This window comes from Rhodococcus sp. KB6, assembly GCF_001445685.1.
GTDB lineage: Bacteria > Actinomycetota > Actinomycetes > Mycobacteriales > Mycobacteriaceae > Rhodococcus_F > Rhodococcus_F qingshengii.
Genome location: NZ_LNAK01000006.1, coordinates 57,273 through 114,688, shown reverse-complemented (window position 1 = coordinate 114,688; position 57,416 = coordinate 57,273). Strand labels below are relative to the sequence as shown.

The following is a 57,416-nucleotide window of genomic DNA, read 5'->3' as shown; positions in this document are numbered from 1 at the left end:
GGAGACCAAAGCCCTTGTCGTAGAAGCTGGATTCGAAGACTCCCGACGGCGTAGTCGCGGTTCCCACGACGGTGACCGTCGTTCCGATGGCCTGCGCACGGGCTGCCGCGATGGAGTCCGCGGACACCTCACCGACGACTGCCGCCGGCTCCGCCGTCGCTGCAGTACCGACAAACATGGTGGCTGCGGCCGCAACTGCCAGTGCCGTCACACCCCGGCGCAGGACCGGACCGGCAAGAACGCTGTCTCGAAACATGTTTGAGGACTCCCCTGTGATTTCGTGGCCGCGCAGGTGCTCCTGATGGAGTGCCGCCTTCGCCCACCCTGAGGCACAGGTTATTACAGGTCGGACGCCGCAGCGGTGGTGACATTCCGTCACCACCGCTGCGTCTAGGCTTCCGATTTTTCAGGAACCGGAGCTTCCGGACGAACCGCTCGAGCCACTGGAACCGCTGGATCCTGTTCCGCCGCCGAGATCGTCGAGAGGATCGCTACCGGTGAGGCCGCCCGGGTACAGGTAGGCGTCGGAGATCGTGCTGAGCGAGGTTCCCGACGTGGCCGGTACCTTTGCTCGCCAGTTGACGATCGGGTTCAGCACTCCGAACGGTCCGCAACCACTGGCGGCGGGCAGCGCGAAGCCGGTGGCCTGGTTCCCGACCGGGCTCACCTTCAGTGCATTGTCCGGGAGCACCGTGTAGGTCGGTACCACCGACGGGTCAGGCGCCAGACGAAGATTCACCGGCGCAGCCGCGGAGCCCAGGTAGCAGTTGTCACCGAGGAACGCGTTGTTGATCTTCATCCGCACCGGGATGCTCAGATCCATGTCGGTGATGATGCCGTTGAGGGTCGGGGCAGCTGTCGCCTCCACCTCGGCGGTGACTGCGGCGAGGCCGAACAGATTGCCGAACGGCAGGTCGATTCCGAGGACTCCACCCGGAACGGTCAACGGCTTGGAGTAGACACCGTGGTGTCCGTCGTCGCGCGGGAGAAGAACGGTGGACTCACCTTCACCGGAGCCGGCCTCGGCGGCGATGATCATGTCGCCTTCTCCGATCGGGAGGTTGAAGCCGTTGTTGTCGAAGGTTCCGCTCTGAACCACAACCGACACACAGGATTCGGCAGTAGCCGGACACGCTACGGCACCGGGTATCGAATTGTCGACCGGATCCTGAGCCGAGGCCATCGGCGCCGCGAACGCGAGGACCGCACCTGCGGTACCTGCAATGACGGCCACGCGCGTGCCGAGACGTCTGTTGCCGTTCTTGTGAGATTTCTGCACTGATTTCTCCCTGCCGTTTATGTGATGGGGGACGAAACTCGCAGTCATTGCTTGTGTTTCGACCGCCGCCGACAAGGTCTTTGCGGTGTGCTCCTACTCACAAGTAACAACTGAACAGATGTATATCACAGGACTTCGACTTAAAAACAGGGCAAAAGGGAGTTTCCTTAAAACGGACAAAATAAGCGGTACGGTATGTAACACTCACGGGTGATGAACACGAACAGACTGGTCCTCTGCGTCGCGGCAGCGGGCCTACTCCTCAGCGGCTGCAGCAGCCAATCCGACAGCGACGCATCGGAATCCACTTCTGCGGCCACCAGCACGTCGGTTGCGGCGACGTCGAGTTCGACTGCCCCCAGTACGCCTTCCGAGCTGCCGACCAGCCCGCTCGCCGCAACAACTCCGAAAGCCGCGCCGAGCGTCGTCGAATCGACGCCACCGGCGGTATCACTACCGGTAGCGCCACCGGCGAACGCACCAATCGATGCACGCTCACCGGAAGAGATCGTCGCGAACGCCGGCGAGAAGGGGCAGCGGTACATCGCCGCTCTGCGTCTGGCCGGGATCCCGCCCGCCGGAATGGATTCCGCAGAGATCCTCTACGCCGACGGCACCTGCAAGGCGCTCGCTGACGGTATGCCTCGGTCCGAAGTGCTGGCAGAGTTCAACTCCGTCGGCGAGGTGTACTCACAGATCACGCCGATGTCCTCGCAGCGCGTTGCCGAGATCTACGTCGACACGGCGGAGCAGACGTACTGCTGATCAGGCCTTGCCGGCCAACCAGCCGTGCAGCCAGGATGTAGCCGAATTGCCTGCGCCGTCAACGACGTAACGCGTGTAGTCGGTGTGGACCTGCGAGCCGTAGAAGTCGACCAGTTGATCGATGCGCCGCGAGTTCGCGCCCGGATCGAGCTGGGCCATCAAAGCGGGGAGACCGCCTGCGGTGATCAGATCATTGACGATCACGGCGGCCTCGTCGCGCAGCGCGAGCGCACTGGCCGGAGTGGGATCGGACGCCTGAGCCATGAATCCGGCCAGACGCATCACGAAATCGTCCTTCGGCGTCGAGCAGTACAGGTCACCGACCGCGCAGAGCGTCACCGTTTTGCCTGACAGCCAACCGAATCCACCGATGCGAGGGCCGCTGGCACCGTTACCGCCGACAGCGGGGCCGATCAGGACGTCGGACTCGGAACGACGGGGATCTGACAGCAAGCCGACGCCCTCGACGCGAGTCGGGGGGACCACGCCGATGCCGGTTCCGATCTCGGCGGCGAGATCGCCTGCCGCGTCGGCACCCTGGCTGTATCCGACGATGGCGAAGCGAGTGTCACCGCACGAGGCGGCCATGGCGCCGATCATGCCGCGGGCATTGTCGACAGCCTGCTGCTTCGACTTGGCGTAGACGTTGGACTCCCACGGGAAGGCCGTCGCCGAGTAGGTGACGTAATCGGTGCGAACGGAGCCCGGAAGCCCGTTGGTCACCGGGGCGAGCATGCCGACGCCGGGCCTGGTGCCCGAGGGCTCCCAGGTTCCCGGGATGGCCACGACGTACAGGCTGGGGCAGGGATCAGCCGACGCCACGGGAGCACTGACAACCGGTACCACTACTGCCGCAGCAAGTGCCGACAACACCGCAACGAGACGCCTCGCACGCATGAAACTCCCCTGTTTTACCTTCAGCAACCCATACACCACTATCGGTGCTCCGGAATCATACTGTCTGGGCGTTGTGTCTGTCCGATGCACGATTGATGAAGGTTTGTTACAGATCGTGCGAATTGCTTGCAGAAACAAAGCCGCACCCCACCGAATGCGGTGGGGTGCGGCTTTGTGAGAGCCTCTAGCGCTGCGGAGCCGCTGTCGGGTGGATCGGTGACGGAAGGGCCGTGACACCCTCGAGGTAGGTGTCCACAGCGGCTGCTGCGGAACGTCCCTCGGCGATGGCCCAGACGATCAGGGACTGACCGCGGCCCATGTCGCCGGCCACGAACACGCCGTCGACGTTGGTGTTCCACTTCGACGTGCGGGCGACGTTGCCACGCTCGTTCAAGTCGACACCGAGATCGGTGAGCAGACCCGGCTTCTCGGGACCGACGAAGCCCATGGCCAGGAGCACGAGATCGGCTTCGAGCTCGAAGTCCGAGCCCTCGACCTTCTCGAAGCGACCCGACTTCATCTCGACCTCGTGAGCCTTGAGACCGGTGACCTTGCCGTTTTCACCGACGAAGTTCTCGGTGTTGACGGAGAACAGACGCTCGCCGCCCTCCTCGTGAGCCGAAGCCACGCGGAACATGAGCGGGTACGTCGGCCACGGAGTCTGCTCGGCGCGAGTCTCCGGCGGACGCGGCATGATCTCGAACTGGTGGACGCTGGCCGCACCCTGACGGTGCGAGGTGCCGAGGCAGTCCGCTCCGGTGTCGCCGCCGCCGATGATGACAACCTTCTTGCCCTCAGCGGTGATGGTGGGAGCGTCGAGGTCACCCAACTGCACGCGGTTGGCGATCGGCAGGAACTCCATCGCCTGGTGGATGCCGTCCAGTTCGCGGCCCGGGATCGGAAGATCGCGAGCTGCGGTGGCGCCGCCGGCCAGAACCACTGCGTCGAACTGCTCACGCAGCTCGTCCGCGGTGATGTCCACGCCGACATTGACGTTGGTCTTGAAGACGGTGCCTTCGGCTTCCATCTGCTCGAGACGGCGGTCGATGTGCCGCTTCTCCATCTTGAACTCGGGGATGCCGTAGCGCAGCAGGCCGCCGATGCGGTCTGCCCGCTCGAAGACCGTCACTGCGTGACCGGCGCGGGTCAGCTGCTGCGCTGCAGCCAGACCGGCCGGACCACTGCCGACAACCGCAACCTTCTTGTTGGTGGCGTGCGCGGCGCGAACCGGCTTGACCCACCCTTCGTCGAAGGCCTTGTCGATGATCTCGACCTCGACCTGCTTGATGGTGACCGGATCCTGGTTGATGCCCAGGACACAGGACGCCTCACAGGGTGCGGGGCACAGACGACCGGTGAACTCCGGGAAGTTGTTGGTCGCGTGCAGACGCTCGATGGCGTCGTGCCAGTGGTCCTTGTAGACCAGGTCGTTCCACTCGGGAATCAAGTTTCCGAGAGGGCAACCGTTGTGGCAGAAAGGAATTCCGCAGTCCATGCAACGGCTGGCCTGGGTCTTGAGGGTTTCCTTCGGGAACTCCTCGTAGACCTCTTTCCAGTCGAGCAGGCGCAACGGCACCGGCCGGCGAACCGGAAGTTCGCGCGACGTGTGCTTCAGGAAGCCGCTTGGATCACCCACGAGCTGCCTCCATAACTGCCTCGTCCACGTTCTTGCCATCCTTCTCTGCGGCCGCGATGGCCAAAAGAACCTTCTTGTAGTCGCGGGGCATCACCTTTGCGAAGTGACCCACCTGCTGCGACCAGTCAGCGAGGATGCGCGTTGCAACCTCGGAGCCGGTTTCGTCGCGATGACGTTCGATGGCGCCCTTCAACCAGGTGAAGTCGTCGCCCGAAAGATCCTCGAGGTCCACCAGTTCGGTGTTGAGGTTCTTCTCGAATGCCTTGTCGGGGTTGTAGATGTACGCGACGCCACCGGACATGCCGGCGCCGAAGTTACGTCCGGTGGCTCCGAGGATGACCACCTTTCCACCCGTCATGTACTCGCAACCATGATCGCCCACACCCTCGACGACGGCAGTGGCGCCGGAGTTACGGACTGCGAAGCGTTCGCCGACGACACCGCGAAGCAGAGCCTCGCCGCTGGTGGCGCCGAACAGGATGACGTTGCCACCGATGATGTTGTCCTCGGCGACAAAGCCTTCCGCTGCATCCAGCGGCGGGCGTACGACGATGCGTCCACCCGAGAGGCCCTTGCCGACGAAGTCGTTGGCGTCGCCGTGCAGGCGCAGGGTCATACCGCTGGGCACGAAAGCACCGAAGCTGTTACCGGCGGAACCGGTGAACGTGATGTCGATGGTGCCCTCGGGCAAGCCCTCTCCACCGAACGCCTTGGTGACCTCGTGGCCGAGCATGGTGCCGACCGTGCGGTTGACGTTGGTGATCGCGGACTCGAAGGAGACCGCCTCACCCTTGTCGAGTGCGTTGCGGGCCGAGACGATCAACTGCTGATCGAGTGCCTTGTCGAGACCGTGATCCTGCGTACCGGTGCAGTGGACGTCCTGGTCCATGAACGCGGACTCGACCTGGGTGAGGATCGGCGACAGATCGAGATTGCCTGCCTTGCTTCCCTTCCAGTGATCGAGAGCGCGCGTGGTGTCCAGCATGTCGACCTGGCCGACGGCTTCGAGCAGCGTGCGGAATCCGAGTTCCGCGAGAAGCTCGCGAACCTCTTCGGCGATGAACATGAAGAAGTTCTCGACGAATTCCGGCTTGCCGCTGAAACGCTGACGCAGCAACGGGTTCTGCGTCGCGACACCGACGGGGCAGGTGTCGAGGTGGCAGACGCGCATCATGATGCAGCCCGAGACCACCAGCGGTGCGGTGGCGAAACCGAACTCCTCGCCGCCGAGCAGGGCAGCGACGACGACGTCGCGACCCGTCTTGAGCTGGCCGTCGACCTGCACGACGATGCGGTCACGGAGACCGTTGAGCAGCAACGTCTGCTGGGTCTCGGCGAGGCCGAGTTCCCAGGGTGCGCCCGCGTGCTTGACGGAGGTCAGCGGGGTGGCACCGGTGCCACCGTCGTGACCGGAGATCAGAACGACGTCGGCATGTGCCTTGGAGACACCGGCCGCGACGGTTCCGACGCCGACCTCGGAGACCAGCTTCACGTGGATGCGGGCCTGCGGGTTGGCGTTCTTCAGGTCGTGGATCAGCTGAGCGAGATCCTCGATCGAGTAGATGTCGTGGTGCGGCGGCGGCGAAATCAGGCCGACGCCAGGCGTGGAGTGCCGAACCTCGGCCACCCACGGGTACACCTTGTGAGCCGGAAGCTGGCCGCCCTCACCGGGCTTGGCTCCCTGCGCCATCTTGATCTGGATGTCGGTGCAGTTGCTCAGGTAGTGCGAGGTGACGCCGAAGCGTCCCGACGCGACCTGCTTGATGGCACTGCGACGCAGATCGCCGTTCTCGTCCGGCGTGAAGCGCGACGGATGTTCGCCGCCCTCACCGGAATTGGAGCGGGCGCCCAGACGGTTCATCGCGATGGCGAGAGTCTCGTGAGCCTCGGCGGAGATGGAGCCGTAGCTCATCGCACCCGTCGAGAAACGCTTGACGATCTCGCTGGCCGGCTCGACCTCGTCGATCGAGATCGACGGCCGCTTGCCGATGTTGAAGTCGAACAGACCACGCAGAGCGGCAAGGCGCTCCGACTGGTCGTTGACCATGGTCGTGTACTCCTTGAACACCTCGTACTGACCTGTGCGAGTTGCGTGCTGGAGCTTGAAGACCGTGTCCGGGTTGAACAGGTGGTACTCGCCTTCACGACGCCACTGGTACTCGCCGCCGACCTCGAGCTCGCGGTGAGCGCGCTCTTCGGGGCGATCGAGGTATGCGACGGCGTGACGTGCCTGGACGTCGGCTGCGATCTGGTCGAGGCCGATGCCACCGAGCTGCGACTGCAGACCGGTGAAGTACTCGTCCGTCAGCTCCTGCGAGAGGCCGATGACCTGGAACAGCTGAGCACCGGTGTACGACGCGAGCGTCGAGATGCCCATCTTGGACATCACCTTCAGGACACCCTTGCCGGCGGCCTTGATGTAGTTCGCGATGCCCTTCTCGAGGGTCAGACCCTCGAGCTCGCCATTCTGCAGGAACTCGTCGATGGTCTCGAAAGCCATGTACGGGTTGACCGCTGCGGCACCGAAGCCGATGAGGAGCGCCATGTGGTGCACCTCGCGGGCGTCGCCGGCCTCGACGATGAGACCGACCTTGGTGCGCGACTTCTCACGAACCAGATGGTGGTGCACGGCCGAGGTGAGGAGCAGCGACGGGATCGGCGCGTAGTCCTCGGTGGACTCACGGTCCGAGAGCACGACGATGCGTGCGCCACCCTCGATTGCCTGCGAGACCTGGTACTTGATGCCCTCGAGCGCACGACGGATACCGTCGCCGCCTTCCTTGACGGGGTACAGGCCGCGGATCACGACGCTGCGGAAGCCCGGGAATTCGCCGTCGTCGTTGACGTGAACGAGCTTCGACAGGTCGTCGTTGTGCAGGATCGGCTGCGGGAGCGCAATCTGCTTGCAGGAGTCCGCATTCGGGTGCAGCAGGTCACCCTCGGGGCCGATGGTCGCGCCGAGGCTGGTGACAACCTCTTCACGGATCGCGTCGAGAGGCGGGTTGGTGACCTGAGCGAAGAGCTGCGAGAAGTAGTCGAACAGCATCCGCGGACGTGACGAGAGCACGGCGATCGGAGTGTCGGTACCCATCGAGCCCAGTGCCTCGGCACCGGAGAGAGCCATCGGCTTGACCAGCAGGTTGACCTCTTCGTTGGTGAAACCGAAGAGCTGCTGGCGCAGGACGACGCGCTCGTGCGACATGTACGTGTACGGACGGTCCGGCAGGTCGTCCATGTGGATCAGACCTTCGTCGATCCACTGCTGGTACGGGTGCTCGGCAGCGAGTTCGTTCTTCAGTTCCTCGTCGCTGATGACCCGGCCCTGCGCGGTGTCCACGAGGAACATGCGGCCGGGCTGGAGGCGGACCTTGCGGACAACCGTGGACGGATCGATCGGCAGGACGCCGACCTCCGACGCCATGACGACGAGGCCGTCTTCGGTGATCCACAGACGCGACGGACGCAGACCGTTGCGGTCCAGCACGGCGCCGATGACGGTGCCGTCGGTGAAGCACACCGACGCCGGTCCGTCCCAGGGCTCCATGAGAGCCGAGTGGTACTCGTAGAACGCCCGACGAGCGGGGTCCATGCTCTCGTGCTTCTCCCAGGCTTCGGGGATCATCATGAGAACTGCGTGCGGCAGGCTGCGACCGGCGAGGTGCAGCATCTCGAGCACCTCGTCGAAACGAGCGGTGTCGCTGGCGCCCTGGGTGCAGATCGGGAAGATCTTGTCCAGGTTCTCGCGGCCACCGAAGACGTCGCTGTCGATGAGGGACTCGCGAGCGCGCATCCAGTTCTCGTTGCCGGTGACGGTGTTGATCTCACCGTTGTGAGCGACCCGTCGGAACGGGTGCGCCAGCGGCCACGACGGGAACGTGTTGGTGGAGAAGCGCGAGTGGACCAAGCCCAGTGCGCTCTCGACACGATCGTCCTGCAGGTCGAGGTAGAAACCCTTGAGCTGCGGGGTGGTGAGCATGCCCTTGTAGACGAACGTCTGGCCGGACAGGCTGGGGAAGTACACGGTCTCGCTACCCGGGCCACCCTTGCCGGCGCCTTCGGAGCCGAGCTCGTGCTCGGTGCGCTTACGCACCACGTATGCACGACGCTCGAGATCCATGCCGGTGTACTTGTCACCCTCGGAACCGATGAAGATCTGACGGAACGTCGGCATCGCGTCGCGCGCCAGTGCGCCCAGCGAGGAGTCGTCTGTTCCGACCTCGCGCCAGCCGAGAACCTTCAGGCCCTCTTCGACGACGATCTTCTCGACTGCAGCAGCAGCCTCGTGTGCATCGGCGTCGCCCTGCGGGAGGAATGCGATACCGGTTGCGTACGCGCCTTCGGCGGGCAGCGCGAAGTCCACGACAGCTCGGAAGAACTTGTCGGGAACCTGCAGCAGAATGCCCGCACCGTCACCCGTGTTGGGTTCGGATCCGGCAGCGCCGCGATGCTCGAGGTTGACCAGAGCGGTGATCGCCTTTTCGACGATGTCCCTGCTGCGGCGACCATGCATGTCGACAACAAATGCGACTCCACAGGAGTCGTGCTCATTGGACGGGTGATAGAGGCCCTGGGGGCCTGGAAGTTGCTTCATACCCAGCCTTCGTATGCCATAAAGATGCACCGACGACCAGCAGCGCTGATGGCCATCAACTTGCAATGCAAGTCCTTCAAAGCACCGACACGACGATGTGTTCGGTACCACCGAAGTAGCCGCCCTGCGCAGACGCGATGGTGTGCGTTCTGGCACCCGGCGACGTGAGTCTTCGGTCGGTTGAAACTTTTGTGAGTCAACCGTGTAACGAAAACGATAATTCAGAACCCCGGCACGGGCGCAACTAAGGTAGCCCTATAATTGCTCTGAACTGCGGCGATGCAGGGAGCCAGAAGGCCCCTCGACAGATTTCGGAGCTGCGTCTGTGCAGAGAAGTTCCGATTCACAGGATACCGAATCCGCAGGAAACAGGCGCGATGGGCGATGAATGCAACAACTGGCCGCAGCGATAAGAATCAGCTGCGGCCAGTGCGCCTCGAACTGTAACAAAAGTTGATCGATCAACCAAGGTCTAGGCCTGAATTGTTTGCTCGCAGAATGCCATCGCTGTAATTTCCGTAGGCTCACACCTGAGAAGACGGGTGGCGAAGAGCAAATGACAACAGCAGTAGTGGTGGGCAGTGGCCCCAACGGTCTCGCGGCGGCGATCGAACTCGCCCGCGCCGGAATCGACGTCCATGTCATCGAGGGTGCGGACAAGATCGGCGGCGGCACCCGCAGCAGCGAATACATAGTCGACGGACTCGTCCACGACGATTGCTCCGCCTTCCATCCCACCGCTTTGGCCTCTCCCTACTTCAAGGAACTCGACCGCGAATTCGGCCTCGCCAAACATGGCCTGACGTGGCTGTGGCCCGAGATCGATCTGGTCCATCCACTCGACGACGGCACCGCCGGGGTTCTGTGGCGCGATATCAACCGGACCGCTGAAGGACTGGGTGTCGACGGTAAGCGGTGGCTCGACGTCTTCGGATACCTATCCGAGAACTTCGACGAGTTGGTGCAGGACGTCTTCCAGCCGATCGTGCACGTCCCGAAGCACCCGCTGATGCTCGCCCGTTTCGGGACGGGCGCTCTGCTTCCCGCGACGGGTTTCGCGCGGATGTTCAAGACTCCACAGGCGCGGGCGCTGTTCGGTGGTGTCGCGGCGCACATGTTCGGGACGCTCACCCTTCCCCTGGCCAGCGCTGTCGGCTCGATGCTCACTGCTGGAGCCCATGCTCACGGTTGGCCTGTGGCACAAGGTGGTTCGGGGTCAATTGCAGCCGCGCTCGCCTCGATTCTGCGCAGCCTCGGTGGCACCATCGAAACCGGGAACTGGGTCACCAACTACTCCCAGATCGCCGACTACGACATCGTCATGCTCGACATCGCACCCGATGCGGCCGGGCGCCTGCTCGACGGCCGGCAGCCTGATCGCATTGCCCGGGCCTACCGCAAATTCCGCTACGGCACTGCCGCCTACAAGGTCGACTACGCCGTGCGCGGTGACTCCGACGGAAGCGTCGTGCCGTGGACAAATCCGCACGCCCGCAAGGCCGGCACCCTGCATCTGTCCGGCACGATTTCGGAAACTGCTGCCGTGGAACGCCAGACCGTTCGGGGTCAGATGCCGGACAAGCCTTTCATTCTGTTGGGCCAGCAGTTCTTGGCCGACCCCTCCCGATCTGTGGGAGACATCCATCCCGTGTGGGCGTATGCGCATGTGCCGCACGGCTATCCGGGGGACGCCACCGATGCGATCTCGAGTCAGATCGAACGCTTTGCGCCGGGGTTCCGGGACCGGATCGTGGGCGTCCACGTGCGCAATGTGCCGCAAATGCAGGCGTACAACCCCAACTATGTGGGCGGCGACATCTCCGCGGGGGCGAACACTGCGCGGCAGATCATCGCGCGCCCCCGGTTCGGACTGGACCCCTATGCCACCGGCGCCCCGGGCGTCTACCTCTGCTCGTCCGCAACTCCGCCGGGCGGCGGGGTTCACGGGATGGGTGGGTTCAATGCCGCGCGGGCGGCGCTGAAGTCTCGGGGTTGAGGCGTCCCCGATGGGGACGACATTTCGGACAAACGACTTCTGAATGGTCACCTAACCCAGTCAGCCAACACGGACGAAACGAAGATGCCCGGCCCATGGCCGAAGCGAACCCACGAAAGGGCAACTAATGGCATGAGACGCAGGACATGCATTGCTAATCAGGCACCTCGCCGTTGGTGTCGAACCACCCCGCTCCGACCTCAAGAGACTCCGAGAAAAGGGTGCGGACGCTGCGGATTCCCCTGCTGTCGAGCTCGCGCTGAGCTGCCTCGATCTGATCGAGTCCGGCGGCTGCCACCGGACCGGCGCCGACGACAACCCAGATAACCGACGTGGCTGCGGCTTGCTCGAGTGCGGTGCTGTAGTCGGCTGCCGCATCGGCACCGATGACATCGGTGCGCGCAACGAACGCGAGCATGGCCGGTGACCCGGTGAGAGCGATCATCACGACGGAACTGACGGGGACGAATCCGAGCAACGCCGGGATTGCGGCCAAGACGTCGGTGGCGGTCCTCAAACGGATGTTCTGCATGTCGTTCCCCTTGCTGTGAAAGTGACCGGGCCTCGTGCCCCGCCAATTTTTTTCGCCTTCTGGCAAAGGAGAATCGCGTCGGCATGAGGGGGCCGGAGTGCCACCCCTGGGCCGAGAAAATTTTGGCGGGAGCGTGCGAGTGACAAAAATTTCTCGGAGCCATCGGCCGGCGCTTGCGCCGCCAGGGGTTGCGCGCAGGTCACCGCCGACGAGAATCGGAAGGCCAGAAGTGAAAACAAATCAGTGCTTTTCACAGAACGGAGCGCAGCGGAGTTCATGTCGGGGGACACCGAAGGTGGCCGACCGTCGGCTGGATAGCAGTTGGTTTCGTTGCGATTGTGGCGGATCTTCACTTCCTGCGGCGCAACGATTGTGGTGGCACACGCAAGGGCAACCGTCGGCTCCGTCTATAACCCACTTCTGGAGTGCCTCCCAGCTTTTCGCGCGCAGGTGCGCAGGTGCGGCAAGTCTGGTCGGCCTTCGCATGGAACCGCCCCCAGTACCGGTCGTCGAATCCGGCGATTGGCTATGTCACGCCGCCATCGGCTCGGTATCTGAATCCGGCACCCTGATTCGCACGCGATCCATGCGCCATTGCCGGGTGCCGAGCAATCGAAGATCGCCGAACGGTTGTCGCCGGTGACGACGAACAGGCGCCGGACCAGTTCGTCGATGCCCAGCGGTTCGGGCTCGGCAATCTCGACGGTGCCATCTTGTGGCTTTGGCGCGCCCTCAACTGCGTCGGCGATCCCGCCGCCACGACCGAGCGCCTTCACGTCGTGCCCGGCGTCAGCGAGCTCGGCGGCGACCTGGCTTCCGATAAGTCCGCTTCCGAAAATGACGATCTTCATGATTTTTCTCCTTTACTCGGATAGGTCGTGCCCAAGCATTCTCGGACACTACTTATCCAAGTCAAGGGTTGCCCGGTCAGTCGAAGAGTTCGGCGGCCAGTGCTTCGTAGGTCGCGATCGGATCACCTTCGGCGGGAAGTGCTTGGATCGCAACGTGATCGGCACCCGCCGCGACATGCTCCCGAAGCCGATCCGCGATGGACTTCGCGGTACCCCGCGCAACCAGGGCGTCGATGACGCGATCGTTCCCCTCGTTGGCCAACTCTTCGGGCGCAAAACCGAGGCGCTCGAGATTGCTCGTGTAGTTGCGCAGATACAGATACGGGTTGGCGACGGCGGGGCGACCGATTGCTCTGGCCTTCTCCGGATCGGTTTCCAGGACAACCTTGTGCTCGGGGGCCAGGATCTTCGAAGGGCCGAGGATTTCGCGAGCTTCGGCCGTGTGCTCGGGGGTGGTCAGGTATAGATGCGCGCCGGCGGCGCGAGCGGCAGACAGCTTCATCACCTTCGGCCCCAGTGCGGCGAGGACGCGCCGCGCCTCCGGGACCTGGGCCGCGTCGAGTTCGTCGAGGTACGACACGAGCGAGGCGTACGGCTTGGTGTAGTCGCCGGTAGCCTCCGGATGTCCGACGCCTACGCCGAGCAGGAATCGCCCCGGGTGCGCGGCTTCGAGTCGGTGATAGGACTCCGCCACCTCAGCCGCAGGTGAGGACCAGATGTTGACGATTCCGGTTGCCACGGTGATGTGCTCGGTCGCGTCGAGAAGTTTCTCGGCGATCCGTAGATCGGCGGGTGGGGAGCCGCCGATCCAGATGGTGCCGAAACCGAGTTTCTCGATCGCAGTTCCCAGCTCGGGCGGCAAACCAGCCGCTCCTCGCCAGATTCCGTAGGTGCCCAGGTCAGGTGTTTTCGTAGTCTCCGTCGCAGCGGGTGCGACTCGGCTGCTGCCGGGATCTATTCCTTCGGTCGTCATTTGCCCGGCGCGCGGTAGTCGGTCGGTCGCTTGACTGCCTCGTCGATCTGCTCCGGTGTGAGCAGCGTGATCGACTCCGAGCGTGCTGCAGCCGTGCGAATGCTCAATGTGGTCATATTTCATGGTGGTGGTCCTTTCTCTAGTCGGCGAGCGTCGGCGCGGCGACTCGGGGTGGGAGCAGATGGGTCTTTCTGTGGTCACGGAGAAGCCCGCACCGGCACGCGGATCTGACATGGAGTTCTCGGTGACCAGTCCAACGACGTTTCGACGTTCCACACGGCGCTGACGGGTCGCCAGCTGGTCGTGGGGCTAGAGATTGCGCAGTCGCACAATTTCCTTGTCGAACTCGTCGATGTTCTCGATCGACGACATGTGACCGACGCCCGGCAACACGATCAACCGTTCGAGGTTGCCGGCGTCGTCGAGGACCTGCGCAAGCTTGCGCGCATGAACCGGCGGAGCGAGCCGATCGAGCGCACCGACGAGCACGGTGGTCGGCACCTCGAGATTGTCGAGTCCCTCGTGAACATCGAGGGTGCTCAGCGCTGCTCCCCAACCTCCACGAACACGCGGCTTGCACTCACGAACGATGTTCTCGCAGAACTGAATCTCGGCCTTGGTCGCGTTCGGTGACATCGAGACGTAGCGGAACGCCCTCGTCATGGCGCCCGAGGAGACGAACGGAACGGGCGAACTGAGGATGGCGCGGCCCACGGGGACCGGCACGCGAGGAAAACGATTGGGCAGCGGGATGACCGTGGTCTCCGCGATCAACCTCCCGCTCGCGGTGCTCGCGAGCATGACCGCCGACGCGTACTTCTCGACCTCGTCGGGGTGACGACCCGCCCAGGCCATGATGCTCATCCCGCCCATGCTGTGACCGACGATGACCGCCTTCTTGTCCTCGCGAACCGTGGCCGCCAGCACTGCAGAGAGATCGTCGGCAAGGACGTCCGGGCCGAGCGGAAGATTGCCGACAGTGCTGCGGCCGTGACCGCGCTGATCGTAGGTGATGACCCGATATTCGCCTGCCAGCGCATTGACCTGCGGGTACCAGAATTCGGTGGAGCACGTCCAGCCGTGACTGAGAACGATCGGATCGCCGTCGACGGGACCGTAAGCCCGGACATTGATGATCGCACCGTCGTCGGTGGTCAGTTCGCTGATGTCAGCTTTGAGCGTCGGAGTCTTCAGGAGTGCATTGGGCTCGACGTCGCTCGAAAGAGTCAACCCACGCGTGGATCGCCGATGACGGATCCCAGCGACGGCCGCGACGAGTGCTCCCACTCCGACGGCGCCTGCCAGTACTCGAAGCTCTGTGGTGCGCGAACGACTGGACATGCATTTTGCAGCACCTGCGACCATCAGTCGGCCGACAGTCGAAGCGGTCATGTGAATCCTCCGTTGTAGATGATGCTCGATGGTGCGAGTCCGATCTCGGTGCAGGTCTCGACTCCGGGAAACTGAGCGCGCACCCCGTGTACCGGGCCCGAATGGGTCTGGAAATCCGTCGCATCGTGGTGCGCACAACCACACCGATCGGGCGCGCGAAATCCCGGTCCGTGCGTGCGAGCGCTCGGTTGAGCGAACTCGCTTCCCCCGCATACCTCGACAACCAGTTCGAACCGTCTCGTCACCGCAGACCGCGCACTCAGTTGCAGCAGAAACTCCGACAAGTGATGGGCGAGCGCAGTTCCCCGCGCTGGGCGGTGGGAGGGGCGAGTGCGGGGCATTCGAAATTCAAGATGCAACTGTGGCTATCGCAGAGCCTCAATCACGCTGCCAGGTAACGACATTCGGGACGGTCTCGCGGGCGGTACGGAAAGAGTTGATCGGATGATCCAGATCGGCGTAGCCGAACGAGATACCGAGAAGGACGCGCCGACTCTCGGGGATCCCGAAATAGTTGTGCACGAATGGCCCGTACGACGCAAGTGCCGCCTGTGGGGCGGCGGCGATGCCAAGGCTCTGTGCAGCCATCAGGAAAGTGCTTGTGTACAAGCCGCAGTCGACGGCCCCGTAAACACCAAGGTCCGCTTCGGTCGTTATCAGCGCAACGTGCGGGGCGTCGAAGAACTCGAAATTGCGGAGCGCCTGGGTCAGGGTTCGCGGGTCCCCTTTACCGATGCCCACACTGTCGTAAAGCTGAAGACCGCATGCGCGGCGACGGTCACGGTAGATCCCTGTGTATTCCGCAGGGAAGGGGAAATCCGGCTGAGCTTCTCCTCCTGCCTGGATGTGGGAGAGGAGTTCCGTGCGGAAGCGATCGGTGGCCGCGCCTTCGGTGACAATCACCTGCCAAGGCTGAGTGTTGCACCAGGACGGGGTCTGCTGGGCGAGCTCGAGTAAGCGTTCGATGTCGGTGTGTGGGACCTGATCCGGATGAAATTGGCGGCACGTCCAGCGTCGATCGAGCAACTCGGCCAATGTCGAAACCTGCGCGGGCTCGCTAGTTGTCATGTTCACTTTCCACTCCTTAGTCTCATTTCGAGACTGAATCTAACAGGTGTGGTCTCATTTTGGAACTACTTGGTAGGATGGCTCATGCGTTACAAAGAGTTGTCCGAAGTGCCCTGCTCGATTTCTCGACCGCTGGTGATCCTCGGCGACCGTTGGACGCTGGTCATCCTGAAGTGGGCGTTCGCGGGAGTTCGTCGGTTCAACCACTTTCAGAGTGCGATGGAAATCTCGCGTAGTCGACTCCAAGACCGACTCGATCGACTGGTCGAGCACGAAATTCTGGCGAAAGTGCAAACAGACTCCGCCCATGCGGAATATCGGCTCACTCGAAAAGGCCACGACATCTACCCGATTTTGATGGCAATCAAAGACTGGGGTGATACCTACATGGCACCCGAGGGACCTCCCGTCCGCTACCAACATCGTGACTGCGACGGCGAGGCCCACGTCAGACTCGAATGTGATTCGTGCGCCCAAGAACTCACCGCTCATGATGTGCTACCAACATCCGCGCACGACCCGATCACCTCCTCCACACCAGGGAATGGTCCACAGGGCGCTGACGCTTCGTCGACAAACTGAACCGACAGCACCCTGCCGGCAACGCGCGTCCACACTGTTTGCTGACCATCGAGCCGTCGCTGGACGGTCATGACTGCTTATCTTTCGAGTCGGCGATTTCAGGTGAAGTTTTCGACCGGTTCTTACGGGTGGAGAGGAACTCGCGGATCAGGTCAGTGACGCGGTCGGGGGCTTCGATCATCGGTGTGTGCCCCACGTCTTCGAGGACCTTGGTCGTGATTGTTCGTACTGGGCGGTAGCGGGCAAGTGAGGCCTCCACGTCGTAGAAGCGGTCCTTCCGGCCGAAGATGACGAGCGCCGGCAATGCCAGATCGTCCAGCCGTGCGTCCAGACCACCTCGTCTGGTCCACGCCTGCCGCTGCCGCATCGTCTGGGTGAAGGCGGGGTGGTTCAGGCTGCGGGCGTCGTCGAGGCCTTGACTGGGGTGGGCAAATGCTGTGGCCATGTCGAAGTCCCGCGCAAATGCTCGCCGCACCACGCGATTGGTGACGAACGCGGGACCATGCTGCTGCAGAATCGGACCGATCCACGGGGTGTGAAGTACCCACTCGCCTGGCGGCAGCGTTCCGGTGCTCGTGTCGGGCCCTTCGCCCATCAACACGAGCCGGGTCACGAGGGCGCTGTGCTCGGCGGTCGCCAGGCCGAAGAGGCTGCCCATCGAGTGGCCGACGACCGTAACGTCGTCCAGGTCCAACTCGGAGAGCAGACTCGCATAGAGCCGGCCCTGGCTGTCGGGGTCGTAGCCGGATGTAGGTCGCGCAGAACCACCGTGCCCGAGAAGATCGACCCGGATGATCCGGCATTCCGGCAGGCGAGCGACGAGCTGGTCGAACCACGCCATGGAGGCACCGAAACCGTGCAGCATCAGGAGGGCAGGACCGTCGGCGGGACCGTCCACTCGGACGTGCAGGTCGACGCCGTCGACGGACATGACCTTTCCCACGCCGCCTCTTGCCGGCTCGGCGCTGGTGCGACCGGTCAATTGGCCGATCAAACTGCCAACCTGCCACACCCCGGATGACGATGCGTTAGGGATGGTCATACGCTTCTCCTCATTCCGCTGTGTTCATGAAGTGGAGCAATGGTTCGTCGCCTCGGGTTGCAGAGGTCGAGCGGGTCATCCGAGCTTCGGACTCGGATTTGGTACGGCCCTATGACAACCGTAAAACGATGAGAACGGCGACGGCCTGCCCTCCCACCACCGAATAACCTCGGATGGTGGCCGTAGCGCGGGTTTGCGGCTTCGTCAGCCAGTGCTCTTAGTCTGCAGACCCAGCAGGCGGACCAGGACAGTCCCGATCGTGTCGGCTGGAATGACGCCCGGATCGGCGATCTCTTCGATGGCGAGACCGTTGTTCAGCGCCAGCATGGTGAACATGAGAATGCGCGACGAGACAGCTCCGTCTGCGCCCCAGCTGGAGAGCGCTTCGTCGGCCAACTCGGTCAATTGCTGGTGATACTCTCGGCGTTTCTCGACCCACCGCTCACGTAGCTGGGTATCGCGGGCGGCACGAAGCCAGAACTCGGTGAACAGCAACTGCCATTCGCGACTCTGCTGGATCGCAGCGGTCAGGTGCTGGCCGGCCGCCAGTGCGGACGCTTCGTCCATGACGGTAAGGTCCGCGTGGCCGAGAATCTCTCGGACTGATGCGATGCGGCCTGTCACCTCCCGGTCGAAGAGCTCGAAGAACAGGTCCTCCTTGCTCGCGAAGTTCGAGTAGAGTGCGCCGGTGGTGAACCCGGCGGTGGCCGCGATCTGTTGCATGGTGGCTCCGGCGAATCCGCGTTCCGCGAACACCGTGAAGGCAGCTTGCAGGAGCCGGTCGCGGACCTCGGAGCGGGGTGTGCGGCGGGCGACGGGGACTGGATTGCTCACGAGGACCATCCGGCGCTCGAGTGTGTCTTTCCGGCCCGTAGGAAAGAGCCAAAGCTTCGCGTCGTACCGAACCCGTCGGCGAAATTGCCATAGCGGTACACGAGATGTCCACCCACGATGGTCGCGGCCACTGCGTCGTCGTTGCGGTTGACCATTCGAGATACGCCCCCGAGCTCCTCGAGGGGGGCTTCGGCGTAATCGTCCGAGGACTTGGAGAGCCCGGCAGGGTCGATGACGGCGATGTCGGCGCGGTCCCCCAGCCGAAGGGTGCCAGCGTCGAGGCCGTACCAGTCGCCGAGTTCGCCGGTCAGCCGGTGTACGGCGCGTTCGAGGCTAAGGAACTCATGGCCTCCCTCTGCGGATTCATTGACTCGCCTCAGCAGCCTCAGGCCGGCGTTGTAGAACGCCATGTTGCGCAGGTGGGCGCCGGAGTCCGCGAAACCCATCTGGATCTGAGCGTTGTCCGCGATCCTGTCGAGCACTTCGGGACGGTGATTGGCGATGGTGGTACGCCAACGCAAAGCAACGCCGTGGGCTACCACCAGGTCAAGGAAGGCGTCCGCTGGATGAATGCCCCGCTCCTGCGCGACGCTGCCGAACGACTTGCCGATTACCTCGGTGTCCGGGCAGCTGACGATGTCGGCGTCGTACAGGTCGCGGTGCCATAGTTTCGGACCGAATTTGCGCTCGATGTCTTGGCGGAACTGGCGGCGGTAGACCTCGGAGTCCACGAGCTCACCGCGTTTGACTACGTCGCGCACGTTGAGAGCTGCGGCACCCGAACCGAACTCCTCGAAGACGACCAAGTCGATGCCATCGGCATAGACCTCGAACGGCACCGGCAGGTGCTGCCAGCGCAATTCCGAGGCCATCACCCGGTTCAGCAACGCCGTAGCCTTGGTCAGTACCCAGATCATCTTCGGATCTGCCTTGAGGTCTGCCGCAGCGAGCATCGTGGTCTTCAACGGGGCCCTGCCGCGACCAGCGCTCTGGGCGAAGAACTTGCCGATCTCGGCCTTGCGGGCAACATTAGGTGTGCACTGGTGCAGGCGCCCGCGTTCGCGGAGCACGCGGTTCAGAGCGCGGTACTCTCGCCAGCTCGCGTAGGTGGAGGGAAGCTGGCGCGATGGGTAGCGCACGCCGTCCAGCTTCGAGAACGAGCTTCTCACTGTCGACATTCCCACGAACCCAGCGTCGAGCGCATCGGCCAGCATCGCGCGCATCCGGCCCAACTCGACGGGAGTTGGGTGACTGTCTGGATCAGTGGCCCGATCCAGGCCCATAACCGCCGCGCGAAGGTCGGAGTGTCCGATAAACGCCGATACGTTGGGTCCGAGCGGACGGGACTCGAGCGCCTCCACGTAGCGGTGCGGATCTGACCAGCTCTGGTGTTCGTTGAGTGCTGACTGGACAGCGTCCCACGGCAGGGCCTCGACGCGTGAGAACAGATCCGCACAATCGTCAGGGGAGGAGAACACGGTGGAGAGGGAGCAGTTCCCGAAGATCACGGTCGTGACGCCGTGGCGCACCGATTCCGAGAGGCCCGAGGCAACCAATACCTCGGCGTCGTAATGCGTGTGGATGTCGATCAGGCCCGGCATCACCCACAAGCCCTCAGCGTCGACGACCTCCGCTCCCTCCGCCTCCAAAGGGCTGGTGCTGATCGCCGCCACCCGACCCGCCCGCACTCCTACGTCGCGAATAGCGGGTTGAGCACCGGTTCCGTCGAAGAAGCATCCGCCCCGGAGCACCAGATCGAAACCATCCACGATGGTCGCCTCTCAATTTCGATAACGACGATTATTCAGTAGCAGACATTATCGAAGACTTGCTGGGCCGTCAATACCCAACTCCGACCCCGGATTCACCAAACTTGGCATCCATGCAAGTGATCTCTCGGCACTGGAGACCTTCGCGTCCGGTGTAGCGCCGATGTTCACTCGGCGAATCACGGAAGCAGGCAATCATGGGACGTTCTATGCGAACCACACCGATCGCATCATCACACGCCCACCACAAGGCGGTCACATCCTCAGATCCGTTGTCGGGCAGCGCATATCCAGTAGACTTTGCGCCACGATGAACACCCTTCGTACACCGGCCGCCTCATCGTTCACCAGCTCCTTCGAGCAACTCGCCGCGACTTGAGCCGCCGCCGACCGATGGCAGTACGCACAGCAAGACATCGGGATGCGGATGACTGGCCCTTGCCCGCGAATGTGCGGACGAGTTGACCCTGAGTGGATTCTGAATGCTCTGCGCCCGACCGAAATGCCCCTTGCCGCCGATCATTTCGGCTGCATACAACAGCCACCCATTGACATACCCGTTGCATGTGAATACGTTCCGTATCTCACTTGAGTCGTTTTTCCATCCGGCCGGGAGAATGACGGAACAGGTGTTGCCATTCGGGCAAAGTCCGATCGTCGGCGAGGACATTGGAACCGTCGCACGAGGCGAAAGTCCAACCGTGCCACGTGAATCCGCAATCCACTGCGGTACAAGAGAATGCATCTGGAGGACATTGTGTACGTGAAGAGTCGGAATTGGAGTTACGGGAGGCGACGGGTAGAGACGCCCGCCGCTGACAGGATGTATCTGGGACTGTCTGTCGCCTTTGCTGTAGTCGCGACCTTGGCCGCGACATTGGCTGGCGTGGGGGTTGCGTCGGCCGATTCATGGTCGCCGTCACTCGAGGAATCAACTTTGGCGAAAACGTTCGAAACGACCGGCGGCTTAGCGAATCGACTTGACGAGCTCCCGGCCATAGCCGAAAAAACAATGGACTATCAGCGAAAGCGTGCGGAAAAGCTACAAGCGGATCCCGAACGACGCCCAAACCCCAACACTTGCTCCATTGCCCTCACATGCCTAATCAACCCGGATGTCACCGAGGACACTTGGCGTAACCGCGGGGGTAGCGTCGAGCAGGTCCTGTATACCTCCCGGAGCGGAGCCACCATTTCCGGGCACATCTGGGACATGCCCACTGAGGCTGATCAAGCGCGCAAGCCCGGCGTCATCGTCAACAACGGTTCACTGCTTGCCTATGAGGAAAGCTACTGGTACCTCGCCCAGAACCTAGCTTCAGCAGGCTATCTGGTCTTCACCTACGATACGCAGGGCGAGGGCATGTCCGATCAATTCGGTGAAGCGCCCGACGAAGTCGAGGCGGCGTTCGCTGGCATTCCCATTCTCGGACTCGCCGGCCCGCAAGCCAACGGCAATCTCCTCGACAGCCTCGGGGGTAACGGACTCCCCTTCTACGACGGTCAAATCGATGCCCTGGACTTCTTCTTGTCGAGCCCAGCACAGATATACGCGCCACAGCCGAGCCGCACCAGCGGAACCGACCACTCGGATAAGCAACGCAGCCGTGTGAGCCGCGGACTCAATGCGGCATACAATCCGCTGTGGGAAAGACTCGACCCCTCCCGTGTGGGCCTGACTGGACATTCCTACGGTGGTGTTGCTGCCAGCTGGAACGCCCAAAATGATCCACGGGTCAAAGCCGCAGTCGCCTTGGACAGTCAGTGCGTTCCAGCGGCGAAACCGCTGGATGAGATGGTGGCATTCACCACCGCGCGGGCAGCCCAAGCGCTCGGCCCTGTATCAGTACCCTTGGCCTACGGCTTCAACAAATATTGCTTTGGCGCACCCGATGTCCCAGCCCCACAGCTACGCACGCCAGTGCTCGGCATGAGTGGCGACTATCTGGCCTTTCCCATACCGCGTGTGCAGCCGCCTGATCCCCTGGCGAAATCAGAGGCTTCCTATGAAATGTCGGCACACGGGATAGATAGCGGCGACATCGTGATCCGCGCGGCCAACCACCTCGACTTCGCGGACACTGCGGGCCTTCTCCCCGGCACTTTTGATGCCAAGGCGATTGTCAGCTACTACACGATCGCGTGGTTCGACAAATACCTGAAGGTCGGCACCGACGCTGATGAGCGCCTCACCGGCGCACCCTGGCGCAATGTCCCAACCCCAACTGCCGCTGGTGAAAACAACCGGTTCTCCGCGCACTACAACTCGCGGATTGCCATTCGCCGCGACGACGGCAGCACGCTCACGTGTAACGATCTTCGGGCCGGTTGCTCCTGACCTTCGTGATCACAGCTCAACCGCCCGATGGTTACCTAGGGCCACCTCGTCCGCGCGGATTCCATTGCAGCTTTTCAGCAGTCGACCTGACCGGGTCAACCGGACAAACGCACGCGATCGAGTTTCGGGTCTACGCCGATTCCACTCCTTCCCTCCCTATCGAATCGAGGTGTGGGACAGCCCGGCGATGTCTGGGTACGCGTTGACCGCGGGTGCTGCGCCGGAACCGACGTCACGCCATGCTGCGATCCGAATCGTCGCGAAGTGGCGTCCATGGCGAGGGCCGCACCCAAGCGGTCCGGCGATCGACCAGGAATTGAACGACTTTCAGATTTCAAGCGGTCCGAATCGAAGGAATTCGGTTCCGATCACGACCGCCTCGAAGCCCTGCGGCACACCACTTCCTCAATCAGGTCACTGCCGACGACTACGACACGTCGAAGGCTCAACGATTCGGACTCTGAATGGAGCCGCCTTCACTCTGAACAAGATCGGAAATCCACGAAATCTGCTGCGCACCAAGCCAATACCGAAAATAGAAGATTTACATGCAATAGTTTTGAATACTGTCGCCACCGTCACACGGATGGAAATTCACAATGAAGGGCTACCGTGCATATCACCCAGTCACTGATCAACACTGCGCAAGCAAATCCCGACCATGTCGTCACGATCTACCGTGATCGCGCGCGAACGGCCGCGGAAACCATCGACCGAGTCGCCCGATTTGCAGGGGCACTTCGTGCTCTAGGCGCCGCACTCGGCGACCGAGTCGGCATCCTGGCGCTCAACAGCGATCGCTATCACGAGTTTCTTCACGCAGTGCCATGGGCAGGATGCGTCGTCACCCCGGTAAATGTGCGATGGAGCGCTGCCGAGATCGCCTACTCATTGGTTGACAGTCAGACCGACATTCTGCTTGTCGACGACAACTTTGCCCCGCTCATCCCAGATCTGCGCGAACTCGCTCCCAACCTGTCGTCGGTGATATTCATCGGCGAGACTCAGGCACCTGACGGAATGCTCGACTACGAGCAACTTGTCGCCGGCGCCGGTGCGGTCGAGGACGCGCGACGGGGCGGGGACGACCTCTACGGAATCTTTTACACCGGCGGGACAACCGGCAAACCCAAAGGGGTCATGCTCTCGCATCGAGCATGCCTCACCTCCGCGATGGGTTCAATCGTAACCGCCGACATCCTCAATCGCGGCGGGGTCCTTCTACATGCGGCACCGATGTTTCACTTGGCAGACCTCGCCGCGTGGCTCATCGCGTGCCTCACCCGCGCCACACATGTGATGGTGCCCTCGTTCACTCCGGCCGGTGTTGTCGAAGCCATCACCAGACACGGTGTTACCGACACACTTCTCGTTCCGACGATGATTCAATTGTTCGTAGACTCGCCGGAGGCGAAGAATTCAGACCTGTCGAGTCTCACGCGAATTGTGTATGGGGCGTCACCGATCTCCGAAGCCCTCCTCCAGCGCACCCTCGAACTCTTTCCGAAGGTACGTCTCAGCCAGGGATATGGCATGACCGAAATCGCTGCTATCGCAACAATTCTCACCGCAGACGACCACGATGATCCAACGCTCCGACGCAGCTGCGGGCGGCCCACAGCACACTCGGAAGTGCGCATCATCGGAACTGGCGACGTGGAACTTCCACGTGGTGACATCGGCGAGATCGTGGTCCGCGGAGATCACCTGATGTCCGGCTATTGGAACAAGCCAGCAGAGACTAGCGCAGTCATCCGAGACGGCTGGATGCATACCGGGGACGCCGGGTACATGAACGAGGATGGTTATGTATTCGTTGTCGATCGACTGAAGGACATGGTCATCACCGGCGGCGAGAACGTGTACACAATCGAAGTCGAAAACGCCCTCGCCAAGCATCCTGCAGTCGCTCAGGTTGCCGTGATCGGACTACCCGACGAAAACTGGGGCGAGCGCGTCCACGCCGTTGTCGTCCTGACTCCTGGCACATCGGTGAGCGAGGCGGAACTCCGCGACTTCTGCCGGATGCATATCGCGAACTACAAGCTGCCACGGTCGACGTCCTTCGTCGACGCTCTTCCTACCTCCGGTGCAGGCAAGATTCTCAAGCGCGACCTGCGCGAGTGGTACGGAACCGGCAGATGATTCTGACCAAGGACCGGTCCGGCTTACGGATCTGATTCCTTTCGCGGGCCTCCGCGACTTCCACCACCATTTAAAGAACGGAACAGACAATGCCAGACCTGGTCGACCTCCACCGCGATGGACAGACATTAGTCATCACCATGCGCCGCGAAGCCCGCCGCAACGCCATCGACGCGGACATGACGGCTGGCTTGGACGCCGCTTTCAACCTGCTGGACGACGATCCAGAACTTCGGGTCGGGGTCTTGGCTGGCGCCGGCGCAGTGTTCAGCGCCGGAACCGACCTCAAGGCGGGATCCGGCGCGACGGAACGAGGGGGAGAATACGGGCTGATCCGCCGGCGTCGCGCGAAGCCATTGATCGCCGCGGTCGACGCACCGGCATACGGCGGCGGGTTCGAACTGGTCCTTGCCTGCGACCTCGTGGTGGCCTCGAGCCGGGCCACCTTCAGCCTGCCCGAGGTCCAGCGCGGCGTCATCGCCACCTGTGGAGCGCTGTTCCGGAGCGCCCGCGCGCTACCTCGCAATGTCGCCGCCGAACTGCTACTCACCGGAGACCCCCTGACCGCCGATCGTGCCCATGTGCTCGGCTTGGTCAACGTCCTCACCGAACCGGGGGAAGCAATCGACGCGGCGATCGCCTTGGCCGGGAGAATCAGCAGCAACGCCCCGGTTTCGGTCAGCGAAACCCTCCATGCCATGGCTGCGGTCGATGCACCGGGTGACGAGCTCGGATGGCAGGTCACTGCGCGAGCTTTCGCCGCCGTGCTGGAGTCCGAGGACATCCACGAAGGCCTACTCGCTTTCGCTGAGAAACGATCGCCCCGGTGGAGCGGTCGATGATTAGTCAGCGCCGTGTCCGACCATCGAGAATTGATCGCCGTCGCGAGCCCTCGTAGTCTCGACGCAGCATTACCATCACGCGACCATGCCACGGCCCCTGCGGCAGGGGCGGAGACGGCGTCAGCATTGTGAGTGGAAGCGCGGAGCCTCAGTGCGAAACCAGACGTAGGTGGAGAAGCTTGTCGCCGGACTGCACCACACCGGCCGCCGGTGCCTCGACGCGGAACAACTGGCCATCGCGCACCACACCGAGCACGATGTCCTGCACTTCCGAGGCGCCTTGCCGACCTCCACGGATTCAACAGTGCGTTCCTCTACAGCGAACCCGCCTTGGGGGGTCCGGATGTCTTCGATCACTTCCACCACAGAGGAGTAGGGGGTGGCGATGACCAGGAGTCGGCCAGCGGTCTCCGCGGTGACGACCACCGTGTCTGCAGCAGATTGACGCAGAAGATGCGTGTTCTCCGATCCACGGAGAGCAGCGACGATGCGCGCCTTCGGAGCGAGTTGACGGGCACTCGATGGTGGACATGCGGTATCGCCGCGCGAGATAGGTGGCCACGATCATCGATGCCGTGTGCCCGGCTCCAGCCAGTTGCAGCAGGTCCAGCCTGGTAGCCGAGCCGTGCACGGTGACCAGACCTTGTCGCGACGCTACTTCCAAGACGGCCGGATCGGTGTCGGCCACCACCACGTCCGACGGCAGGAGCCCGGCGGCGAGCAATCGCGTCGATGGCGGTGAGCCTTTAGTGCCGTAGCCGACGACGGCGCGCATGCAATCTTCAAGGCCTGTCGGGAACTTTCGTCCCCACGCTAAACAATAGGTGCGCGGTCGGAGAAGCCGGCCGTCCTGCCGAGGGCGGTCAGGGCCAACGACAACAATGTTGCATAGTTATGGGCCACTTCGGATCATCTCATTCTTTCCAATTGACCGACACGACAACTCTATTCTCGTGTGGAGCGGTCACCAGCTGCGGTGATCAACGTGCTCCGGCGACGCTGCAGGACGCGGTCGACAGAGAGAGTTCCCGGCCCGACGAAGACCAGCAGGAACAGGGCCCAACAGAACATGGCGGCGGATTCACCGTCGTTCTGGATCGGTAGCGCACCCTTTTCCTGGTGGGTCCAAAAGTACGCGAAGGCCATCGATCCAGAACTGATGAACGCGACGAGTCGGGTGCCGAGGCCAAGCATCAAAGCGATGCCACCAACGACCTGGATGATGGCTCCCCACCATCCCGGCCATGCGCCGAACGCGTCGTTGACTCCGCCAGCGGGCTCCGTCGGCCATGACCACAGACTCGTGGTGCCGTGGCAGAAGAAAAGGAAGCCGACGACGATGCGGAAGGCCGCGATCGCATATTCGCTGGCGCCGGATAGGCGAGCACTGAGGGTTGTAGTCAGGGTTGTAGTCACCTGAAAAGATTAAGCATGGCTAGACCAAACTCGCATGACCAGTGACAGCTCTAAGCCTCCGAAACCCGTTTAGTTACGGTTTAGATATCTACGATTGGTTGCGAAGGTGTTCTGCATCACTCGAATCTCTCAGGCGGAATTGGCCGGTTGGCGCGGCTGGAGTCGCGCTACCGCGCTTGTGAGAGCATTTTTTACTTCTTCTTAAACGATCAGGACCTAGTTTTCCAGTCCGGTTGGTACTTTCTTCTCCACTTAAATCTATTTTTACAGCCATCTGTGATTAAAAGTATCGGAGGCGGCGAAGCCCGCGACGGAGCGGTGACACTCCCTGACGCGGATCGCTGGGTTAACGACAGACGATCGACAGCACCGACCACATCCAAGATGCTGCGCCTGCGGCTGACATTCTGTGATCACACCATCGAAATCGGGCGAGACATCATCTTTCTCGAAACCGGGCAACTCCCCACCTGCCCCAAAGCCCTCCTCTAACGGCATACTCGCGTCGCGCTGCGCTCTTGTCTGCCGCGGTCTTCGCTGGTGCGACCATAACTTAAATCTCCGCTGATCCGGTGGCGTCCCCCTGCTTGGTGGCCGGCCGCCGGGTTGGCACCAACACATCGCCGGCAACGGGCGCGGCGTTCGCACCTCCCACTCGGGTGGCTGGCGGGGTGATTGTGCGGGAGCGACGGAGGCCGGCCACGTGTGGTGTCGCGGTAGCTCTGATTTTTGCCTATTCCTGGGGTTGGGTTGATACTTTTTGCGGGTGACTTATATCCCGAAAATCGACCCCCACGCAGATAACCATGCTCGTTACAAATTGAAGAATGGCGAATTAAGCAATCGAATTCTTCTTGCGGCCCTATTGGATGTGTGGGGAAACCGCTGTTACATAAACGGTTGCGTAAAAGATTTTTATGATTACGCGATTGAGCACATAATTCCGCACACGACGAGTAAAGATGAGCTAGGAAAGTTACTGAAAGAGTTTGGTTCAGAGAAGGTGCAGGCACTGACTTTCGATGTTCATTCTCCACATAATCTGGCGCCCGCTTGCAAGAAATGCAATCGTCGTGGCAAGGGCAATAGGAATTTTTGCTGTGCCATCAATGCGACTTCGCCGGCTGCACCAACCCGGCACACATGCAGTTGGGAACCAATCGCAGCAACCGCAACGAATACGAGCTCCGGCGGCGCAACATCGCCAGCCCACTCGCCTACGTGCGAGGACCCGCGGGGCGCACTCGCGCCATCGCTGCCGCGATCCGTACCGGGGTCGAACAGAACCCAGGAAGCGACGTCATCGAAGAGCACATCGCTGCGGCCGAGGCTGCAGGACGTCCGCTCTGACTCTGGTAGCGAGGTTACGATACCGCCGATGCACTGTGAACACATTTTGTTGCAGTGCAGCGCCTTTCAACGACAAGATGACATAATATAAGTTATCGGTGAACGATACGGCTGGAATTATGCCGAGCTGCAACAGATCTGACCCCGAACGGACCACTCGGCAGGGACGATCAGCTGTGACGGTTCGACAGTGCCGCAACCGTAACCCCGGCTCTGCACATCAGAGCCGGGGAAGTGAAACGCCATCTGCGTTGAGCACACAACTCAGATGACCCTCTTTCGATGCGCGGCTAGTTATCCGCCCCGCACCTTCCATTATAAACCGCACAATCGGTATGCATTGCCTGAATCCCTTTCGGATAATCAGGCAAAGCTGTACGCCGCCGACAAATGAAATAGTCTGTGCGCTAGTACTTTCGGATTATCGAACTCCGCACAAATGGTTGTTGGTCATTCGGCGGTAGTCGGTCTGGCGACCGACCAATTCGTCGTGCACGATCTCTAGCCGGATCTGCTCACATCGGTTTCGTTTCGTGAGCTTCTCGAGTCGATGCAGCTCCTCGACCAACTCTGTCTCCGTCATCGCCTTTCTGACATCCTTCATCCGTTGAGCGCCTCCCGAACTCGTTGTTTCGTATCGGCGTACCCCAGATCGGTGATCCCGTAATCAAGTCAGGGAGTCGGGCACATGGATGTGACCTTCCATCGGGCATAACACCGGCCTAGCCTGGAATCATGGCTATTACGAGGAAATATGGGGCATTGTCCTCATTCGATCTGGGTGAGGAGATCAACGCCTACGTCCCTGCCAATTCCGGCCGGTTATGGGGAGTGACAGGACGGTTGGTCGGAGTGCGCACACTCTCGCAGGCGACGAACGAGTAACCCGTGCGAGCGTCGAGCTGGGCGACTGTCAGGTGGTGAAGTTCGCCGCGTCCTCCGACTCACATCTCGACGGCGTCATCGATTGACCCAGCTGGTGAAGGGGCTGGACTCTGTACGTGTGTGCCCTCATCGACAAACATCCCCGCCCACCCCCGTGATGAAATCTACCGACGATGACGCGGCCGCGCGAGATAAAAGAGAGGCGGAAGAAAAAGATTGTCCGCGGCGCCTCGCCGATGCCGAGAAGATTTACCCAACGCGTTTCGAGCCGCTAACACGGAAACCGGTGTCGGCCGATCGCGCGTGCGCATAGCGCCGCCGCGCGATCCGCTTGCTCCGGTTCAGCGCGTCGTTGAACCGGTCGAGGGCCCAGGCCGCTCGGACGCCGAGGCGCCCCATGATCAGGCCGACCGCGCGGCCGAACCGCGGCTCGTCGGCCCACACGGTGCGCAAGTCCTCCGGCATCGTTCCCGTCGCTATCCGATCGGCAATGAGAGCGCCGATGTACGGCGCCTGCGCCAGGCCGTGGCCGTTGCACGCGAGTGAGTAGTAGACGTTGCCTCCGGTCGTTCCAGCCACGGGCAACCAACTCGACGTGATGCCGATCCAACCGCCCCACGCCCGGGCGATGGCGATGTCCGCGAGCGGCGGGAACCGCCGGGCGAAGGCCTCCGCCAGGTCGGCCACGACTGACGGATCCGGAGTACGTTCTGGGAGAGGGTATTCGATGGCGCGCTCGATCTTGCGCACTCCGAACACAATGGTGTTGCGCGAGGTGAGGCGGTAGTTCTCCATGATGTTGTGCTGCGTGACGAGCCCGGATCGGCTCGTCCAGCCGAGCGCGGCGATCCGCTCCGGGTCGATCGGCTCGGTCTCGACCTCGGTCACCCACATCGGGGAAGACAACCGCTTCGGGGTGATGTCCCACTCGCCCGCGCAGGCGTTCGTGGCGAGGACGACGGTGCCCGCTCGGACGATTCCGCCGGGGGTCTCGAGGACCACGTCACCGCCCTCCCGGACGACGTAGGTCACCTTGGACTGTTCGAAGACCCGCACCGACGAGCCGAGCACCGCTGCGCGCAAGCCTCGGAGAAACTTCCCCGGGTTCATGATGCCGCCGTGGACCTCCCGCATACCGCCGAGGAATCCGTGGGGGATCCCCAGCTCGCGGGCGTTACCCTCCTCGACCTCGGCACCGGCCCTGCGGAGGATCTTCGCGATCCGCCGCGTCCGGCCCAGCTGACCGCGCGACACCGCTGCGAAGACGTTGCCGGTGGCCTCATAGTCGCAGGCGATCCCCCGCGCCGCGATGAGCTCCTCCACGTGCGCCGCAGCGTTCTCTGTGAGGCGGATGATCGCCGGCATCCGCTTGCGGTACAGCAGATCCAGGAGCTGAATGTCGCCGCCCGGCGCGCTGGCCAGCTGCCCAGCGTTGCGCGAGCCGGCACCGCGCCCACAGAACGCCGCTTCGAGCAAGATCGTGTCCACGCCGTACTCCGCGAGCCGCAGCGCTGTCGCCATCCCGGCGAGCCCACCGCCGATCACCGCGACGGAGCAGGTCAAGTTCTCCCTCAGCGGAGGACGTACGTCGGCGGGCGGATCGATCCACCCCGAGAAGTCGGTGTAGACCGTGTTCGTCGTCGCGCTCATGCCTGCTCAGCCCCCTGAACGACGACCGTGCCGGCGCTGCCCGCACCATCCACGGCGCGGTTGTGCGCGTCGAAGGCCACGTACGAGCGGTAGATCACAAGCATGGCCAGGCCCCAGGTGAACAGCGCAAGGATGTAGAACAACGTGTGGTTGGCGTCGTCACCCTGGATGTGCCAGAAGTCGTAGATAGACGCGACTACAACGTTGAGGGCCGTGGCGATCCACACCCAGACCGCGTGAGCGTGCTCGCCGAGCGCCCACAGTCGCCGTCCGTAGTACACGAAGAAAGCGCTGACGCCGAGCGCCATCACCAGGAAGAACACCTTGCCAGGGGTGCCGATCTCGATTGCGAACTCGGAGAGGAAGTAGCCGAGCACCGCTGCAAGGGCAAACGCGCCGACCTCGACGGCCGTCGTGGGCTTGTACCTGTGCGTGACCATGAGTAGGCCGAGCACCAGGATCACGGTGAAGCCGATCGACCGGGAAAACGCGTCCAGGAAGAACGCAAAGTGGTACATCGGCGAGTCAGTCCCCGCCTTGAGCAACCCGTAGATCAGGAAGTTCGATCCTGACGTACCCATGATGATCCACTCAAGGCCGATCAGCCAATTCGAGTAGTTCCTGATGAACTTCACACCGCAGATGACTCCGATGGCGATCATCCAGATGTCCGCTGCAGCGAAGAGCAAGTCGCGCATGGTTCGTTCCTCCGTGAGATGTGATCCGTGTCTCGTGACGTCTCTCACGTTGTCGCGGCGAACCCCGCGCGCGCTACAACGAGGTGCAACATCCAGGGCCGAGTGACGCAACACCATGCACCAGATGATGCGATCTCCGTTGGCCGTCCCCAAGGGGCGTGTGCACATTGCACTACCTCTTCAAGAACTAGGAGCAGTGTGTTGTGGCTCATGCGACACCTGACCCGGCACCGTCGTAGGCACAACAAGTGACCACGGACACAACGTCACCTCCGAAAGGGCCCACGATGAAGACACTTCCGCAGACCGAAGAATTCGACATCGCCATCATCGGTGCCGGCATCTCCGGCATCGGCGCCGCGAAATACATCACCGAGGCGTTCCCCGGCAAGCGGGTGGTGATCCTCGAGGGACGCGCGAACATCGGCGGCACCTGGGACCTGTTCAAGTACCCCGGCATCCGCTCCGACAACGGCCTGCACACCTTCGGCTACGAGTTCAAGCCCTGGACCGACCCGGACGCCATCGCGGAGGCCCCCAAGATCCTGAACTACCTGCAGGAGACGCTCGACGAGTTCGAACTGAACCGCCTGGTGCGGTTCGAGCACAGCGTGCAGCGCGCCTCGTGGTCGAGCGAGGACGCCCGGTGGACCCTCGAGGTCCAGACCCCCGACGGCGACCGGCGCTTCACCACGAACTGGATCTTCGCCGGCACCGGCTACTACCGCTACGACGAGGGTTACACCCCGCACTTCGAGGGCCGCGAAGACTTCAAGGGTGACATCCTGCACCCGCAGCACTGGCCCGAGGACTACGACTACGCCGGCAAGAAGGTCGTGGTCATCGGTAGCGGCGCCACCGCGGTCACGCTGATCCCGTCGATGCTGAACCACGACGGTGCTGCGGCGCACGTCACCATGCTGCAGCGCACGCCGACCTACGTGGTGCCGTGGCCCAAGGTCGACAGCTTCGCGCAGTGGCTGAGCCGGACGTTCGGCGAGAAGCGCGGCTACGCGATGACCCGGTTCACCAACATCACGACCGACCTCGCCCAGGTCAAGTTCATGCGCGCCTTCCCGAAGCTCACCCGCAAGATCATCCGCCGCGTCAACGCCAAGTCCCTACCGCAGGGCTACGACGTGGACACCCACTTCAACCCGCCGTACGACCCGTGGGACCAGCGCCTGTGCCTGTGCCCCGACGGCGACTTCTTCGAGGCGCTCAGCACAGGTGCCGCCTCCATCACCACCGACAAGATCGTCCGGTTCACCGAGACCGGGATCGCGCTCGAATCCGGCGAACACCTCGACGCCGACCTCATCGTCACGGCGACCGGCCTGAACATGCGCATGCTCGGCGGCATCGACCTCGAGGTCGACGGCACCCCTGTCGCGCTCCCTGACACTGTCGCGTACCGCGGCGCGCTGCTCTCGGGCCTCCCCAACCTGGCCATCTCGATCGGCTACACCACGTCCGCGTGGACGCTCAAGGTCGGGATCCTCGCCCGCTACTTCTGCAACCTGGTCAAGCACATGGACGCCTTCGGATACGACAGCGTCCGTGTCGTAGCCGATCCCGCCATGGAGCACCGGCCGATCCTGGACCTGAGTTCCGGCTACGCCCAGCGCGCGAAGGACATCATCCCCAAGCAGGGCACGGGCCTGTTCCAGCAATCGATGTCCTACCAGCAGGACGCGAAGATCCTCCGCGGCCCCCTGCTCGACGACGCCCTGGTGTTCGGCTCCACGACGGACGACGCAACACCGTCGACGGCGAAAAAGGCCGTCCGTGTCTGAGCACACCGAGGACAGGTTCGCCCAGCTCCCGGGCGGCACCCGCATCTGCTACCGGATGGACGGCCAGTACGGCGCGCCGCCCGTGCTGCTCATCGCCGGCCTCGCCGAGGACCTCACGACCTGGTCGGACCGGTTCGTCTCCGCACTGACCGCCACGGGATTCCTGGTGATCCGCATGGACAACCGCGACTGCGGCCGGTCGACCTACGCGACGACACCGCCGCCGAATACGCTGCAGCAGCTGCTCGGCAAAGCGCGCCGCGACGCCTACACGCTGGCGGACATGGCCGACGACGCGGCCCAGCTGATCGAGCATCTCGGGCTCGGCCCCACGCACGTCGTGGGGCGGTCGATGGGCGGCATGATCGCGCAGACCGTGGCCGCGCGGTACCCCGAACTGACCGCGGCGCTCGCGTCGCTGTACTCCACCACAGGGAATTCCAAGGTGGGGCAGCCCGCGGCATCGACCATGGCGCTCATCGCGAGCCCGCCCCGGCGCGACCGGGTGGGAGCCGTCCGAGCGCACCTGCGCATGACGGCACACCTCGCCGGCACGGCGTACCCGATCGACGAAGTCGAGGAGGCGGCGCACGCCGTCACCACCTGGCACCGCACCGCGGGCGACGGTGTCGCCGGCACCGCCCGGCAGATCCAGGCGATCGCGGCGTCGGGTGATCGCACCGCCGAGCTGGCCCGGATCACCGCGCCCACCCTGGTGATCAACGGCGACCGCGATCTCATCGTGGCACCGTCGGGCGGCGATGCGACGGCGGCCGCGATCCCCCATGCCCGGCACATCGTGATCCCGGGCATGGGGCACCACCTTCCCGACGCCCTCGCCCTGCGCATCGCGGACCACGTCGTCTCCCACATCGAGAGGGTGGCGGTATGACCGAGCAGCGCACCGTCGACGTCGTGGTGATCGGCGCCGGGATCTCCGGGCTGACGGCCGCACGCCGGCTTACCCAGGCCGGACGTTCGGTGGCCGTGATCGAGGCCGGCGACCGCGTCGGCGGCCGCACAATGAACCTGCAGGTGACCGACGGCGTGATCACCGAAGGTGGCGGACAGTGGGTCGGCCCCGGCCAGGAACGCGTCCTGGCACTGATCGACGAGCTGGGCCTGACGACCTTCACGACGTTCATCGACGGAAAGTCGATCTACCACCGCCGCGGCCGCTCGAAGCGCTACGACGGAACGATCCCACCGATGAGCCCGCTGGCCATCGCCGACTTCGCCCAGCTGCAGCTGCGGCTTGAGCGGATGGCGAAATCAGTTCCCCTCGAAGCGCCGTGGACGGCCCGCCGGGCCCAGGAGTGGGACGCCACCACCTTCGGCCGCTGGCTCGACGCGCACTCCTTCACCGCGGAGGCCCGGGAGATGTTCACGATGGCCTTCACCGTCACCAACGCGGAGGACCTGCACAGCACCTCGCTGCTGGTCCAGCTCACCCGGATCAAGGGCGGTGGCGGCATCGATCACGCCGTCAACATCACCGACGGTGCGCAGGAGTCCCGCGTCGTGGGCGGCACTGCGGCGATCGCCGACCGGATGGCGGCCGACCTCGGACCGGCAGTGGTGCTCGACTCCCCTGTGTCCGACGTCCACCAGGACGCCGACGGGGTGCTCGTCCGATCCGCGCGGCTCGACGTACGCGCGGACCGCGTCATCGTCGCGATGTCGCCCGCGGACGCGACCCGCATCCGGTTCACGCCCGACCTCCCGACCCGGCGCAGCATGCTGCAGCGACGGTGGAGCACCGGCTCCGAGAACAAGCTGTTCGCGGTCTACGACCGCCCCTTCTGGCGCGAGCAAGGGCTGAACGGCCAGGCCGTCACCGACCTCCCGGTCGCGAACTACGTGGTCGACAACTCGCCGCCCGACGCAAGCGTCGGCATCCTGCTGACCTTCCACGGCACCGCCGGCGCGGGCGGCGGCCTGCACTGGTCCGACGCGATCCTCGACGATTCCGCTGCGCGCCGCGACGCCTTCCTCGCCGACCTGACCACCCTGTTCGGGCCCGAGGCCGCGAATCCCGTGGCATGCCTGGAGAAGGACTGGACGCACGAGCAGTGGATCAGCGGCTGCGTCGGCTCCCGCGCGCCCGGATCGCTGACCCAGTACACCGACGCGGACCGCCGGCCCATCGGGCGGATCCATTGGGCCGGAACGGAGACGGCGATCCTGAACCAGGGCTACATCGACGGTGCCGTCAGCGCAGCGGAGCGCGCAGCTTCGGAGGTCCTCACCGCTGCGGGCGCCCGGGTCGGCGGGAGCGTGCTCTCATGACGCAGCAGCGCGAAGTGCAGGCACCCGTCGGCACCGGCCTCGAACGTACCCTCGGTGTCCCGCAGATCGTCTTCATGGTGGTGGCGTTCGCCGCGCCGCTGACGGTGTTCGCCGGGCTGATTCCGCTCATGCTTGGCACCGGCAACGGCATCGGCACTCCCGTCGACTTCGTGATCGTCGGGATCGTGCTGGTGATATTCACCGTCGGCTACTCCGCGATGACCCCCGAGGTCCGGAACGCCGGCGCCTTCTACTCGTACGTCCGGCGCGGCCTGGGCACCACCGTCGGCCTCGGTGCCGCGGCGCTCGCCCTGGTCACCTACGCCGTCCTGATGGTGTCCGTGACGGGCTACCTCGGTGCCGCTGCCCGCAACGTGATCGTCACGTTCACCGGGGTGTCGGTGCCGTGGTGGATCCTCTCCGCCTCGGGGCTCGCAGCGATCGGCTACCTGGGATACCGCAACGTCGAGGTGAGCGCGCGCGTCCTCGGTGTGCTGCTGGTCGCGGAGATCGGGATCGTCGCGCTGGTCGACCTCTCGATCGTGCTCCGCGGCGGCGCCGAAGGACTGTCGGCCCAGCCGCTGTCCTGGGGCGCGTTCACCAGCGGCGCCACCGGAACCGGGATCATGTTCGCAGTCTTCGGATTCGTCGGATTTGAGGCGACCGCGGTGTTCCGGTCCGAGGCGAAGGACCCCGACCGCACTGTCCCGCGCGCCACCTACATCGCGGTGATCCTCATCGCCGTGATCTATGCCTTCTCCTCGTGGGCGATGATCAACGGTATCGGGGTCTCCCGCGCCGCCGAGCTCGCCGCGCAGGATCCCGAGGGCCTCGCGCCCGGGCTCGCGACGCGCTACGTCTCGCAGGTCGCGCACGACGGGGTGCAGGTGCTCCTGGTCACCAGCTTCTTCGCGTGCATCCTCACCGCGCACAACGTGGTCTCGCGGTACCTGTTCGCCCTCGGCCGACAGGACGCCCTGCCGCGGCGTGTCGGCGAGGTGCACCCCGCGCACCGGTCGCCGCACGTCGCGTCGGTCCTCACCTCCGCGGTGATCAGCATGCTCGTCGCGGTCACCGCGATCGCCGGGCTCGACCCCGTCACGCAGGTGTACGCGTGGTTCGGCGGCGCGGGGACGCTCGGGCTGATCTCCCTGCTCGCCCTCACCTCGGCCGCGATCGTCGTGCACTTCCTCCGGGAGAGGACGACGAGCCTGTGGCGCGGCACCGTCGCCCCCGTCCTCGCACTTGCCGCGCTCGGGGCGATCCTCGTGCTGGTCGTGAGCAACTTCGACGTACTCATCGGCTCGGCCACCCTCGCGGACGTCTTCCTCGCCGTGCTGGCCGCCGCGTTCGTCGCTGGCCTCCTGTGGGCGCTCGCGCTGCGCCGCAACCGTCCGGACGTGTACGCGACCCTCGAATGACACCGCGTACAACATCGGCCGCCTCTCCGGAAACATCTTCCCCCACTACCGATTAGGACACGCCATGCAAACCACTACCAGCCCTCCTGCCCCGGTCACGGGCGACGCCCGGGTCGTCATCGACGACGATGCGACGCCGATCGTCCGGCTGCTCGGCCGCACCCTGCGGGACTCGTTCCGGACCGGACACGCCGTCGATGCGCTCGAGCGCCTCTCGGGCTCCGTCGCCGTACGGTCGCACAACACCCCCCAGGCCGCCACCGTCGTCGTGGGCGACGGTGCCGCGACCGTCACCGGTGGCGTGACCGGCGGCACGGACGCCGCGCTCGTCGTCGACCTCGACTCCCGCGTGGCCGTCGTCGCCTCCGACGGCGATCCCCTGCTGGCCGAAGCTGTGCGGCAGGCGCTGTACCCGCAGCCGCCGGCGTGGCGCGACGCGGCCGCGCGGTTCTGGGACCTCACCCGCGGAATCCGCGGAATACCGGACGTCCTGGTCGCGGTGGCGCTGGGTCCGGACGGCCCCGAGGAGGCCCACTTCGGCGCGGGCCCGGACACCTACCGCATCGTCGGCAGCGCGGATCAGCTGGCCGGCGTGTTCACCGGAGCCGACTACCTGCTCTCCGCCCTGGAGCACGGCCTGCGCGTGCAGGGGACTCTCTCGCAACTGTCCGTCATGACCGCCGCCTCCTGGAAGGTTCGATTCGATGTCTGATCTCGCCGCACCCGTAGTGAACGCCCCCGCCAAGGCCTTCCGCCTCGAGGCCACCAACCACGACGGCAGCTTCATGGGCAAGAACGTGACACCGGCGAAATTCGCGTCGGGCCGGGAATCCGGCTTCGCGTTCGCCGACATCCTGTTCGCGATCGACATGGGTACCGACATCGTTTTCGGCGACGCCTACCCCGACTGGCGCGGCAACCTCTACGACATCTCGATGATCCCCGACATGAGCACACTGGTGCGGTGGAAGCCCGGCGTCGATTCCGTGATCGGCGACTTCTGGCTGAAGGACGGCCGCCCCGTGCCGATCTGCCCGCGGAACATGGTCCGCCTGCTGATCGACCGGCTCGCGGCGCTGGGCTACACCGCCACCGTCGCGGTGGAGATCGAGACCACGCTGTTCGAGGAGTCGATCCAGGAGGCCCGGGCCCGCGGATACCGCGGCCTGACTCCGCTGGGCGGCGACACCGGCTCCACCTACTGCCTCGCCCGGTCCGCCGACTGGATCGACTACATGGAGGCCGTCACCGACCGACTGGACCAGCTCGGCATCGTCTGGGAGGCGTGGACCGACGAGGCCGCGCCCGGCCAGACGGAGCTGAACATCGCCCCCACCGAGCCGCTGGCGCTCGCCGACGCGTGGGTGCGGACCAAGCAGGTCATGCGCGAGATCGCCTGCGAGAAAGGTTGTTCGGTCACTTTCATGGCCAAACCGACCGCCGGTTTCGGGCAGGGCGCGCACATCAACCTGTCGCTGCAGCGCGACGGCGTGAACCAGTTCTACTCGCCCGACGGTCCGTCCGAGGTGATGCTGCAGGCGGTGGGCGGACTCATGGCGACGATGGCCGGCAACACGCTGCTCGCGCTGCCGCAGATCACCTCGTACCGGCGCCTGGTGGATGTGTCGGGGCCGCCGACCACCATCTCGTGGGGCGTGAACAACAAGACCGCGGCGCTGCGTGCCATCGCCGGTCACCCGAATTACTCGCGCCTCGAGTACCGCGTGCCCGGATCGGACGTGAATCCGTACTACGCGCTGGCCGGCGTCCTCGCGGGTGTCATCGCGGGCATCGAGCGGAAGATGCAGGCCCCGCCCCAGGTCGACGATATGGCGTGGTGCCTGCCCGACTACTGCGGCGTCGCGCGCATCCCCGACTCCATCACCAAGGCGATCGCCGCGCTCGACGCAGACGAGATCCTCCGCGAATATCTCGGCGACGAGTTCGTCGACTTCTGGACGGCGTCGCGCCGCTGGGAGTGGATGGAGTTCCACACCAAGGGCGGCGACCCGTACACCGAACTCTCCGAGTGGGAATCCCGACGCTACTTCGAGTTCTCATGAGCCGCCGGCCACTGATCGGGATCACCGGCCGCCGTTTCGAACTGAGCCTGATCGCCGGATCCGACCCCCGGTACGGCAAGGCGTGCATGGACTCGTTCATGTCCGCGTTCGCGACCCGCATCGCGCAGGCCGGCGGCGTGCCGGTGCATCTGCCTTACGACGCCGCCCCCGACGACGCCAGCGAGTGGCTGTCGGGCGTGGTGATCACCGGCGGGCAGGACGTCCATCCCTCCCGCTGGGGCGGCGACACCTCCGTCGTGCGCGACGTGGACCCGCGCACCGACACCAACGCGCACGATCCGGAACGCGACGAGTACGAGTTCGCCCTCACCCGTGCGGCCATAGACCGCGGGATCCCCGTGCTGGGAGTGTGCCGCGGCCTGCAGGTGCTCAACACCGCGCTCGGGGGCACGCTGATCGCCGACCTTCCCGCGGGGCCGATCCCGCACCTGTCCCCGCAGTCCGCGCCCACCGACGGCGACGCCGTCCACGTGGTGCGGTTCGAGCCGGGCTCGACCGCGGCGCGGGTCTTCGGCCCCACCATGACCACGAACTCGTGGCATCACCAGGCCGTCGACCGATGCGGCGACGGCCTGATCGTCACGGGCCGGACGTCCGACGGTGTCGTCGAGGCCGTCGAGATGCTCGGCGCACCGATCCTCGGCGTGCAGTGGCACCCCGAGTGGATGGACAGCGACGACCCGGCGATGAGCTGGATCGTCGACGAATCGAAGAGCCGACAGGAGGCCTGGCAGTGACAATCACCTCGCACACCGACGACGCCGGGCGGCGGGTCGCCGTCGATCCGAGCGAGTTCGGCGACGCCCCGCGGATCGGCACCGTCACCGGACTTCTGGCCGACGGTGCCGCCCGCACGCCGGGCGCGGAGTTGCTGCGGTTCGGCGGCGAGTCGTGGACGTACGAGCAGGCCGATGCGGCGTCGTCGCGGCTCGCGCACCTGCTGATCTCGGACCACGGCATCGTCCCTGGAGACAGGGTTGCGATCATGCTGCCCAACGTCGCCGGCTGGCCGCTCACCTGGTTCGCCGTGCTCAAGGCCGGCGCGGTCGCCGTGCCGGTCAACTCCGCCTACCGCGCGACCGACCTGCGGTTCGTGCTGGAGGACTCCGGCACCCGCGTGATTGCGACCGATGCGGACCACCTTCCGCTGGTACGGGAGGTGATCGCGAGCGATCCGGCGGTCGCCGGCGTCGGCGTCGTCGACATCGCGGAGACTACCGGCACAGAACACCCGTCGACCGCCCCCGCCGTGGACATCCGCCCGGACACCCTGTCCAACCTGCAGTACACGTCGGGCACCACCGGTTTCCCGAAGGCGTGCATGCTCACGCACGACTACTGGACCCGGATCGGGTGGACCTGCGCCGGAGCGGCCGGCCTCGGTACCGACGACGTGCTGCTGACTGCCCAGCCCTTCTCGTATATGGACCCGCAGTGGAACGCCGTGCTGGCGTTGACGACCGGCGCTCCGCTGGTGGTGCTGCCGAAGTTCTCGGCGTCCGGATTCATGCGCGACGTGCGCCGCCACGGCGCGACGTTCTGCTATGTGCTCGGATCGATGCCCACGCTGCTGTTCAAGCAGCCGCCCGGCCCGGAGGACCGGGACAACCGGCTGCGCGGCGTGTTCTGCTCCGCGATCCCCGTGGCGCTGCACGCCGCGCTGGAGGAGCGCTGGGGCGCACCCTGGCGCGAGCTCTACGGCATGACGGAAAGCGGGATCGACCTGTTCAGCCCGTTCGCGGACACCGCCGCCGTCGGCAGCGGAACCCTCGGACATCCCGTCCCCACCAAGCAGGTCCGGATCGTGGACGCCGACGATGCCGAGGTCCCGGCCGGGACACCGGGCGAGCTGACCGTGGCCGGAACGCCGATGATGCTCGGCTACTGGAACCGCCCCGAGGAGACCGAGAGGACCCTGCGCGACGGCCGCCTCCACACCGGTGACGTCGCCGTCAAGGACGAGCACGGCGGGATCCGCCTCGTCGGCCGCCTGAAGGACATGGTGCGGCGCGGCGGGGAGAACGTGGCCGCCGCGGAGGTGGAGGCCGCGCTCGAGCGCGACGAGGCCGTGGTCGCGACCGCCGTGGTCGCCGAACTGGACGACGTGCTCGGCGAGGAGGTCAAGGCCTTCGTGCAGCTCGCGGTGGATGTCCCCGCGGACCGTTCGATGGCCGAGGCGATCGTCGCCCGCGTCGCGGAGCACCTCGCCCGATTCAAGGTTCCGCGCTACGTCGAATTCGTCGCGGACTTCCCGCGCACCCCGTCCGAGCGGGTATCCAAACCCGCACTCAAGGCCCGCGCCGCGCAGGCTCCCGGCACCGTCCATGACCTGCGCGCGTCAGCACCGTCGACCAAGGAGATTTCACATGGATAACACCGACCAGGCGACCGAGAACGTGCTTGTCGAGGTGACCCGGGAGGTCGCCGTCATCACGCTGCGCCGCCCCGAGAAGCTCAACGCTCTCACCGCGCCGATGCGCCGGCGCCTTTCCGCGCTGATCCGCGAGTACGGCACCGGCGACAAGGCCAGGGGCGTAGTGCTGACGGGGACCGGACGCGCGTTCAGCGCGGGCGAGGACCTCGCCGCCGCGCCCACATCGTTCGAGGAGATGCGGGAGAGCTTCGAGAGCTTCCACGACGTGACCCGCGCCGTGATCGAGACCCGGGTGCCCGTGATCGCGGCGATCAACGGCATCGCCGTGGGCGGTGCGTCGGAGATCACGCTGTGCTGCGACGCCCGACTGGGCACGCCCCGGACGGAGTACTACCAGCCCGAGAACGGACGCGGCCTGACCATCTCCAACGCGTCCAGCATCCTCCTGCCCCGCATCGTCCGCGGCCACGCGATGCGCATGGTCCTGGCCTCCGAGCGCGTCCGCGCCGACGAGGCGCTGACCATCGGCCTGCTCGACGAGATCGTTGAGCCGGAAGCACTGCTGGACCGCGCCATCGACACCGTGCACGCGTGGACCCCCGAGGGCGTCAACAACACCGCCCTGCACCTGGAGCTACTGCGGCCGTCAATCGAGGAGATCGAGCGCGCCTTCGAGCGCGAGGACGCCGCGGCCGACGAGTCCTGGAACAGCGGCGCGCTCACCGCCGGCGTCCAGGGCTTCTGGGACGCACGCACACCCGCCACCGCGAACGTAGCGAACCGATGATCATCACCCGCGCCGCCGTGCTCACCGAGGTGGGCCGGCCCCTGCACCTGACCGACATCCGTGTCGATGATCCCGAGCCGCACGAGGTGCGGGTCGCCGCCACCCACGTGGGGCTGTGCCACAGTGACCTGCACTATATGACCGGAACCGTCGAATCCGAGGTCCCGGTCGTCGTCGGGCACGAGGTGGCGGGCATCGTCGAGTCAATCGGCTCGGCCGTCACCGACCTGAAGCCCGGCGACCGCGTGACCGGCGCGCTGACCCCGTCGTGCGGACACTGCGCGAACTGCAACGCCGGCCGCTCCACCCAGTGCCAGCGGCAGGCGGAGATCCGGCGCCGCCCCCGGCCCGCGTACGCGCTGCCCGACGGGACGCCCGTCGCGCGCCTCGGCGACGTGGGCGCGTTCTCCGAGCACATCCTGCTCCGCGCGAACGCCGCGGTGAAGCTGCCCGACGACGTGCCCACCCGCGTCGGCTGCCTGCTGTCCTGCTGCATCGTGACCGGCGTCGGCGCGGTGTTCCGCGGGGCGCAGGTGCGCCCGGGTTCCACCGTCGCGGTGATCGGCTGCGGCGGAGTCGGTTCGGCCATCATCCAGGGCGCGCGGCTCGCGGGCGCCTCGGCGATCGTCGGCATCGACCTCGACGACGCCCGGCTCAAGGCCGCGCACGAGTACGGCGCCACGCACACCATCAACGGTGCGGGCGAGGTGCGGGCCGACATCACCGAGCTGCTCGGCGACGGGGTGGACTACGCCTTCGAGGCCGTCGGCTCGGCACGCACCGCCGCGACGGCGCTCGCGATCGTGCGGGCCACCGGCACCGCGTGCCTGGTGGGCATCGCACCCGACGGGACCGACGTGCCCGTCCCCGCCTCCGACTTCTTCTTCAGCGAGAAGCGCCTGATCGGCTCTTACATGGGCTCCGGCCAGGCACGCGAGGACATCGGGCAGTTCGCCCGCCTGTACCAGCAGGGCCGACTGCTGCTCGACGAGATGGTCACGGACGTCATTCCGTTCGAGGAGATCAACGAGGGCTTCGAGGCCATGAAATCGGGCGACGTCACGCGGATCGTCGTCGCCATGCCCACCAGTTCCGAGACCGAGGTGACCCAGTGACCACCGAAACCACCACCCTCGCCCAGCCCCGCAGCTACATCGCCGGGGAGTGGGTCGAGTGCGAGACGCTCGACACCTGGAACGTCGACCCGAACACCGGCGAGCCCGTGCACCGCGCGGTGACCACCACCCAGGCCGATCTGGACCGGGCGCTGGACCTCGCGCAGCGCGTCTACGACGCGACGGATTTTACCGCCGACGACGTCCGGATCGAACGCGCCGAGGCGCTGGAGCGGGCGGCGGCGAACGTCGAGCAGCGGCTCGGGGAGATCGCGCGGCTCGACGCGCTCACCAGCGGCACGGCGATCGGCGCCACCCGCAAGATCGCGGCGTTCCTCCCGCACCGCCTGCGCGGCGCCGCCGCCGAGGCGCGGAACATCGCCCGCGTCACCGCTCTCCCCGCGGGCGGCCGCGACGTTCGGCTGTACCGGATCCCGTGGGGTCCCGCGGCGATCCTCACCCCGTGGAACGGCCCCAGCTTCATCCCGGCGGCGAAGGTCGCGAGCGCGATCGCCGCCGGCTGCCCGGTGCTGCTCAAGCCGTCCGAGCACGCGCCCGCCAGCGCGCAGGTGATCGCCGAGTGCTTCGTCGACGCCGGCCTGCCCGACGGGGCCCTCCAGCTCGTGCACGGCCCCGGCGACATCGGCGCCGCGCTGACGGGCGACCGCCGTGTCCAGGTGGTCTCGTTCACGGGCGGCCCGGGCGCGGGCCGAGCGATCGCCCGGGCGGCGGCGGAGGACTTCAAGGTCCTGCAGCTGGAGCTGGGCGGCAACAACCCGGTGATCGTGCTCGACGACGCCGACCTCGGCGTGACCGCGGACGGGATCATCACGGGCATAACGAACCTCAACGGCCAGTGGTGCGAGGGCCCGGGCAAGGTGCTCGCGCCGCAGCACCTGGTCCAGCCGCTCCGCGAGGCGCTGGGAGAGCGCATCGCGAAGCTGCGGATCGGGCACTCGCTGGACGAGGCCACCGACATCGGGCCGATCTCCAACGAGCCGCACTTCCGCACGCTGCGAAAGCGGATCGACGGCCTGCGCGCGCTCGGGGCCGAGATCGACCAGCCGGGCGAGCGGCCCGCGCTGGCAGGGTTCTTCCTGTCCCCCACGGTCGCCACCGGTTCCGACCCCGCCCGCACGACGGCGGAACTGTTCGGGCCGGTCGTCTCGCTGCACGGCGTGGACTCCGAAGAGGAGGCGCTGCGGGCGGCGAACGCGCACCCGTCGGGCCTGGACGCGTACGTCTTCGGCACCGACACCGACCGCGCGATCGCAGTCGGCGCCCGGATCAAGTCCGGCGAGATCCGCGTCAATGGCGCGAAGGTCGCCGACCTCGGCGACGACTCCGCGCAGAGCTTCTGGGGTCCGTCTGGCATCGGCGGGCACGGTCCGGCCGAGTCGATCCGGGTGTTCTGCGGCGACCGTGTGGTCGGCGTGGACTCGCCGGACCTTCCGATGTAGGCCGTGACCGAACTCGAACGAAGAGGAGGAACACCGATGGACAAGAACACCACTCATGACGTCACGGTGCTCGGCTGCAGCGGTCGAGGCCGCACTCGCACGCACACTGGCCGGCGCCGGCCACAGCGTCGCCGTGTGGAACCGTACACACGCCAGGCCGAGGCGCTGGCGAGCGAAGCGATCACACCCGTGCAGGAGGTCGCCGACGCCGTCGGCGCCGCACCGCTCGTGCCGGCCTGCCTGTCCACCTACGACGATGCGCTCGCCGTCCTGCGGGACGTGCCGGGCTGGACCGGCGCCACGCTCGTCAACGTGGGCAGCGGCACGCCGGTGGAGGTCGACTCGTTCGCAGAGTGGGCCAGTGGACGCGGCACCGACTACCTGGATGGCTCGAGCCTCGGCTATCCCGCCGGCATCGGCACCGAGGCGGCGGCGATCCTCTACTCCGGATCCGAAACCGCGTGGGCCGCACACGGCGAGACGCTCACGGCCCTGACTCCAATGTCGGTGTGGGTGTCGCCGGAGGTCAGGACCGCGAGCGTCCTGAACGCGGGACTCGTCGGCATGTTCCTGGTGCCCGCGGTCAGCGCGTACGTCGAGGCGGCGACCTATGTGCTCGGTCAGGGTGTCGATCGGTCCCTGCTCGACAACCTCACGCCGGCGGTGTTCGCATCGACCCAGGCGGAGACCGCCACGGCCGCGATCGACGGCGACGACTTCGCGACGGACCAGGCGACGATCGCGACGTACGCGCAGGGCCTCGACGGGGCCGCCGCCATCATGGCGGAAGCCGAAGCCGGAATCCGGAATCCGGGCGCGCGTGTTCACCGCCGCCATCGAGAACCTCACCGCCGCTGTGGACGCCGGCCTCGGCGATCTCGGGTTCGCGGCCCAGGCGAGGATCGTCGCCGTGGCGGGGTAAGCCGGGGCGAGACGGCCCGGTCGGGACGCCGCGGGTGTCAGTCGCGCAGCTGCACGAGCATGAGCGCGGCGACGACGCTCGCGGCGCTCTCGGCGAGCGGCACAGGCAGGAGTTGGTCGGCTCGCGCCAGCCTCCGCTCGACGGTGTTCCTGTGCGTGAACAGGCGCTCGGCGGCGGCGGAGCCGTTGAACCGCTCCTGGATGTAGGTAAGCACCGTCTCGCGCAGCGCCGGGTCGGCGATGGCCAGGTCGCCCAGCGTGTCGGTGACGAACTGATCGGCCTGCGCCATGTCGGCGGTGAGAACCGAGACCAACGCGACGTCCTCGTAGCGCACGACGATCCGGTTCGAGCCCAACCGGGCCAGCATCCGCTGCGCGGACGCCGCGTCGAGGTGGCTGCGACGAAAACCTTCGAGGTCCTGTCCCGGGCGTCCGAAGGCGAGGTGGATCCCCGGTGTTTCGGCGACGATCCGTTCGGCGACCTCGGTCGGAGGGACCACGTGCGCCGAGACCCACACCCACAGGGCGGTGGTACTCGCGTTGAGGGTGAGCCGGCGCCCGGCACCGCACATCCGCATCACTGCCTCCGCAGCGGTGTCGAGGCCCGCCGCCTCGTCTGCCGAATCGCTCCAGATGATCGCGGCCACGTGGTCCCCCGTCAACGCGTAGCCGAGACGCGATTCCGCCCTCGCGCGACCGATCGGCGCGCCTTCGAGCAGCAACTGGACCGTGGCGTGTCGTTCGGCGTTCGCCCCCTTGGCGAGATCGACGCGCTCCCTCTCCACGAACTCGTCGAGCGCGGCGATCGAATCGTCGATGAATGTCGCCATCGAGCGCTCAGACACCTTTATCAGTTCCCGGAGTTCGTCGAGGTCGGTGGTGGCGGCGAAGCAGCCGTCGACCCACATCGACCACGCGCCGTGCTGAGCGCCGCGCCAGGAACCTAGGTCGTGCAGGTCCAGTCCGCGGCGCACGACGTCCCGCGCGAACTGCAGGATCTCCGGATCCATGCTCGGCGGAACCCGCATGCCGGGATCCTGCATGTTCGCGGACAACCAGTGCAGCATGTTGGTCCTGTTCATCCGGCGGTCCGCCTCCACGAGCTGCGGATCGTCGAGCACCGCGCGGTAATCCGCTGACTCGTGTGCTGCCGCCGTCACCTCTTCCGCAGCGGTGTCGGCTGCAGCGAGCATGTGCTCGGCCACCAGCCGGATGAGCGCCGAGATGCGCACGCTCGGGCGCGGCCACGATGTTCCCACTGTCGCACTGTAGCGCTGCGCCGGTCCGGCCGCGCAAACGCTGCGCCTCACGGCGGCATCTAATCCGAAAATGGGGTGACGTGCCTGCGGTGCCGGCACGTGCGTTGTCCCGGCGGCACGTAGCGGAGCCGGGAAGGTCGTGGTGGTGTTGTGCGGGTCAGGCGGCCGGGGTGAGGGTGACGGTGCAGCCGAGGGCTTCGAGTTGACGGATGTGGTTGCGTTTCTTGGTGTCCGGGTTGATGTGGCGGGTGTAGGTCGGGGCCGAGGTCGTGGAAGGTGGTCTGGTCGTCGGAGAACAGGTGCCAGACGATGGACATCGACCCCGACGGCTTCGTCGAGAACGTCGCCGGACAAACTCGGAATCCTCACTCATCGCGTCAAAACGGACATGAAGAACTTCAAGGAGTTCATCGAGTCCCGCGGACACGAAACCGGCGCTTGGCGCGGCAACGTCGAACGCCCCGACCAGATTCGCCTCGACGAAGCATAAAACCCTTCCGATCTTCATTCGACCGGACCGCGAATTCGTCGAGGCTTCGGCGCCGACTCAGGATGACGCACGTCTGAAGGCGCAGGCACCCGCTCGCGGGTAAACCCGGGCGTGAACTGCTGCACGGCAACTACTTCGGAAGCGTGGGCGTGGGGAGTGGAATCCGCCGCACGATTTTCGTCGCCGTCATGCATCTAGAGTGCGCCATCGGCCTTCGCAGCCTTCGTCAAATGGCTGTCCGTCACGTTCTGCGGAGGTGTCGAGATCAGTTGATACAACCGTTGGAACACAGAGGCTGCCCCCCGGCCTATCTTAGAAACCGAGGGCAGTCGCTTCGCGTACAGTGCTGTTCCGCTTGTTTTCGATCCTCTCGCCCAATAGGGAATGTCGGCAATACCAACCGTCAGCGAGGTAGGGGAACTGTTCGAGATCTTTGACAGACTCAACCCGCCGTGCTCGCAGATCACAGTGCTCAGCTACGTCGACGGACCCCGATCCCTTCCTCCGCGAAGCCGCCCGCGCAGCACGACCCCCTACATGACGACAGTCGCCGAGTTGGAAGCATCCGAACAATTCCGCCGCGCCCGTAGCTCTGGGTGGCCACACGGTTCTTTGTCGTGACCAGACTCTATGCACTTTCCTCGTCATCTCTGCTCCGGGCCGCGGACAACCGGACCCTCCCGCGAAAGGGAAGCCGTGGACCTGGCAGAGCAGTGATCCGCCCTCCACCAGGTAGCGGCCACCCCACACCCCCGCCGCTTCCCCACGAGCAAGGGCGCCCGCCAAACACTCCGACATATGGGAACAACTGCGACACAATGACATCGCCCTCGACAGCTCCTCACGCGCCGAAGAAAACCACCATTCCGGATCGTGCGACCGACACGGAGCAGTCACTACGTGTTCCAAGCCCACTCGGCGCTTCCCCAGTCCTGCCTAGGCTATTTCGTGTCGAAATCGGATTCGGTGCACGAGGCGGATGCACCGGCACCATTGGAGGTGTTCTCCGTCAACACCTTCCGTCGACAATGAACGCGCACGTGATCGCCCCGTCGTCATCGAACCCGTTACTGGCGGTCACCGTCGCAATCTTCACCAGTCCCGTCACCGTGACCTCCTTGGTCCACGGCCATGTGCGCTTATTCTTCGGCGGGTACTGCTGACCCGTACTGCGGCGGATACCCCTGGCGTGGCTGCTGAACCATAGGGCTGTTGAGGCGATTGCCCGTAAGGCTGATGCGGGTCTGGACCATACGAATTGGGTCCTGCGGAGGCGGCGTCATGATGGCTTTCTTCGGCTCTGCGCACACCCATCATCTGGGGGCTCTCCCATAGGAGTACCAGAGCAACGCCCCCATACGGGCAGCTTGCGAAAACCCGCTACCTCAACCACACGACGATCCCAACGAACAACTCACCACAGGAATCACTGCCTACCCTTCACGTGGCAGGTGCCCAGCCCTGCGCGTGGCACGGGGAAGCCTGTTTCCCGCATGCGCTGAGCGGGTAGCTCACCCAGATGAGCACCGGACACGCACCAACCGGCGACGGAGCCCGGCCGCAACGCCCACGCCCCGAACCGCGTCCCGAGGCCACTGCACCGCCACGCGCCGATTCAGAATGGAACTATCGCGTCCGCCACGAGACACCCACCCAACGTCTCGACCGCAACTGGTCCCACATCCTCCAAGAGCTCCGGGTAGTCCAGACCGGCATGCAGATCCTCACCGGCTTCCTCCTGACATTGCCCTTCCAACAACGCTTCTCGGATCTGCAAGCTTTCGAGAAGGACTTGTATCTGATCACGCTGGCAATGTCTACGGCAGCGACGATCGTGCTCGTATCACCTGTCGCCATGCACCGCCTACTCTTCAGGCGTCACGCCCTCCCCGTCCTCGTCGAGCAGGGTCAACGATTCGCCGTCACCGGCCTTCTCCTACTCGGCGGCGCACTGACTGGCGTTCTCACCCTGACTTTCGATGTAGTCGTCAACAAAAGCACAGGCCTGATCGCCGGCGGCTGCGCCGTACTTCTGGCAATCACATTGTGGTGCTGCTACCCACTTCTCTTCGCACACCAGCTGCATCTCGGCCGCCCCGAGAAACAACCCGACGAACCACAGCACCCACGCAACCACCATTAGACCGCGGATGCTGACGCATCACGCATCCGAATACACCATCCGCCGATGTTTCAGCCCGCCGGCCCCTCGGTAACTACCCCACGCGGCGAACGGTTCGGTGAGTCGCACACAGGCCCTCACCCGCACTCTGTCACTCACGACGGTGGACACCTGACCCGAACAAACGGCACTCCAACACTTTTTGGTGTCGCCAACCGCACCGAAACAAACGGGCGACGCACCGCCGCGCCTCCTATCCCCGAACGCTGCGACAGGCATCCCTCAACCGGCGAAAGGTTGTTCGGTTGTGAGTCAAGTGCGGTGCTGCATCCCGAAACCGTCACCGCCGCATACCGGAAGTTCGGATCCGCCACACCCAGCCGATCAGCGCTCCCGGAAGTCCAGGCGCGCAACGACAGCCAACCCTATACACAACACGATCACCAGCACTGCAACATTGATCATCACGATCTCCCCTCTGGCAACCGTGTGGGGTCAGTCAGTCCCAACGCACGGTGAACCAGACTCATACGGCAGTCTGGGCGAGCCTCGACGAATCTACGCAGCGTGCAGAATCCGAGAAGAGGCGTCCTCGATACTCCGATTCGGTGTCATCGTCGACGTCGCGGCACCCGCGCTGCCCCCTGTGACGACCTGACGCCACCACGCTTCACGTTCCTCGGATTCCGGCCACACCACCACATCGAGGTCATCGACATCCATGCGAGTACTCCTTCATGTCCTCTGACCACCTGTTACCCCGCCTACGGTCCTGTAAACCCTTCACAGCTTCGAAGTCGGATCGACCGTCGACTCCGCCACCAGCGCCGGGCTCGGCATGCCGATCTTCGGGCACCATGTGCCGCGGTGCCCGCCGGGAGGCAGTTTCGTGGGCAACAACGCCCCGAGGTGGTCGTAGCGCTGGACATGCAATCCCCCACTGCTGCCGCCGTTGGCTGCCGTCGCCGCCACGATCGCCTCGTTGTCCGAATCGAAGAACTCCTCGGCGGTCGATCCGTCCGCGAACGTGAACCTGTACCGTTCCATCACGCGACCTCACCGTTTGTCGAAAATAACTCGTAGACATTGTGTTCGGACGAAACTCTGCACGGTGTGCGTTCACGCTGCGCGCCGGAAAAGGTGATTGCCGAGCCGGTCACACTTCTCGCACTTTCCGCCGTCCAAGGCCTGTACCCACTACCTACCGGGTATTCGCAAAAGACGTCACAGTGTGTGAGCGTCTCGGCAACCACCGCGCAAGAACCCACGGACCCTGCCCGCAAGTCCTCACACCCGAGGGTCCCCCGCTGCGCCGTCGAGGGCCGGGCAACGAGAAACCCGCCCACGCCCCTAACCCTGTGGAGGGGAGCGTTGGGTCGCCCGAGGCCGCATCACCGGAACCCGATACGTATACCGGGACATCATGATCGGCGGGGCCACCAAGCCGGGGTCGAGGGTGCAGCCGGCAATCCGGGTGAGCAACACCCACGCCGCCGGAGTGAGCGCATCGGCGAGAATCCGATCCGAATCCTCCACCACGGCAGCATATTCCAGTTCGTGCCAGAGGCGGATACCCAGCCTCTCCCACTCCGAGTCGCCGCGCCGACCCCTGCCGGCTACTTCACGCTCATCCTCGGCGATGCGGTCGATCTCGACGTCATCGACCCCAGTCATTGTCGCTGCACCCTCTCGAAACCTGCTGTTGTGGACTGCGGACTGTTCCGGCGTGCTGTTCACGCATCGAGCTGCTTGCTCTCCTGCTTGTGGCCCACCTCCTTGCTGCTCCCGTTGCTGTTCCCGGCGCTGCTGATCTCGATCTTGCGGGGCTTGGCCCGCTCCGCGAGCGGGATCGTCAACCTCAGTACGCCCGCGTCGTAGCCGGCCTCGATATTGTCGGTGTCGAGGTTCTCGCCCAGGAACAGTTGACGACTGAATACCCCGCGCGGGCGCTCAGCGGCAATCATCTCCGCCTCGCTGGCGCGAACCGGCCGCTCGGCGTGCACCGTCAACACATTGCGGTCCACATCGAGGTCGAGTGAATCCGGGTCCATGCCGGGAAGATCGAACTCGACGACGAACTGCTCACCTTCCTGCCATGCATCCATCGGCATCACCGCCGGCTGCGAAGCAGTACCCAACAGCTGTCGGGTCAGGCGGTCAAGGTCACGGAAAGGATCGGTGCGCATCAACATTTTCGGTCACCTCCAGGAAAAGTCACTGGAACCGTTCACTGACTACCACCACCGCATCCACCGAACTTCTACAGTAGATGCTGTAGATTTGGTATATCATCAAACACACATCGGATCAAGAGCTTGCCCGCAGATATCGAAATTTCTTTGATGGGAGGACCATCATGGCGCGCAACCCCGCTATCGCCGAACCCCCTGGCCTGTACGCGATCTCGGTGACATCGGAGCTCTCCGGATTCACCGCCGGCACGCTGCGACTCTACGAACAGTACGGCCTGATCACCCCCGCCCGCACCCGCGGCGGTACCCGCCGCTACAACGACGAGGACCTTACTCGTCTGGGCCGCATCACAGAACTCATCGCCGACGGCATCAACCTCGTCGGCATCAAACGAGTCCTCGAACTCGAAGACAGCACCGCCCTACTACGCCGCGACAACACCCGGCTACGCGCAGACAACGCCCACCTACGCCGGAAAAACACACACGACACAGAGAAACGTCCGTGATCGCCCGACAGAGAAAGGGCCACCGCCATGGAAGACAACCGCATTCGCTCAGCCCTCGACGCGACACCCGACACCGACTACCTCGAACAAACCATCCCAGCCGACCCGAATGCAGTGGATGCCGTCGACCTCGAAGCCCTCACCACGGAACTCGACACCCCATGGCCGGCGCCCGAGGGAGATCTGCTCGAACAATCGACACCCGCCCCGCTCGACGACGAACGCTGAGGTTCCCTGTCCGACTGGTGCACTACACCAACCGGGCAGGGAACGCCCTGCCGACCCGAGGCATCTCTGTATCCGAATACGTTGTCTAACAGCTCTTTCGGGAACGACTGCACGACCGGGTCTGAGAGTGCATACGATACGAAAACTTCCCGGTAAGGATCACTTCATGCTCGTGCCACCTAGGAGGCTCTGCCTCACCGGGCATCCGGGTTCGCCAGCACCAACGACGAGTACGCCGCGGCGCTGATCCCTCGTCGCCGCGCGTTCTCCGCCAGCCGTGCAGTTGCGAGTTCGATCGAAATACCGTCGAGTTCGGCGATCATGCCGACTGCCTGTTCCACGTCGCCGCGGACCGCGATCAGCTTCTTGACCGCCGTCACCACCTGCGAATGACGATCCTGACGACTGTCCGTGGACAGAGTCAGAGCGGCCAAATCTGCCATCGACTGCCCGTATGCATTACTACGCTCCGCGCTGTGCCACGAATCGTGAGTAAAGACCACGAGTGATCCGAGCGATGTCCGACCCAACCTCATCGGAAAGCAGCGGCACCCGCCCAGCCCATGTTCGAGTCCTGAGCGACCGAATTTCCGCCACCGCTCCCCCACGTCTTTGAAGCTGTCGACCATCACAACCGCTCCGCTCTCAGCGCTCAGCGCAGCCGGACCCGATATGGCAAGAGTCCGGTCGGGAACGAACTCGGCATTTGCCGACTCCACCAACACATCGAGATAACCTTGCTCCCCGTTTCGCACGACGAGGACGCACCACACACCGCTCAGATTCTGTCTCGATCGCTCAACGATCGTCTCGAGTACACGCAGGGAATCGAAGTCGGTGGTGAGAAGATGAGTCACCTCGGCAATGCTCAATTGTATTGCGGGGGTGTTCATCCTGGGCTCCCATCGTCAAGTACTGCAGAGACATTGCGCGATCTTTCCGAATCAGATGTCATCCGTCGTCACCACCGTGTGCGAATCGGATCCGCCGATTCACGACATCTGCGGCGATCTCCCAAATCGGCCTCCCCGAGGAGTACGCGGCGGCTCGAAGCCGAGAAAGCGACTCTTCGACCGAGACACGAAGTTGGATCGCGATCATCCCGACTGCCTGGTTCACCTCGGGTCGGTGAAAGGCATTGACGAGCATCCCGGCGTCCAGATCACCGGTGACAGGAAGTTCGGCAAGAATCGCCATCGAAATCGCAGCGGCACTCGCAGTCGCCAATTCGATCTGCTCGTCGTCGAGGCCAATGGGATCGAGACGGTACAGTTCGAGCACACCGAAGACATCACCTCCGCCCCTGAGCGGAAAGGCGAACACCGATCCGACACCGGCTTTGTCTGCCTCGCTGGCAAACCCCGGCCAGATGTCATTGGCGGAATCACTGGAAGTGTCGTTGCAGAACATCGGTCGCTCAGTTGTAAATGCATCAACGCACGGACCGTCACCGCCGGTGAACTGTAGTTCGTCGAGATGTTGTGCCACCGAGTCCGTCGCGTACATCAATTCCCTCGACGAAGAGCTGCTGAGCACTGTGATCGCCGCCCCTTGAACTTCCGCCAGCCTCAAACACTGTCGACACAGTTTCGCGGTCATCGGCAACTCGACTGATGCGCGGCGCCCTCTCTCACTTTCGGATTCGTCGGGAAATTCGGGTGTGTCCTGACTTCCTCTCGGATCTGCATTCACAGGACGCACCTCCTCAGTCGCCTTCACGGGACACACACGGCGCCTGGTCACTCCGATCCGGCGTAAAGTCGAGATTACCGAATAGAGGTACTTCTCAGGCGCGCGGCCGAGTCGGCCGCGTCGGTGCCACTTTTCGTTGGTGGACCACTTCCACCGCGCGGATCGGGCAAGAAATCATGAACTTCGACAGTTCTCATCCGCGCGCGCGACCGTCGGCCGCCTTCGTACGAGCACAAGGTCGCGAGCCGCGACTCATCGATCGCCTCGAACAATCTCTCTCCATACCGGCTGATTCCCCGGATCGAGTCGTGGAGTTGATGATTCGATGCACGATCGCCGCCGTCGAGTTGGTTGTCGGTGTTGATCACGCCGGTGTCACGGCATCCCTGGACAGCGAACCGTTCACCCTCGCCCCTACCGATGAACGTGTAGAAGAATTCGATCGCACGCAATATCTCCTCGGTGACGGACCCTGCCTGTCAGCATCGCGCACGGGTCGGTCGGTCCGAATGTCGGTCAAACAATTAGGCACACGGTGGCCAACTCTCGGCATTGCTGCGCGCAACGCCGGATTGGAAGGTTTTCTCGCGATACCACTGTTCAACGCCGACGTGCCGGTCGGGTCGCTGAACCTGTACTCGCATTCAGCGGTGGCAGAGACGGACCGGGACCGCGATCTCGTCGTCGTCATCGCCGAATATCTGGGAGCGGGGCTCGACGCCATCGCAACAGACCATCGACTCGAACATGCCGCCAACGCCCTGCGCCGAGGAATCGACTCACGTGCCGACATCGAACGAGCAGTCGGAATCTTAATGATCCGCCGCAATACAGACCCCCAGACCGCGCTTTCCGAACTACAGGCTTCAGCACGTCATCAGTCGCGGGATTTACTGGACGTTGCACGTCAGACAATCATTTCAGCCGACGACCAACGCACATAGAGCTTCCGATCGACCGGTCAGAACGCTGCGACGGCACGAAGCGGCGTGCCGTCGATAGGCGGGAGAACTCACCATCGCCGCGTTCGAGGGGCCTCGTCATCTCTAGGTGTGCGCACGCTCGCTAACAATTCCTCCGCGACGACCCTGACTTTCGTATTGGTACGTCGGGACGTCTCGACCAACATCGCGAACGCCCCATCCGCATCGACACCGTGCACCGCCATCAACACCCCCTTCGCCCCCTTCGCCTGATCGATCACCGCCCGCGAATCGAGAGCACGCTCAAAGTTCCTTTCGCTGGGTGTAAGAGTCAGACGGCGTCTACGGTATGGCCGGCCGAGTGGAACGTGTTGGCGGTGATGCCGCCGCTGTCGAGCAGCCAGCGTTCGGCGTCGATTGCTGCGGCGCATCCGGCGCGGACAGCGGTGATCGCCTGACCTGTCGGTGTTCGGTTCTGCCGGGGTATCACCGAAAGAAATGCCGCTTCGAGCGGCCGCTTGCCGATAAGCGCAAGACGGGCACCGATCCTGAAAAGCCACTGGACACCTTCGGTGCCGGCGGCTTCGTCATATCTGGGCCAGGGAGACGGGTTGCATCAGATGCAAGATTGATGCTTCTGATGTGGTGCCAATTGCCCTTCGTTTCCGGTGGTCAGTGTCGTCCGGGGAGGTCGACTGGCGGATGTGCAGGATTCGAAACGGGCGGTATTCATAGCCAGGAAGCCGCACCGCTATAGATCGTGGCTCCTCGTACGGGTTGCTGGGGATTTCCATTCCCCGGCGCTATACGCTCACTTCGATCGAGTCCTGTTGCAGAACCGTCAACAGCGTTAAGCTCGATGTTTGACCGCCGATCCACTGCGTAGTTGAAAACGGCTGGGCAGTTGAACGGTTTGTCAGGCTATGCGGGTGTGCGACCGTGGCTCTCACCAGGAGCAGCCTGCACCCCTCAGGTACAGGAGCACACTCACGTGACGTCCTTCGAGCGGGCCATCCTTTCACCGGCCGCAACGACACCTTCACTGTCCGTCTCCGCATCACCTGACCAACTCCCAGTACTGCGATCACTGATCCGGACCGTGGCCGCCCACTATGCACTCTCGCTGAGCAGGTTGTCAGACCTGGTCCTCGCGGCAGACGAAGCTGCAACCATTCTCATCTCCCGTGCTCTCCCCTTCAGCACCTTGACGTGCACATTCGACGGAAACGTCGCCACTGTGCAGGTAATCCTCTCGACGACAACGACGGGTCAGATCACCACGAGCACCTCGTCCTTCATATGGCACGTCCTTGACACTCTGGCCGACGGCGTAGTCCTCGAGCAGGTCCCGCCCACCCTTCCAGAGAAAAACTGGATGGCCACGATCACACTCACCAAGGCGTTGCAGGCGGGTTCGTGACCCCGCCCGGCCTCGAGGACAACGAGTACACGGAGGTCACCGCTCTGTTCGTGCGCCTTGCCGCCCTGCCCGCCGACGATCTCGATTTCGAACGGCTTCGCACCGAAATCATCGAAATCTGTCTGCCCCTCGCCGATCACATTGCCCGGCGGTATCGAGGACGAGGCCAGTCACACGAGGATCTCGTCCAAGTCGCCAGTCTGGGTCTGGTCAATGCAGTCAATCGCTTCGACCTTGCGAAAGGTAAAGATTTTCTGTCCTTTGCCGTCCCGACGATGATGGGTGAGGTGCGCAGGCACTTTCGTGACCGGGGTTGGGATGTCCGAGTTCCACGCTCACTCCAGGAGAATTACCTAAGCCTCAAAAGGTCGCGAGCCACGCTCACCCAGACTCTCGGTCGCGAGCCCACGATCCCCGAGCTCGCGGCAGATCTGGGTGTCGAACCGGCCGACATCGTGAACATCGCGGCGGCCGGAGATTCCTATCATTCCGCATCGCTAGACGCCGTCACTGCGCCCGACGGGGCGTCAATCGGAGACACGCTCGGCGAGTACGACGCCGCGCTCGACGGAATCGACAACCACGAAACCCTCCGGCCTGCGCTCCTCGCTCTGCCTGAACGCGAACGGACAATCCTCGTGTACCGGTTCTTCGGGGAACTGACTCAATCGGAAATCGCCGAGAAGGTCGGCCTTTCCCAGATGCATGTCTCACGATTGCTCAGCCGGTCTCTCGAGTCCCTGCGCCGCGAAATCGGCGAAGTCACCAATTGAGGGACGATGGGCACGAAACAGGACGGACAA

51 protein-coding genes and 4 pseudogenes (1 of these 55 only partly in view) are annotated in these 57,416 nt (G+C 64.4%); 26 read left to right on the top strand and 29 right to left on the bottom strand.

Annotation, left to right across the window (positions count from 1 at the left end; all coding sequences use genetic code 11):
- Positions 1–256 carry the 5' portion of a hypothetical protein gene (locus tag ASU23_RS01225; protein WP_058036993.1) on the bottom strand. Its footprint begins 470 nt before the window's first position, so 256 of the gene's 726 nt are visible here — the first part of the coding sequence; its start codon is at positions 254–256; its stop codon lies off the left edge, out of view.
- Positions 257–406: 150 nt separating this feature from the next.
- Positions 407–1,279 (bottom strand): hypothetical protein, encoded by an 873-nt coding sequence (locus ASU23_RS01220; RefSeq protein ID WP_058036992.1) that lies wholly within the window; start codon positions 1,277–1,279, stop codon positions 407–409.
- A gap of 213 nt (positions 1,280–1,492) precedes the next feature.
- Between ASU23_RS01220 and ASU23_RS01215 the strand changes: the two genes are divergently transcribed.
- Positions 1,493–2,044 carry a DUF732 domain-containing protein gene (locus tag ASU23_RS01215; protein WP_058036991.1) on the top strand — a complete coding sequence of 184 codons (552 nt, stop codon included), beginning with the start codon at positions 1,493–1,495 and terminating at the stop codon, positions 2,042–2,044.
- Here the strand turns inward: ASU23_RS01215 and ASU23_RS01210 are convergent, their stop codons facing one another.
- From ASU23_RS01210 to gltB, 3 genes are all read right to left on the bottom strand, one after another.
- The gene (locus ASU23_RS01210) at positions 2,045–2,941 is read right to left on the bottom strand and encodes a cutinase family protein (protein WP_172826979.1); all 897 of its coding nucleotides are present in this window, start codon (positions 2,939–2,941) and stop codon (positions 2,045–2,047) included.
- Positions 2,942–3,125: 184 nt separating this feature from the next.
- A complete protein-coding gene (locus ASU23_RS01205; protein ID WP_003943594.1) occupies positions 3,126–4,577 on the bottom strand; it encodes a glutamate synthase subunit beta in 1,452 nt (483 codons plus the stop codon).
- Positions 4,570–9,168, bottom strand: a complete 4,599-nt coding sequence (gene gltB / locus ASU23_RS01200; RefSeq protein WP_042453347.1) for a glutamate synthase large subunit — start codon at positions 9,166–9,168, stop codon at positions 4,570–4,572. The genes ASU23_RS01205 and gltB overlap by 8 nt, the downstream gene beginning before the upstream one ends.
- A gap of 556 nt (positions 9,169–9,724) precedes the next feature.
- On the opposite strand from gltB, the gene ASU23_RS01195 reads away from it, so the two are divergent.
- Entirely contained in the window at positions 9,725–11,164 is a 1,440-nt protein-coding gene (locus ASU23_RS01195) for an NAD(P)/FAD-dependent oxidoreductase (RefSeq protein WP_058036989.1), read from the top strand.
- 154 nt (positions 11,165–11,318) lie between these two features.
- On the opposite strand, the gene ASU23_RS34430 is transcribed toward ASU23_RS01195, so the two are convergent.
- The 6 genes and pseudogenes from ASU23_RS34430 to ASU23_RS01160 all read right to left on the bottom strand — a co-directional run bounded on the left by ASU23_RS34430 (position 11,319) and on the right by ASU23_RS01160 (position 15,980).
- Positions 11,319–11,696: a DUF4192 family protein gene (locus ASU23_RS34430; RefSeq protein ID WP_058036988.1), complete on the bottom strand. Its 378-nt coding sequence runs from the start codon at positions 11,694–11,696 to the stop codon at positions 11,319–11,321.
- A gap of 407 nt (positions 11,697–12,103) precedes the next feature.
- Positions 12,104–12,547, bottom strand: a complete 444-nt coding sequence (locus ASU23_RS34630) for a hypothetical protein (protein ID WP_058036987.1) — start codon at positions 12,545–12,547, stop codon at positions 12,104–12,106.
- 76 nt (positions 12,548–12,623) lie between these two features.
- Complete coding sequence (locus ASU23_RS01180; RefSeq protein ID WP_058036986.1) at positions 12,624–13,520, bottom strand: LLM class F420-dependent oxidoreductase; 897 nt, start codon at positions 13,518–13,520, stop codon at positions 12,624–12,626.
- Positions 13,517–13,609: pseudogene (locus tag ASU23_RS35215) on the bottom strand (GYD domain protein); the annotation flags it as partial. The gene ASU23_RS01180 and the pseudogene ASU23_RS35215, both read right to left, overlap by 4 nt.
- Before the next feature lie 220 nt (positions 13,610–13,829).
- Positions 13,830–14,861: an alpha/beta fold hydrolase gene (locus ASU23_RS01170; protein ID WP_058037010.1), complete on the bottom strand. Its 1,032-nt coding sequence runs from the start codon at positions 14,859–14,861 to the stop codon at positions 13,830–13,832.
- Between the two features lie 429 nt (positions 14,862–15,290).
- Positions 15,291–15,980, bottom strand: coding sequence for a nitroreductase (locus ASU23_RS01160; protein WP_058036984.1), 690 nt, complete (start codon positions 15,978–15,980; stop codon positions 15,291–15,293).
- An 84-nt stretch (positions 15,981–16,064) separates the two neighbouring features.
- Between ASU23_RS01160 and ASU23_RS01155 the strand changes: the two genes are divergently transcribed.
- Positions 16,065–16,562, top strand: a complete 498-nt coding sequence (locus ASU23_RS01155; RefSeq protein WP_082661279.1) for a helix-turn-helix domain-containing protein — start codon at positions 16,065–16,067, stop codon at positions 16,560–16,562.
- 67 nt (positions 16,563–16,629) lie between these two features.
- On the opposite strand, the gene ASU23_RS01150 is transcribed toward ASU23_RS01155, so the two are convergent.
- The 3 genes from ASU23_RS01150 to ASU23_RS01140 all read right to left on the bottom strand — a co-directional run bounded on the left by ASU23_RS01150 (position 16,630) and on the right by ASU23_RS01140 (position 20,207).
- Complete coding sequence (locus ASU23_RS01150) at positions 16,630–17,604, bottom strand: alpha/beta fold hydrolase (RefSeq protein WP_242692523.1); 975 nt, start codon at positions 17,602–17,604, stop codon at positions 16,630–16,632.
- 204 nt (positions 17,605–17,808) lie between these two features.
- The gene (locus ASU23_RS01145) at positions 17,809–18,447 is read right to left on the bottom strand and encodes a TetR/AcrR family transcriptional regulator (protein ID WP_058036983.1); all 639 of its coding nucleotides are present in this window, start codon (positions 18,445–18,447) and stop codon (positions 17,809–17,811) included.
- Complete coding sequence (locus ASU23_RS01140) at positions 18,435–20,207, bottom strand: amidohydrolase family protein (RefSeq protein WP_058036982.1); 1,773 nt, start codon at positions 20,205–20,207, stop codon at positions 18,435–18,437. Before ASU23_RS01140 ends, ASU23_RS01145 begins: the two co-directional genes overlap by 13 nt.
- Before the next feature lie 823 nt (positions 20,208–21,030).
- On the opposite strand from ASU23_RS01140, the gene ASU23_RS01130 reads away from it, so the two are divergent.
- From ASU23_RS01130 to ASU23_RS01120, 3 genes are all read left to right on the top strand, one after another.
- Positions 21,031–22,545, top strand: coding sequence for a S9 family peptidase (locus ASU23_RS01130; RefSeq protein ID WP_165638677.1), 1,515 nt, complete (start codon positions 21,031–21,033; stop codon positions 22,543–22,545).
- A gap of 612 nt (positions 22,546–23,157) precedes the next feature.
- Positions 23,158–24,690, top strand: coding sequence for a long-chain-fatty-acid--CoA ligase (locus ASU23_RS01125; RefSeq protein WP_058036979.1), 1,533 nt, complete (start codon positions 23,158–23,160; stop codon positions 24,688–24,690).
- A gap of 89 nt (positions 24,691–24,779) precedes the next feature.
- Positions 24,780–25,532 carry an enoyl-CoA hydratase-related protein gene (locus ASU23_RS01120; protein ID WP_058036978.1) on the top strand — a complete coding sequence of 251 codons (753 nt, stop codon included), beginning with the start codon at positions 24,780–24,782 and terminating at the stop codon, positions 25,530–25,532.
- 298 nt (positions 25,533–25,830) lie between these two features.
- Here ASU23_RS01120 and ASU23_RS33055 read toward each other — a convergent pair whose 3' ends face one another.
- Both ASU23_RS33055 and ASU23_RS01115 read right to left on the bottom strand, forming a co-directional pair.
- Positions 25,831–26,307, bottom strand: coding sequence for an NAD-binding protein (locus ASU23_RS33055; protein WP_242692522.1), 477 nt, complete (start codon positions 26,305–26,307; stop codon positions 25,831–25,833).
- A gap of 170 nt (positions 26,308–26,477) precedes the next feature.
- Positions 26,478–26,948: a DoxX family protein gene (locus ASU23_RS01115; protein WP_253741114.1), complete on the bottom strand. Its 471-nt coding sequence runs from the start codon at positions 26,946–26,948 to the stop codon at positions 26,478–26,480.
- A 1,095-nt stretch (positions 26,949–28,043) separates the two neighbouring features.
- Between ASU23_RS01115 and ASU23_RS01105 the strand changes: the two are divergent.
- A pseudogene (locus ASU23_RS01105) lies at positions 28,044–28,298 on the top strand (hypothetical protein); the annotation flags it as partial.
- 421 nt (positions 28,299–28,719) lie between these two features.
- On the opposite strand, the gene ASU23_RS01100 reads toward ASU23_RS01105, so the two are convergent.
- Positions 28,720–28,902: a hypothetical protein gene (locus ASU23_RS01100; RefSeq protein WP_058036975.1), complete on the bottom strand. Its 183-nt coding sequence runs from the start codon at positions 28,900–28,902 to the stop codon at positions 28,720–28,722.
- Between the two features lie 131 nt (positions 28,903–29,033).
- Here ASU23_RS01100 and ASU23_RS33725 point away from each other — a divergent pair, with 131 nt between their 5' ends.
- Positions 29,034–29,183 carry a hypothetical protein gene (locus ASU23_RS33725; protein WP_156423043.1) on the top strand — a complete coding sequence of 50 codons (150 nt, stop codon included), beginning with the start codon at positions 29,034–29,036 and terminating at the stop codon, positions 29,181–29,183.
- A gap of 249 nt (positions 29,184–29,432) precedes the next feature.
- Here the strand turns inward: ASU23_RS33725 and ASU23_RS01095 are convergent, their stop codons facing one another.
- Together ASU23_RS01095 and ASU23_RS01090 are read right to left on the bottom strand one after the other, a co-directional pair.
- Positions 29,433–30,833 (bottom strand): FAD-binding oxidoreductase, encoded by a 1,401-nt coding sequence (locus ASU23_RS01095; protein WP_058036974.1) that lies wholly within the window; start codon positions 30,831–30,833, stop codon positions 29,433–29,435.
- Positions 30,830–31,531 carry a hypothetical protein gene (locus ASU23_RS01090; protein WP_058036973.1) on the bottom strand — a complete coding sequence of 234 codons (702 nt, stop codon included), beginning with the start codon at positions 31,529–31,531 and terminating at the stop codon, positions 30,830–30,832. Before ASU23_RS01090 ends, ASU23_RS01095 begins: the two co-directional genes overlap by 4 nt.
- Before the next feature lie 287 nt (positions 31,532–31,818).
- Between ASU23_RS01090 and ASU23_RS01085 the strand changes: the two genes are divergently transcribed.
- From ASU23_RS01085 to ASU23_RS01035, 11 genes are all read left to right on the top strand, one after another.
- On the top strand, positions 31,819–33,327 hold the full coding sequence (locus tag ASU23_RS01085) for an NAD(P)/FAD-dependent oxidoreductase (protein ID WP_058036972.1): 1,509 nt from the start codon (positions 31,819–31,821) through the stop codon (positions 33,325–33,327).
- The gene (locus ASU23_RS01080; protein WP_058036971.1) at positions 33,320–34,219 is read left to right on the top strand and encodes an alpha/beta hydrolase; all 900 of its coding nucleotides are present in this window, start codon (positions 33,320–33,322) and stop codon (positions 34,217–34,219) included. The genes ASU23_RS01085 and ASU23_RS01080 overlap by 8 nt, the downstream gene beginning before the upstream one ends.
- Complete coding sequence (locus ASU23_RS01075) at positions 34,216–35,616, top strand: FAD-dependent oxidoreductase (RefSeq protein ID WP_058036970.1); 1,401 nt, start codon at positions 34,216–34,218, stop codon at positions 35,614–35,616. The genes ASU23_RS01080 and ASU23_RS01075 overlap by 4 nt, the downstream gene beginning before the upstream one ends.
- The gene (locus ASU23_RS01070; RefSeq protein WP_058036969.1) at positions 35,613–37,037 is read left to right on the top strand and encodes an APC family permease; all 1,425 of its coding nucleotides are present in this window, start codon (positions 35,613–35,615) and stop codon (positions 37,035–37,037) included. The genes ASU23_RS01075 and ASU23_RS01070 overlap by 4 nt, the downstream gene beginning before the upstream one ends.
- Positions 37,038–37,101: 64 nt before the next feature.
- The gene (locus tag ASU23_RS01065) at positions 37,102–37,749 is read left to right on the top strand and encodes a hypothetical protein (RefSeq protein WP_058036968.1); all 648 of its coding nucleotides are present in this window, start codon (positions 37,102–37,104) and stop codon (positions 37,747–37,749) included.
- The gene (locus ASU23_RS01060; protein WP_058036967.1) at positions 37,742–39,100 is read left to right on the top strand and encodes a glutamine synthetase family protein; all 1,359 of its coding nucleotides are present in this window, start codon (positions 37,742–37,744) and stop codon (positions 39,098–39,100) included. The genes ASU23_RS01065 and ASU23_RS01060 overlap by 8 nt, the downstream gene beginning before the upstream one ends.
- The gene (locus tag ASU23_RS01055) at positions 39,097–39,858 is read left to right on the top strand and encodes a gamma-glutamyl-gamma-aminobutyrate hydrolase family protein (RefSeq protein ID WP_058036966.1); all 762 of its coding nucleotides are present in this window, start codon (positions 39,097–39,099) and stop codon (positions 39,856–39,858) included. Before ASU23_RS01060 ends, ASU23_RS01055 begins: the two co-directional genes overlap by 4 nt.
- Entirely contained in the window at positions 39,855–41,495 is a 1,641-nt protein-coding gene (locus ASU23_RS01050; RefSeq protein ID WP_058036965.1) for an AMP-binding protein, read from the top strand. The genes ASU23_RS01055 and ASU23_RS01050 overlap by 4 nt, the downstream gene beginning before the upstream one ends.
- Positions 41,488–42,282, top strand: a complete 795-nt coding sequence (locus ASU23_RS34625; RefSeq protein WP_058036964.1) for an enoyl-CoA hydratase/isomerase family protein — start codon at positions 41,488–41,490, stop codon at positions 42,280–42,282. Before ASU23_RS01050 ends, ASU23_RS34625 begins: the two co-directional genes overlap by 8 nt.
- Positions 42,279–43,397: a Zn-dependent alcohol dehydrogenase gene (locus ASU23_RS01040; protein ID WP_058036963.1), complete on the top strand. Its 1,119-nt coding sequence runs from the start codon at positions 42,279–42,281 to the stop codon at positions 43,395–43,397. Before ASU23_RS34625 ends, ASU23_RS01040 begins: the two co-directional genes overlap by 4 nt.
- The gene (locus ASU23_RS01035) at positions 43,394–44,857 is read left to right on the top strand and encodes an aldehyde dehydrogenase (RefSeq protein WP_058036962.1); all 1,464 of its coding nucleotides are present in this window, start codon (positions 43,394–43,396) and stop codon (positions 44,855–44,857) included. Before ASU23_RS01040 ends, ASU23_RS01035 begins: the two co-directional genes overlap by 4 nt.
- 959 nt (positions 44,858–45,816) lie before the next feature.
- On the opposite strand, the gene ASU23_RS01030 is transcribed toward ASU23_RS01035, so the two are convergent.
- Positions 45,817–47,037, bottom strand: a complete 1,221-nt coding sequence (locus ASU23_RS01030; RefSeq protein WP_058037007.1) for a CdaR family transcriptional regulator — start codon at positions 47,035–47,037, stop codon at positions 45,817–45,819.
- 309 nt (positions 47,038–47,346) lie between these two features.
- On the opposite strand from ASU23_RS01030, the pseudogene ASU23_RS33720 reads away from it, so the two are divergent.
- A pseudogene (locus ASU23_RS33720) lies at positions 47,347–47,527 on the top strand (cyclase); the annotation flags it as partial.
- 312 nt (positions 47,528–47,839) lie between these two features.
- On the opposite strand, the gene ASU23_RS35210 reads toward ASU23_RS33720, so the two are convergent.
- Positions 47,840–48,424 (bottom strand): WhiB family transcriptional regulator, encoded by a 585-nt coding sequence (locus ASU23_RS35210; protein WP_207624197.1) that lies wholly within the window; start codon positions 48,422–48,424, stop codon positions 47,840–47,842.
- A gap of 622 nt (positions 48,425–49,046) precedes the next feature.
- On the opposite strand from ASU23_RS35210, the gene ASU23_RS01015 reads away from it, so the two are divergent.
- Positions 49,047–49,670 (top strand): DUF6328 family protein, encoded by a 624-nt coding sequence (locus tag ASU23_RS01015; RefSeq protein WP_223304630.1) that lies wholly within the window; start codon positions 49,047–49,049, stop codon positions 49,668–49,670.
- Between the two features lie 537 nt (positions 49,671–50,207).
- Here the strand turns inward: ASU23_RS01015 and ASU23_RS33715 are convergent.
- The 4 genes from ASU23_RS33715 to ASU23_RS01000 all read right to left on the bottom strand — a co-directional run bounded on the left by ASU23_RS33715 (position 50,208) and on the right by ASU23_RS01000 (position 51,841).
- Positions 50,208–50,372 (bottom strand): hypothetical protein, encoded by a 165-nt coding sequence (locus ASU23_RS33715; RefSeq protein ID WP_156423042.1) that lies wholly within the window; start codon positions 50,370–50,372, stop codon positions 50,208–50,210.
- 60 nt (positions 50,373–50,432) lie between these two features.
- A complete protein-coding gene (locus ASU23_RS01010) occupies positions 50,433–50,696 on the bottom strand; it encodes a hypothetical protein (protein WP_054781739.1) in 264 nt (87 codons plus the stop codon).
- A gap of 303 nt (positions 50,697–50,999) precedes the next feature.
- Complete coding sequence (locus tag ASU23_RS01005; RefSeq protein ID WP_058036960.1) at positions 51,000–51,386, bottom strand: hypothetical protein; 387 nt, start codon at positions 51,384–51,386, stop codon at positions 51,000–51,002.
- Positions 51,383–51,841, bottom strand: a complete 459-nt coding sequence (locus ASU23_RS01000) for an Hsp20/alpha crystallin family protein (protein WP_058036959.1) — start codon at positions 51,839–51,841, stop codon at positions 51,383–51,385. The genes ASU23_RS01005 and ASU23_RS01000 overlap by 4 nt, the downstream gene beginning before the upstream one ends.
- Positions 51,842–52,005: 164 nt before the next feature.
- Here ASU23_RS01000 and ASU23_RS00995 point away from each other — a divergent pair, with 164 nt between their 5' ends.
- Positions 52,006–52,350, top strand: a complete 345-nt coding sequence (locus ASU23_RS00995; RefSeq protein WP_054781737.1) for a MerR family transcriptional regulator — start codon at positions 52,006–52,008, stop codon at positions 52,348–52,350.
- Positions 52,351–52,377: 27 nt separating this feature from the next.
- The gene (locus tag ASU23_RS00990) at positions 52,378–52,578 is read left to right on the top strand and encodes a hypothetical protein (RefSeq protein ID WP_042445278.1); all 201 of its coding nucleotides are present in this window, start codon (positions 52,378–52,380) and stop codon (positions 52,576–52,578) included.
- 194 nt (positions 52,579–52,772) lie between these two features.
- On the opposite strand, the gene ASU23_RS00985 is transcribed toward ASU23_RS00990, so the two are convergent.
- Entirely contained in the window at positions 52,773–53,471 is a 699-nt protein-coding gene (locus tag ASU23_RS00985; protein WP_042445280.1) for a GAF domain-containing protein, read from the bottom strand.
- 58 nt (positions 53,472–53,529) lie between these two features.
- Positions 53,530–54,177, bottom strand: a complete 648-nt coding sequence (locus ASU23_RS00980) for a GAF and ANTAR domain-containing protein (RefSeq protein ID WP_075835087.1) — start codon at positions 54,175–54,177, stop codon at positions 53,530–53,532.
- Between the two features lie 269 nt (positions 54,178–54,446).
- Here ASU23_RS00980 and ASU23_RS00975 point away from each other — a divergent pair, with 269 nt between their 5' ends.
- Positions 54,447–55,214, top strand: coding sequence for a GAF and ANTAR domain-containing protein (locus ASU23_RS00975; protein WP_058036957.1), 768 nt, complete (start codon positions 54,447–54,449; stop codon positions 55,212–55,214).
- Positions 55,215–55,282: 68 nt separating this feature from the next.
- Here ASU23_RS00975 and ASU23_RS34620 read toward each other — a convergent pair whose 3' ends face one another.
- Together ASU23_RS34620 and ASU23_RS34615 are read right to left on the bottom strand one after the other, a co-directional pair.
- A complete protein-coding gene (locus ASU23_RS34620; protein WP_308115469.1) occupies positions 55,283–55,528 on the bottom strand; it encodes an ANTAR domain-containing protein in 246 nt (81 codons plus the stop codon).
- Positions 55,525–55,650: pseudogene (locus tag ASU23_RS34615) on the bottom strand (thioredoxin-disulfide reductase); the annotation flags it as partial. The pseudogene ASU23_RS34615 and the gene ASU23_RS34620, both read right to left, overlap by 4 nt.
- Positions 55,651–56,184: 534 nt before the next feature.
- Between ASU23_RS34615 and ASU23_RS00965 the strand changes: the two are divergent.
- Positions 56,185–56,613, top strand: a complete 429-nt coding sequence (locus ASU23_RS00965) for an ATP-binding protein (protein ID WP_139799826.1) — start codon at positions 56,185–56,187, stop codon at positions 56,611–56,613.
- Positions 56,610–57,386, top strand: a complete 777-nt coding sequence (locus ASU23_RS00960; protein WP_054781731.1) for a SigB/SigF/SigG family RNA polymerase sigma factor — start codon at positions 56,610–56,612, stop codon at positions 57,384–57,386. Before ASU23_RS00965 ends, ASU23_RS00960 begins: the two co-directional genes overlap by 4 nt.
- Positions 57,387–57,416: the final 30 nt, after the last annotated feature.

Excerpts from the sequence above, each read along its gene's own strand:
- ASU23_RS01010 (WP_054781739.1), bottom strand. The coding sequence starts at position 50,696 with ATGGAACGGTACAGGTTCACGTTCGCGGACGGATCGACCGCCGAGGAG.
- ASU23_RS33725 (WP_156423043.1), top strand. The coding sequence starts at position 29,034 with ATGGCTATTACGAGGAAATATGGGGCATTGTCCTCATTCGATCTGGGT.
- ASU23_RS01090 (WP_058036973.1), bottom strand. The coding sequence starts at position 31,531 with ATGCGCGACTTGCTCTTCGCTGCAGCGGACATCTGGATGATCGCCATC.
- ASU23_RS34625 (WP_058036964.1), top strand. The coding sequence starts at position 41,488 with ATGGATAACACCGACCAGGCGACCGAGAACGTGCTTGTCGAGGTGACC.
- ASU23_RS01120 (WP_058036978.1), top strand. The coding sequence starts at position 24,780 with ATGCCAGACCTGGTCGACCTCCACCGCGATGGACAGACATTAGTCATC.
- ASU23_RS01075 (WP_058036970.1), top strand. The coding sequence starts at position 34,216 with ATGACCGAGCAGCGCACCGTCGACGTCGTGGTGATCGGCGCCGGGATC.
- ASU23_RS01150 (WP_242692523.1), bottom strand. The coding sequence starts at position 17,604 with ATGACCATCCCTAACGCATCGTCATCCGGGGTGTGGCAGGTTGGCAGT.
- ASU23_RS33055 (WP_242692522.1), bottom strand. The coding sequence starts at position 26,307 with ATGCGCGCCGTCGTCGGCTACGGCACTAAAGGCTCACCGCCATCGACG.
- ASU23_RS01055 (WP_058036966.1), top strand. The coding sequence starts at position 39,097 with ATGAGCCGCCGGCCACTGATCGGGATCACCGGCCGCCGTTTCGAACTG.
- ASU23_RS01085 (WP_058036972.1), top strand. The coding sequence starts at position 31,819 with ATGAAGACACTTCCGCAGACCGAAGAATTCGACATCGCCATCATCGGT.
- ASU23_RS34430 (WP_058036988.1), bottom strand. The coding sequence starts at position 11,696 with ATGCAGAACATCCGTTTGAGGACCGCCACCGACGTCTTGGCCGCAATC.
- gltB (WP_042453347.1), bottom strand. The coding sequence starts at position 9,168 with ATGAAGCAACTTCCAGGCCCCCAGGGCCTCTATCACCCGTCCAATGAG.
- ASU23_RS01040 (WP_058036963.1), top strand. The coding sequence starts at position 42,279 with ATGATCATCACCCGCGCCGCCGTGCTCACCGAGGTGGGCCGGCCCCTG.
- ASU23_RS01170 (WP_058037010.1), bottom strand. The coding sequence starts at position 14,861 with ATGTCCAGTCGTTCGCGCACCACAGAGCTTCGAGTACTGGCAGGCGCC.
- ASU23_RS01100 (WP_058036975.1), bottom strand. The coding sequence starts at position 28,902 with ATGAAGGATGTCAGAAAGGCGATGACGGAGACAGAGTTGGTCGAGGAG.
- ASU23_RS01160 (WP_058036984.1), bottom strand. The coding sequence starts at position 15,980 with ATGACAACTAGCGAGCCCGCGCAGGTTTCGACATTGGCCGAGTTGCTC.
- ASU23_RS01000 (WP_058036959.1), bottom strand. The coding sequence starts at position 51,841 with ATGTTGATGCGCACCGATCCTTTCCGTGACCTTGACCGCCTGACCCGA.
- ASU23_RS01015 (WP_223304630.1), top strand. The coding sequence starts at position 49,047 with ATGAGCACCGGACACGCACCAACCGGCGACGGAGCCCGGCCGCAACGC.
- ASU23_RS01065 (WP_058036968.1), top strand. The coding sequence starts at position 37,102 with ATGCAAACCACTACCAGCCCTCCTGCCCCGGTCACGGGCGACGCCCGG.
- ASU23_RS00990 (WP_042445278.1), top strand. The coding sequence starts at position 52,378 with ATGGAAGACAACCGCATTCGCTCAGCCCTCGACGCGACACCCGACACC.
- ASU23_RS01095 (WP_058036974.1), bottom strand. The coding sequence starts at position 30,833 with ATGAGCGCGACGACGAACACGGTCTACACCGACTTCTCGGGGTGGATC.
- ASU23_RS01195 (WP_058036989.1), top strand. The coding sequence starts at position 9,725 with ATGACAACAGCAGTAGTGGTGGGCAGTGGCCCCAACGGTCTCGCGGCG.
- ASU23_RS00980 (WP_075835087.1), bottom strand. The coding sequence starts at position 54,177 with ATGACCGCGAAACTGTGTCGACAGTGTTTGAGGCTGGCGGAAGTTCAA.
- ASU23_RS01155 (WP_082661279.1), top strand. The coding sequence starts at position 16,065 with ATGCGTTACAAAGAGTTGTCCGAAGTGCCCTGCTCGATTTCTCGACCG.
- ASU23_RS01180 (WP_058036986.1), bottom strand. The coding sequence starts at position 13,520 with ATGACGACCGAAGGAATAGATCCCGGCAGCAGCCGAGTCGCACCCGCT.
- ASU23_RS01210 (WP_172826979.1), bottom strand. The coding sequence starts at position 2,941 with ATGCGTGCGAGGCGTCTCGTTGCGGTGTTGTCGGCACTTGCTGCGGCA.
- ASU23_RS01130 (WP_165638677.1), top strand. The coding sequence starts at position 21,031 with ATGTATCTGGGACTGTCTGTCGCCTTTGCTGTAGTCGCGACCTTGGCC.
- ASU23_RS34630 (WP_058036987.1), bottom strand. The coding sequence starts at position 12,547 with ATGAAGATCGTCATTTTCGGAAGCGGACTTATCGGAAGCCAGGTCGCC.
- ASU23_RS00995 (WP_054781737.1), top strand. The coding sequence starts at position 52,006 with ATGGCGCGCAACCCCGCTATCGCCGAACCCCCTGGCCTGTACGCGATC.
- ASU23_RS00985 (WP_042445280.1), bottom strand. The coding sequence starts at position 53,471 with ATGAACACCCCCGCAATACAATTGAGCATTGCCGAGGTGACTCATCTT.
- ASU23_RS01060 (WP_058036967.1), top strand. The coding sequence starts at position 37,742 with ATGTCTGATCTCGCCGCACCCGTAGTGAACGCCCCCGCCAAGGCCTTC.
- ASU23_RS01070 (WP_058036969.1), top strand. The coding sequence starts at position 35,613 with ATGACGCAGCAGCGCGAAGTGCAGGCACCCGTCGGCACCGGCCTCGAA.
- ASU23_RS00975 (WP_058036957.1), top strand. The coding sequence starts at position 54,447 with ATGAACTTCGACAGTTCTCATCCGCGCGCGCGACCGTCGGCCGCCTTC.
- ASU23_RS01215 (WP_058036991.1), top strand. The coding sequence starts at position 1,493 with ATGAACACGAACAGACTGGTCCTCTGCGTCGCGGCAGCGGGCCTACTC.
- ASU23_RS33715 (WP_156423042.1), bottom strand. The coding sequence starts at position 50,372 with ATGGATGTCGATGACCTCGATGTGGTGGTGTGGCCGGAATCCGAGGAA.
- ASU23_RS01145 (WP_058036983.1), bottom strand. The coding sequence starts at position 18,447 with ATGGTCCTCGTGAGCAATCCAGTCCCCGTCGCCCGCCGCACACCCCGC.